The sequence below is a fragment of the Flavobacterium solisilvae genome (assembly GCF_012911605.1).
Taxonomy (GTDB): domain Bacteria; phylum Bacteroidota; class Bacteroidia; order Flavobacteriales; family Flavobacteriaceae; genus Flavobacterium; species Flavobacterium solisilvae.
The window spans coordinates 173,014-230,684 of sequence record NZ_JAAMPT010000207.1 but is presented as its reverse complement, the minus strand read 5'-3'; the positions used below and the strand labels follow the sequence as shown (position 1 = coordinate 230,684).

At 32.4% G+C, this 57,671-nt stretch carries 45 protein-coding genes and 1 tRNA gene (2 of these 46 only partly in view); 24 read left to right on the top strand and 22 right to left on the bottom strand.

Annotated elements, in window-relative coordinates:
- Positions 1 to 2,168 carry the 5' portion of a SusC/RagA family TonB-linked outer membrane protein gene (locus tag G6042_RS09765; RefSeq protein ID WP_235933265.1) on the bottom strand. Its footprint begins 961 nt before the window's first position, so 2,168 of the gene's 3,129 nt are visible here — the first part of the coding sequence; it begins with the start codon at positions 2,166 to 2,168; its stop codon lies beyond the left edge, outside the window.
- Positions 2,169 to 2,465: 297 nt separating this feature from the next.
- Positions 2,466 to 3,344 carry an AraC family transcriptional regulator gene (locus G6042_RS09760; protein ID WP_169524247.1) on the bottom strand — a complete coding sequence of 293 codons (879 nt, stop codon included), beginning with the start codon at positions 3,342 to 3,344 and terminating at the stop codon, positions 2,466 to 2,468.
- A gap of 211 nt (positions 3,345 to 3,555) precedes the next feature.
- On the opposite strand from G6042_RS09760, the gene G6042_RS09755 reads away from it, so the two are divergent.
- The 6 genes from G6042_RS09755 to G6042_RS09730 are packed head-to-tail and all read left to right on the top strand — an operon-like array spanning position 3,556 to position 11,384.
- Positions 3,556 to 4,692, top strand: coding sequence for a glycoside hydrolase family 26 protein (locus G6042_RS09755; protein WP_169524246.1), 1,137 nt, complete (start codon positions 3,556 to 3,558; stop codon positions 4,690 to 4,692).
- Between the two features lie 28 nt (positions 4,693 to 4,720).
- The gene (locus G6042_RS09750; RefSeq protein ID WP_169524245.1) at positions 4,721 to 6,646 is read left to right on the top strand and encodes a sodium:solute symporter family protein; all 1,926 of its coding nucleotides are present in this window, start codon (positions 4,721 to 4,723) and stop codon (positions 6,644 to 6,646) included.
- A gap of 18 nt (positions 6,647 to 6,664) precedes the next feature.
- A complete protein-coding gene (locus tag G6042_RS09745) occupies positions 6,665 to 7,852 on the top strand; it encodes a glycoside hydrolase family 130 protein (protein WP_169524244.1) in 1,188 nt (395 codons plus the stop codon).
- 15 nt (positions 7,853 to 7,867) lie between these two features.
- A complete protein-coding gene (locus G6042_RS09740) occupies positions 7,868 to 9,052 on the top strand; it encodes an AGE family epimerase/isomerase (protein WP_169524243.1) in 1,185 nt (394 codons plus the stop codon).
- A gap of 2 nt (positions 9,053 to 9,054) precedes the next feature.
- Complete coding sequence (locus G6042_RS09735; RefSeq protein WP_169524242.1) at positions 9,055 to 10,089, top strand: carbohydrate binding domain-containing protein; 1,035 nt, start codon at positions 9,055 to 9,057, stop codon at positions 10,087 to 10,089.
- A gap of 17 nt (positions 10,090 to 10,106) precedes the next feature.
- Complete coding sequence (locus tag G6042_RS09730; RefSeq protein ID WP_169524241.1) at positions 10,107 to 11,384, top strand: glycoside hydrolase 5 family protein; 1,278 nt, start codon at positions 10,107 to 10,109, stop codon at positions 11,382 to 11,384.
- A 53-nt stretch (positions 11,385 to 11,437) separates the two neighbouring features.
- On the opposite strand, the gene bglX is transcribed toward G6042_RS09730, so the two are convergent.
- The 4 genes from bglX to G6042_RS09710 all read right to left on the bottom strand — a co-directional run bounded on the left by bglX (position 11,438) and on the right by G6042_RS09710 (position 17,199).
- Positions 11,438 to 13,723, bottom strand: a complete 2,286-nt coding sequence (bglX, locus tag G6042_RS09725; protein WP_169524240.1) for a beta-glucosidase BglX — start codon at positions 13,721 to 13,723, stop codon at positions 11,438 to 11,440.
- Positions 13,724 to 13,730: 7 nt separating this feature from the next.
- A complete protein-coding gene (locus tag G6042_RS09720; RefSeq protein ID WP_169524239.1) occupies positions 13,731 to 15,104 on the bottom strand; it encodes a sialate O-acetylesterase in 1,374 nt (457 codons plus the stop codon).
- Positions 15,097 to 16,188, bottom strand: coding sequence for an SGNH/GDSL hydrolase family protein (locus G6042_RS09715; RefSeq protein WP_169524238.1), 1,092 nt, complete (start codon positions 16,186 to 16,188; stop codon positions 15,097 to 15,099). Before G6042_RS09715 ends, G6042_RS09720 begins: the two co-directional genes overlap by 8 nt.
- 156 nt (positions 16,189 to 16,344) lie before the next feature.
- Entirely contained in the window at positions 16,345 to 17,199 is an 855-nt protein-coding gene (locus G6042_RS09710) for a leucine-rich repeat domain-containing protein (protein WP_169524237.1), read from the bottom strand.
- 199 nt (positions 17,200 to 17,398) lie between these two features.
- Between G6042_RS09710 and G6042_RS09705 the strand changes: the two genes are divergently transcribed.
- Together G6042_RS09705 and G6042_RS09700 are read left to right on the top strand one after the other, a co-directional pair.
- A complete protein-coding gene (locus G6042_RS09705; protein WP_169524236.1) occupies positions 17,399 to 17,887 on the top strand; it encodes a DUF1761 domain-containing protein in 489 nt (162 codons plus the stop codon).
- A 56-nt stretch (positions 17,888 to 17,943) separates the two neighbouring features.
- Entirely contained in the window at positions 17,944 to 19,089 is a 1,146-nt protein-coding gene (locus G6042_RS09700; RefSeq protein WP_169524235.1) for a GNAT family N-acetyltransferase, read from the top strand.
- A gap of 95 nt (positions 19,090 to 19,184) precedes the next feature.
- Here the strand turns inward: G6042_RS09700 and G6042_RS09695 are convergent, their stop codons facing one another.
- Positions 19,185 to 21,089, bottom strand: a complete 1,905-nt coding sequence (locus tag G6042_RS09695; protein ID WP_169524234.1) for an ABC-F family ATP-binding cassette domain-containing protein — start codon at positions 21,087 to 21,089, stop codon at positions 19,185 to 19,187.
- A gap of 67 nt (positions 21,090 to 21,156) precedes the next feature.
- On the opposite strand from G6042_RS09695, the gene G6042_RS09690 reads away from it, so the two are divergent.
- Positions 21,157 to 21,543, top strand: coding sequence for a DUF983 domain-containing protein (locus G6042_RS09690; protein ID WP_169524233.1), 387 nt, complete (start codon positions 21,157 to 21,159; stop codon positions 21,541 to 21,543).
- A 186-nt stretch (positions 21,544 to 21,729) separates the two neighbouring features.
- Positions 21,730 to 22,638: a hypothetical protein gene (locus tag G6042_RS09685; RefSeq protein WP_169524232.1), complete on the top strand. Its 909-nt coding sequence runs from the start codon at positions 21,730 to 21,732 to the stop codon at positions 22,636 to 22,638.
- A gap of 75 nt (positions 22,639 to 22,713) precedes the next feature.
- On the opposite strand, the gene G6042_RS09680 is transcribed toward G6042_RS09685, so the two are convergent.
- Positions 22,714 to 23,970, bottom strand: coding sequence for an ABC transporter permease (locus G6042_RS09680; protein ID WP_169524231.1), 1,257 nt, complete (start codon positions 23,968 to 23,970; stop codon positions 22,714 to 22,716).
- A gap of 164 nt (positions 23,971 to 24,134) precedes the next feature.
- Between G6042_RS09680 and purH the strand changes: the two genes are divergently transcribed.
- The 6 genes from purH (at position 24,135) to rodA (ending at position 31,386) form a co-directional block, all read left to right on the top strand.
- Positions 24,135 to 25,667 carry a bifunctional phosphoribosylaminoimidazolecarboxamide formyltransferase/IMP cyclohydrolase gene (purH, locus tag G6042_RS09675; protein WP_169524230.1) on the top strand — a complete coding sequence of 511 codons (1,533 nt, stop codon included), beginning with the start codon at positions 24,135 to 24,137 and terminating at the stop codon, positions 25,665 to 25,667.
- Between the two features lie 56 nt (positions 25,668 to 25,723).
- The gene (locus tag G6042_RS09670; RefSeq protein WP_121312631.1) at positions 25,724 to 26,752 is read left to right on the top strand and encodes a rod shape-determining protein; all 1,029 of its coding nucleotides are present in this window, start codon (positions 25,724 to 25,726) and stop codon (positions 26,750 to 26,752) included.
- Between the two features lie 92 nt (positions 26,753 to 26,844).
- Positions 26,845 to 27,672 (top strand): rod shape-determining protein MreC, encoded by an 828-nt coding sequence (mreC, locus tag G6042_RS09665; RefSeq protein ID WP_169524229.1) that lies wholly within the window; start codon positions 26,845 to 26,847, stop codon positions 27,670 to 27,672.
- Complete coding sequence (locus G6042_RS09660) at positions 27,665 to 28,171, top strand: rod shape-determining protein MreD (protein ID WP_169524228.1); 507 nt, start codon at positions 27,665 to 27,667, stop codon at positions 28,169 to 28,171. Before mreC ends, G6042_RS09660 begins: the two co-directional genes overlap by 8 nt.
- Positions 28,168 to 30,120, top strand: a complete 1,953-nt coding sequence (gene mrdA / locus G6042_RS09655; protein ID WP_169524227.1) for a penicillin-binding protein 2 — start codon at positions 28,168 to 28,170, stop codon at positions 30,118 to 30,120. Before G6042_RS09660 ends, mrdA begins: the two co-directional genes overlap by 4 nt.
- Before the next feature lie 6 nt (positions 30,121 to 30,126).
- Complete coding sequence (gene rodA, locus G6042_RS09650) at positions 30,127 to 31,386, top strand: rod shape-determining protein RodA (RefSeq protein ID WP_169524226.1); 1,260 nt, start codon at positions 30,127 to 30,129, stop codon at positions 31,384 to 31,386.
- Here the strand turns inward: rodA and G6042_RS09645 are convergent, their stop codons facing one another.
- Entirely contained in the window at positions 31,387 to 32,172 is a 786-nt protein-coding gene (locus G6042_RS09645; RefSeq protein WP_235933263.1) for a DNA/RNA non-specific endonuclease, read from the bottom strand.
- Positions 32,173 to 32,246: 74 nt separating this feature from the next.
- On the opposite strand from G6042_RS09645, the gene G6042_RS09640 reads away from it, so the two are divergent.
- Positions 32,247 to 32,756 carry a hypothetical protein gene (locus G6042_RS09640; protein ID WP_169524224.1) on the top strand — a complete coding sequence of 170 codons (510 nt, stop codon included), beginning with the start codon at positions 32,247 to 32,249 and terminating at the stop codon, positions 32,754 to 32,756.
- Positions 32,757 to 32,804: 48 nt separating this feature from the next.
- Here G6042_RS09640 and G6042_RS09635 read toward each other — a convergent pair whose 3' ends face one another.
- Positions 32,805 to 34,979: a carboxy terminal-processing peptidase gene (locus G6042_RS09635; RefSeq protein ID WP_169524223.1), complete on the bottom strand. Its 2,175-nt coding sequence runs from the start codon at positions 34,977 to 34,979 to the stop codon at positions 32,805 to 32,807.
- A 164-nt stretch (positions 34,980 to 35,143) separates the two neighbouring features.
- Between G6042_RS09635 and surE the strand changes: the two genes are divergently transcribed.
- Genes surE through G6042_RS09615 form a run of 4 tightly spaced genes read left to right on the top strand, consistent with a single transcriptional unit; the run spans position 35,144 to position 39,863 of the window.
- Positions 35,144 to 35,914: a 5'/3'-nucleotidase SurE gene (gene surE / locus G6042_RS09630; RefSeq protein ID WP_169524222.1), complete on the top strand. Its 771-nt coding sequence runs from the start codon at positions 35,144 to 35,146 to the stop codon at positions 35,912 to 35,914.
- Between the two features lie 51 nt (positions 35,915 to 35,965).
- Positions 35,966 to 37,078 carry a lipid-A-disaccharide synthase gene (gene lpxB / locus G6042_RS09625; RefSeq protein ID WP_169524221.1) on the top strand — a complete coding sequence of 371 codons (1,113 nt, stop codon included), beginning with the start codon at positions 35,966 to 35,968 and terminating at the stop codon, positions 37,076 to 37,078.
- A gap of 47 nt (positions 37,079 to 37,125) precedes the next feature.
- Positions 37,126 to 37,791, top strand: a complete 666-nt coding sequence (locus tag G6042_RS09620) for a C40 family peptidase (RefSeq protein WP_235933261.1) — start codon at positions 37,126 to 37,128, stop codon at positions 37,789 to 37,791.
- Positions 37,792 to 37,832: 41 nt separating this feature from the next.
- Positions 37,833 to 39,863, top strand: a complete 2,031-nt coding sequence (locus G6042_RS09615) for a ComEC/Rec2 family competence protein (RefSeq protein WP_169524220.1) — start codon at positions 37,833 to 37,835, stop codon at positions 39,861 to 39,863.
- A gap of 44 nt (positions 39,864 to 39,907) precedes the next feature.
- On the opposite strand, the gene G6042_RS09610 is transcribed toward G6042_RS09615, so the two are convergent.
- The 5 genes from G6042_RS09610 to G6042_RS09590 form a co-directional block, all read right to left on the bottom strand.
- On the bottom strand, positions 39,908 to 40,375 hold the full coding sequence (locus tag G6042_RS09610) for a thioredoxin family protein (protein WP_169524219.1): 468 nt from the start codon (positions 40,373 to 40,375) through the stop codon (positions 39,908 to 39,910).
- A gap of 51 nt (positions 40,376 to 40,426) precedes the next feature.
- Positions 40,427 to 41,911, bottom strand: a complete 1,485-nt coding sequence (locus G6042_RS09605; RefSeq protein WP_169524218.1) for a peptide MFS transporter — start codon at positions 41,909 to 41,911, stop codon at positions 40,427 to 40,429.
- A gap of 4 nt (positions 41,912 to 41,915) precedes the next feature.
- On the bottom strand, positions 41,916 to 43,574 hold the full coding sequence (locus tag G6042_RS09600) for a peptide MFS transporter (protein ID WP_169524217.1): 1,659 nt from the start codon (positions 43,572 to 43,574) through the stop codon (positions 41,916 to 41,918).
- A 78-nt stretch (positions 43,575 to 43,652) separates the two neighbouring features.
- Entirely contained in the window at positions 43,653 to 45,347 is a 1,695-nt protein-coding gene (locus tag G6042_RS09595; RefSeq protein WP_169524216.1) for a peptide MFS transporter, read from the bottom strand.
- A 32-nt stretch (positions 45,348 to 45,379) separates the two neighbouring features.
- Positions 45,380 to 47,548, bottom strand: a complete 2,169-nt coding sequence (locus tag G6042_RS09590) for a S9 family peptidase (RefSeq protein ID WP_211161670.1) — start codon at positions 47,546 to 47,548, stop codon at positions 45,380 to 45,382.
- Between the two features lie 168 nt (positions 47,549 to 47,716).
- Here G6042_RS09590 and G6042_RS09585 point away from each other — a divergent pair, with 168 nt between their 5' ends.
- Entirely contained in the window at positions 47,717 to 49,033 is a 1,317-nt protein-coding gene (locus G6042_RS09585) for a hydroxymethylglutaryl-CoA reductase, degradative (protein WP_169524353.1), read from the top strand.
- Positions 49,034 to 49,205: 172 nt separating this feature from the next.
- The gene (locus G6042_RS09580; RefSeq protein WP_169524215.1) at positions 49,206 to 50,123 is read left to right on the top strand and encodes a GYDIA family GHMP kinase; all 918 of its coding nucleotides are present in this window, start codon (positions 49,206 to 49,208) and stop codon (positions 50,121 to 50,123) included.
- A 117-nt stretch (positions 50,124 to 50,240) separates the two neighbouring features.
- On the opposite strand, the gene G6042_RS09575 is transcribed toward G6042_RS09580, so the two are convergent.
- The 6 genes from G6042_RS09575 to G6042_RS09550 form a co-directional block, all read right to left on the bottom strand.
- Positions 50,241 to 52,340 (bottom strand): peptidylprolyl isomerase, encoded by a 2,100-nt coding sequence (locus G6042_RS09575; protein WP_169524214.1) that lies wholly within the window; start codon positions 52,338 to 52,340, stop codon positions 50,241 to 50,243.
- Positions 52,341 to 52,456: 116 nt separating this feature from the next.
- Positions 52,457 to 52,651 carry a hypothetical protein gene (locus G6042_RS09570; protein WP_169524213.1) on the bottom strand — a complete coding sequence of 65 codons (195 nt, stop codon included), beginning with the start codon at positions 52,649 to 52,651 and terminating at the stop codon, positions 52,457 to 52,459.
- Positions 52,652 to 52,653: 2 nt separating this feature from the next.
- Positions 52,654 to 53,205, bottom strand: coding sequence for an LPS export ABC transporter periplasmic protein LptC (gene lptC / locus G6042_RS09565; protein ID WP_169524212.1), 552 nt, complete (start codon positions 53,203 to 53,205; stop codon positions 52,654 to 52,656).
- On the bottom strand, positions 53,205 to 54,482 hold the full coding sequence (locus tag G6042_RS09560; RefSeq protein WP_169524211.1) for a tetratricopeptide repeat protein: 1,278 nt from the start codon (positions 54,480 to 54,482) through the stop codon (positions 53,205 to 53,207). Before G6042_RS09560 ends, lptC begins: the two co-directional genes overlap by 1 nt.
- A 12-nt stretch (positions 54,483 to 54,494) precedes the next feature.
- Positions 54,495 to 55,724, bottom strand: a complete 1,230-nt coding sequence (locus tag G6042_RS09555; protein ID WP_169524210.1) for a hypothetical protein — start codon at positions 55,722 to 55,724, stop codon at positions 54,495 to 54,497.
- On the bottom strand, positions 55,721 to 56,449 hold the full coding sequence (locus G6042_RS09550; protein WP_169524209.1) for a type III pantothenate kinase: 729 nt from the start codon (positions 56,447 to 56,449) through the stop codon (positions 55,721 to 55,723). The genes G6042_RS09555 and G6042_RS09550 overlap by 4 nt, the downstream gene beginning before the upstream one ends.
- Before the next feature lie 98 nt (positions 56,450 to 56,547).
- On the opposite strand from G6042_RS09550, the gene G6042_RS09545 reads away from it, so the two are divergent.
- Positions 56,548 to 56,620, top strand: a tRNA-Phe gene (locus tag G6042_RS09545).
- Between the two features lie 168 nt (positions 56,621 to 56,788).
- Here the strand turns inward: G6042_RS09545 and G6042_RS09540 are convergent.
- Positions 56,789 to 57,671 carry the end of an AsmA family protein gene (locus G6042_RS09540; protein WP_169524208.1) on the bottom strand. 1,901 nt of this gene lie beyond the right edge of the window, so 883 of the gene's 2,784 nt are visible here — the last part of the coding sequence; its start codon lies off the right edge, out of view; its stop codon occupies positions 56,789 to 56,791.

Genomic DNA, 57,671 nt, shown 5'->3' with positions numbered 1-57,671 from the left:
TCTGGCAAAGGAACTTGAAATAAGAAATCTTTAGAAACTTTTTTATATAAGTCTAGAGTCACTCCAAGTTTGCTATTAAATGTTGTAAAATCCAATCCAAAATTGGTTTGATTCATACTTTCCCAAACCAAGTTAGGATTAGCATAATTTGATGGTAAGAAACTATCCGACTGAGCACCTAGGTTTGCAGAATATAAGTTGTTAGGAATTTGTTGGTTTCCTGTTTCTCCATAACCCAATCTAATTTTAATGTTGTCAATGTATTGTTTTGTAGACTCCATGAACTTTTCGTTAGAAAGTTTCCAAGAAACTGTAAACGCAGGAAAATATCCTTTTTGATTATTTGTAGTTGGATCAAATTTTGAAGAAACATCTTGACGAATAGAGGCTGAGAATCCATATCTATTATCAAAATCATAAATTACACGTCCAAAAAGTGAATACAACGCTTGACTTCCTTTGTAACTTTGAGCATTGGTTAAATCTGGATTACCCATGTTTAATGTGTAAATATCATTAGTTTTGAAATCTTGTGCATTTGCAATAATTCCTTCCCAACGTGCTTGATTAGCTTCTTGACCAGCCAAAACCGTAAATTTATGTTTGTTTACAGAAAAATCGTAAGTCAAAACATTACTGATATTGGTTGAATACCAATTTTGTCTTCTTTCTGTCAAATCAGCTGTTAAATTCACTTGAGATCCTCTATCGTATGAAGGGGTAAATTCAGTATTTTCAGAAAACTCTGTGTTAGCAGAAGCATCGACTCTATATCTTAGTCCTTTTAAAATAGTAATTTCAGCAAAAGCATTACCCATAAAATTTTTACGAATTAATTTATTCTTTTTGATTAATGCTTCAGCAACAGGATTGAAATAAGCAACATTTTGCCCCATTGGTGGCGCTGCATAATCTCCATCTAATGTTCTTACAGGAACATCTGGAGCTTGAAGTAAAGTATTTGTAATTAATCCAACATAACTTTGGTTAACTGTAATATCTTCGTTCGAAACACCAGCATTAATACTAGTTCCAACTTTAATCCAATCTTTTACTTTACCATCAACATTTACTTTTGCTGTGTAACGTTTATATCCTGAACCTATTATATTACCTTGTTGATCCAAAAATCCACCAGAAATGTAATAATTAGTTCCGTTAGAATTTCCTGAAAATGAAACATTATGATTTTTAGCGATTGCTGTTTGATATACCTCATCTTGCCAATCTGTACCATTACCTAACAATTCAGGATGAGAAAAATCAGGTCTTAAGGGTTGACCAAAAAGAACAGCCAAATCATTTTGATATTGAGCATATTCTCTTAAATTTAAAACATCTAGACGCTTTGAAATAGTAGTAACTGAGGTAAATCCATCATAAACAATTTTACCATTACCTTTTTTTCCAGATTTGGTTGTTACGATGATAACTCCATTGGCTCCACGAGAACCATAAATTGCAGTAGCCGACGCATCTTTCAAAACATCTATTGACTCAATGTCATTTGGATTTATTAATGATAATGGACTTGCAGCAACATTACCTGTTCCACCTGACGATGAAAAATCATTTCCCGCAATTGGTCTTCCACTAGTAGCTCTTCCTGTAGCATCACCAGACACCGGAACTCCATCAATAATATACAACGGCTCATTAGTACCACTAATTGAAGTTGTTCCTCTCACTCTTACATTTGCAGCTGCACCAGGTTGACCGCTACCATTACTTACAGAAACACCTGCTACTTTTCCTTGTAACATTTGATCAAAAGAAACCTGTTTTAAATCTTTAATATCTTCGGATTTTATGGAAGAAATTGCCGAATTAACATCGCTCTTTTTTTGTGAACCATACCCAATAACAACCACTTCCTTTAAACCTTCAACATTTTCACTCAATTTAACATCTATGGTATTTTTGCCGTTAACTTGAACTTCCTTCGTTGCAAATCCAATAAAACTGAAAACTAAAGTTGCATCACTATTAGCTACAATTTGATATTTACCATCCATATCAGTTACAACAGAATTATTACCACCTTTTACTGCCACTGTAACTGCCGGTAGTGTCAAACCCTTGTCATCGGTTACAGTCCCAGAAATTTTAGATTGCGCCATAGAACTGGCAACAGAGCACAAAAGAATGATAGTGGTTAGCCCTTTCAAACTTTTGGTTTTTCGACAAAAACGAAAAAATAAATCCCTCATAATTTTAGTTTGTTAGTTAAGATTGTTAATACTATAAAAAAGAAACGATAAATTTTTATTATTCATAATTTTATCATTTATTTTTTGATAATAACAAATTTATAATAGATGTTAAGATTTAGTTAATATTATTTTATCAAAAACTACTATTATTTCCTCTAACGATTTCGTAAAAATTTTTAAAAAATTTGACATTTTTATATCACTTAACATATCAACATTTTTTGAACCTAAAAAACAGACATTAAAACTCATTTATAATATTCTTTTTATCCCATAAAATTCGTCTCTATATTGGCTTGGGGTAATCTTTTTTAAGCTTTTAAAAATGCGATTAAAATTTGCAATATTGTTAAATCCGGTTCTGAAAGCAATTTCAGAAATACTCGAATCTTTTTCAACTAACCATCGAGCAGCATAACCAACACGAATATCATTTAGATAGTTTACAAATGTTTTGCCCGTTCGTTTTTTTATAAATCTATTAAAAGACACAGGACTCATCGCTGCTACTTTTGAAACATCGTCCAAAGTTATTTTTTCAGAAAAATTCTTTTGAACATACTCATATACAACCTTCATTTTATCATCATCTTCAAATTTATCATAATCCACAGTATAAGTGGATAAAATCCTCTGATTACGTGAGTTAGCCATATCTTGAAGTATAGAAATTATCTCCAAAAAGTAATCCATTCCATCCAATCGTGAAAGCTTTACAATCCGTTCCGCCAATTCATTTGCTGTTTTTTTTGAGAACAATATACCGTGAATTGACCTATTAAACATATCTTTTATAGAAGCCATAATTCTTCTTGACAATAAAGATTCAGTAAATAAATCGTTGTGAAACTGAATCGTTATCTCATGGATTTTTTTGTTTTTACACTTATTCATTTCCCATCCATGATACAAATTTGGACCAACCAAAACCAATTCTACATCATCAATTTCTTCTATATGATCACCAACAACTCGTTTCACTCCTTTTCCATTTTGAATGAAATTTATTTCATATTCTGGATGGTAATGAATTGGAAAATCAAAGTTATCTTTTACTCTGTCAAAGACCAAAAAACTATCTTCCATGGATAACGGGGTAATTTCTCTGTGAATTTTAGATATATTTTTCATATATTTTATAAATTTTATTGCAATTATAAGATATAAAAATGATAAAATAATATCATACTAAATAAATTATCAAAAGTATATTTGAAGAATATTAAATTTTTAGATTGTATTTTTATGAATTTGCGAATTAATTTAAAACAAAATTCAAGTCTTATCAAAAAAATCAATTTATCAACAAAACTGAATTTACTGAAAATCAACATAAATAATAATGAAAAAACACATTTTATATAGTTTTTGTTTGTTTACCACTTTGGCTTGTCAATCGCAAAAAGCGACTACAGAAACTAAATTTCCATGCGACAAAAACGCGACTACAGAAACCGTAAAGCTGTATCAAAATCTTTTTAAATTACTTGATAAAGGAATCATGTTTGGTCAGCAAGACGTTTTAGCTTATGGCGTAAACTGGAAATATGAAGAAGGAAGAAGCGACATTAAAGACATTACTGGCGATCATCCAGCAGTTTATGGTTGGGATTTAGGTGGAACAGAACACAATTCTCCAAACGATATTGACGGCGTTCCATTTGATAAAATGAAAAGATGGATTGGCGAAATTTATGACCGAAACGGCGTTAATACTATCAGTTGGCACATGGACAATCCGTTTACAGGCAAAAATGCTTGGGATATTACTCCTAATTCTTTTGCGTCGATACTCCCAAAAGGCACAAAACACGATTTGTACAAAAAATGGTTGGACAACTCAATTGTTTTTTTCAATTCAATAAAAGGAAAAGATGGCAAAAAAGTCCCGATACTTTTTAGACCTTTTCACGAGCTTACCGGAAACTGGTTTTGGTGGTGTCAAAACAATGCAACCCCTGAACAATTCAAAGAAGTATGGAAATTTACAGTCAATTATTACCAATCAAAAGGCGTTCACAATTTAATATATATTTACAACACTTCCGATTTTAGTTCAAAAGAAGAATTTATGAAATATTATCCTGGAGATGATTATGTAGATATGATCAGTTTTGATAAATATTTGTATGATAATCCAACAAGAGACAACTCTTTTGTTGAAAAATGTCAATTACAATTTAAAATAATGGACGAAGTAGCCAAAGAACATGGAAAAATTGCTGCTTTTGCTGAAACAGGTTATGAGCAAATTCCTTATGACAAATTTTGGACAAAAACACTAATGGACGCAATTGGAAACTATAAAATTTCATTTGTTCTTGCATGGAGAAATCACGGCTGGCAAGAAAGTGAAAATAAAATGCATTACTACGTTCCGTTTAAAGGTCATCCAAACGAAAAAGATTTTATCGATTTTTACAACTTAGAAAAAACTCTTTTTCAAAAAGACGTTTCTAAACAAAACCTATACAAATAAAAACCAAACTATAATATTTCAAAAATAAATGAGACTTTCAGCCATAGATTTAACCATAATTGCACTCTATTTTATAATGATGATTGTCATTGGTATTGTGATGAAAAACAAAGCCAAGCGCAGCAAAGACAATTACTTAATGGGTGGAAAAAAACTACCTTGGTACATGCTTGGGTTGAGCGATGCTAGCGATATGTTTGACATTTCTGGAACAATGCTTTTAGTCAGTATGGCGTTTCTATATGGTTTTAAAAGCGTATGGATTCCGTGGATGTGGCCAGTTTTTAATCAAGTTTTCCTAATGGTTTTCTTGAGCAAATGGCTTAGACGAAGCAACGCTACAACTGGAGCTGAATGGCTTGGAACCCGATTTGGATTATCAGACAAAGGAGTAAAACAAAGCCATGCTATTGTTGTAATTTTTGCCTTGATGCTTTGCATTGGTTATATGGCTTATGCATTTGTTGGTGTTGGCGAGTTTCTAGAAATTTTTATTCCCTATGAAGTTGTAAAAGATGTAATTCCTTTCCTTGATTACAATCTAGAAAGCTTACCAATAAATTCTCCCGAATATACTTCGGCTTTAATTGAAGCAAAAAATACAACAGCTCAGTTTTACGGTGTCAGCATTTGTATTGTAGCAACTTTCTATAGTATTATTGGCGGAATGCACGGAATTGTCTTGGCTGATTTTATCAAATACATGATTATGATTATCTGTTCATTATTTGTTGGAACCATAGCCATGCAACATCTAGCCGAATCAGGAATTATAATTACAGACAAAATGCCATTAGGTTGGGACAATCCACTATTTGGAAAAGAATTAGGATTAAATTGGGATACCATTTTACCTGAAGCTACCAAAAAACTAGAAAGCGATGGTTACAAATTGTTCTCAGCCATTGTAAGCATGATGTTCTTTTCTGGAGTTCTAAAATCGTTAGCTGGTCCAGCACCAAACTATGATTGTCAAAAAATATTAAGTACAAAATCGCCCGAAGAAGCTAGTAAAATGAGTGGTTTTATCTCTATTATTTTATTACCTATTCGTTATTTCATGGTAATGGGATTGTGTGTTTTAGGAATTTTATTTTTCAAAGATTTAGCACTTTCACATCATACTGACGGAATAAATTTTGAAAGCATTATGCCGGCAGTAATCAATAAATACTTGCCAACAGGTTTAGTAGGATTGGTTTTAGCAGGATTTCTTGGCGCGTTTATGAGTAATTTTTCGGGAACTTTAAATGCTGGTCAAGCTTATATCGTCAATGATATTTATCTAAAATATTTCAACCCAAATGCTGATAGAAAACAAGTAATCAACATGGGATATCTTTCTGGAATTGTGATGGTTATTCTAGGAATTGGTTTAGGTCTTTTGATAAAAGATGTAAACATGATTTTCAATATTATAACCGCTGGTTTGTATGGTGGATTTGTTTGCGCCAACGTTCTAAAATGGTATTGGTGGCGATTTAATGCCAATGGATATTTCTATGGAATGCTGTTTGGAATTATTGCCAGTGCTATTCCGCCAACACTTTCAGTTACAGGAATCACTAATTATTTTGACGGAACTCGAATGCTTTATTTCTTCCCAGTTTTCATAATTATCCAATTAATCGCTTGTATTCTTGGTTCTTATGCTGCACCAGCTACAAACAAAGAAACCTTAATCAAATTCTACAAAGATGTCAGACCTTGGGGATTTTGGAAACCAATTCACGACGAAATTGCACTAACAGAACCAACCATTGAAAAAAATAAAAATTTCAAAACCAATATGCTGAATGTCTTTTTAGGCATTTCAGGACAAATTTTACTGACACTACTTCCAATGTATTTGATCCTTTCAAAATGGACTTCACTTGGAATTGTATTAGCCTTATTCTTTGTAATTGTATTGATTATGAGAAAAACTTGGTGGAAACGATTAACTGATTATTAAATTTTTTTAAACAGAAATATGATTACTGAAAATGTAAAAAAGATTGCCAATTATGATACTCTTTTGCAATCTTATCAAAAGCTAATTCAAACAAAAAACGAACCAAAAGCAGAAAATAACGGCATTTATCAACGTTATCAAAATCCTGTTGTAACCAGCAATCACGTCCCATTACACTGGCGATACGATTTAAATGCAGAAACTAATCCTAATGGTTTGGAACGAATTGGTTTCAATGCTACATTTAATGCAGGCGCAATGAAATGGAACAACAAATACATTCTTTGCCTACGCGTAGAAGGAAACGATAGAAAATCATTTTTTGCTATTGCGGAAAGTCCAAATGGAATTGATAATTTCGAATTTTGGGACAAACCTTGTATTATTCCACAAATTGAAAACAATCCCGATACTAATGTTTATGATATGCGCTTGGTTCAGCATGAAGATGGATGGATTTATGGAATTTTTTGTACCGAAAGAAAAGATCCAAACGCTCCAAAAGGCGACACGAGTTCAGCAATAGCTAATGCTGGAATAGTTAGAACCAAAGATTTAATCCATTTTGAACGTCTTCCTGATTTAATTTCAAACACAGGACAACAACGAAATGTGGTAATTCATCCAGAGTTTGTTAACGGAAAATATGCCGTTTACACACGTCCACAAGATGGTTTTATCGATGTTGGAAATGGAGGCGGAATTGGTTTGGGCTTCATCAAAAACATGGAAAACCCAATAGTTGAAGATGAAAAAATCATCTACGGAAAAACCTATCATACGATTTATGAATTAAAAAACGGTCTTGGTCCAGCGCCAATAAAAACAGCAAAAGGTTGGCTACATCTTGCTCACGGTGTTCGAAATACTGCTGCAGGATTGCGATATACTTTGTATATGTTCATGACTGATTTGGATGATATTTCAAAAGTAACTCACAAACCTGCCGGACATTTCATGGCGCCTGAAAATGATGAACGTGTTGGCGATGTTTCCAATGTTTTGTTCTCAAACGGTTGGATTGCTGATGAAAACGGAACTGTTTTTATTTATTACGCTTCTTCAGACACACGAATGCATGTTGCCGTTTCGTCTGTTGAAAAATTAGTTGATTATGTTTGTAATTCGCCCGAAGATACGTTTACTTCATTTGGTTCTGTTCAAACTATAATTGACTTAATCAACAAAAATAATAGTATAAAATAATCAAGATTACACAAAGTGGAAACCCAAATCGACACCTTAAAATCACTTGCAAAATCAGAGTTGTTTGAAATTCTAAACTATTGGAGTTTTGAAACCATTGACAATAAAAATGGTGGATTTATCGGCGAAATTGATTATAAAAATTATAAAAATTTTGATGCTCCAAAAGGTTCAGTACTTCATGCTAGGATATTATGGTCGTTTTCGGCTGCATTTGAAATTACCAATGATGAAAAACATAAATCTTTAGCGAAAAGAGCTTTCGATTATATTGTTTCTAATTTTTACGATAGCCAATTTGGTGGAATATTTTGGAGTATAAATGCCGATGGAAGTCCAAGAGAAACCAAAAATCAAATTTATGCAATAGCTTTCACCATTTATGGTTTAACCGAATATTACAAAATTAGTAAAGACAAGAAAGCATTAGACTTAGCTATTGATTTATACAAAAAGATAGAACTTCACAGCTATGACAATCTAAAAGAAGGTTATTTTGAAGCCTTTACAAGAGATTGGCAACCTATCGAAGATTTGCGTTTAAGCGAAAAAGATGCCAACGAAAAAAAAACCATGAACACGCATCTTCACATTGTTGAAGCCTATGCAAATCTTTACAGTGTATGGAAAAATGTAGATTTAAAATTCAAAATTGCAAAAATTCTTCATGTTATCGATGTTTATTTTATCGACAAAAAAACCTGGCATTTGAAACTGTTTTTTGATGAAAATTGGGTTGAAAAACCAGATGTTATTTCCTATGGTCATGACATCGAAGCTGCTTGGTTACTACAATGGTGTGCTGAAGTAATTGCTGACAAACCACTTATCGAAAAATACCAAAACTATGCTGTTGAAATTGCAAAAGTGACCAAAGAAGGAATTGATGTTGATGGTGGTTTATGGTATGAATTTGATCCAAAAGAAAATAAATTAATTGCCGAAAAACATTGGTGGCCACAATCAGAACTTCTAATAGGAATGGTAAATGCATACCAACTAACACAAGATAAAGAATTTCTCTTGATAGCAGAAAAGAACTTTGAATTCATAGAAAAATATATTTTAGACAAAGTAAATGGCGAATGGATTTGGGGAATTAACCAAGATTATTCACCAATTCAAAAAGACAAAGCAGGTTTTTGGAAATGTCCTTACCACAATTCTCGTGCGTGCATCGAATTAATCAAAAGATTATAATTATGAAAAAACTAATTCCATTACTAATCACTTTAATTAGTGCTAACGCTATTGCTCAAAAAAATCTAGTTCAAAACGGCGGATTTGAAATGGAACTAAACCAATGGAATGGCGATGTTGCCAAACTATCATCCTTCGATAAGAAAAATGGAAAAAATAGCGCTATAATCACACAATATGTTGGTGCTCAATGGAAAGCTATCGATCAAACCATTTCTATTCCAAAAAACACAACTGCCATAGAATTAAGCGGTTGGATAAAATCGGATGGTGTTGAAAAAGGAGAAAATACTTGGAACACAGGAAAATTTGATATTGAATTTATCAACTCATCTGGAAAAGGTTTTCAAAACGAAAATATTGCTTCAGTTTTAGGCACAACTCCATGGACTTTTTATAAAAAAACCATAAAAGTTCCATCTTCAGCATCTAAATTAAGGATAATGTTAGCACTTGGTCAAACCAACGGAACAATACTATTTGATGAAATAAAAGCTATTGCAATCTCACAAGAAGAATTAAACAAAATTACAGAAGCAGAAAACGCTAAGCGCATGCCAACAGTAATTTCAGGAAATTATGAGGCAAAACCTATCGAGTTGACCAACGGAAATTTTGAAAACGGAATAACTTCTTGGCGTGGAAATGCAACTGTTTCAACAGAAACTTTTAAAGAAGGAAAATCAGCATTAGTATTAAAATCAAACACTTTTGATTGGAATGGCATTGACCAAATTGCCGATGTTCCAGAAAATGCAACTTCAATCACAGTTTCAGGTTGGTTAAAATCGGACAACATCGTTCAAGGAAAAGACATTTGGAACAACGGATTATTAAATATTGAATTTACCTCTGATGGAAGTAACAAAACTGGAAATGATCAAAGTGTAACTTTCGTAACTGGAACAACCGATTGGACGTTTTATACCAAAACATTTTCATTGCCAAAAGGAACAAAAAAATACCGCTTAATGATTGCGCTAGGTTTTGCAACAGGAACACTTTTTGCCGACGAAATTTCGGTGAAATTTAACTAATTAAACCCAAAATCTTTATGAAAAGAATTGCCACATTACTCATTGCTGCTATCCTAACGATTTCGTGTCAAAGCGAAAAGTCATTTATAATTGTTGAAAACTCAAAATTCATCAAAAATGGAAAGCCTTATCATTTTGTTGGAACCAACTATTGGTATGGTGCGCTTTTGGGAGCAAAAAGTGGTAATCGTGAACGATTATTAAAAGAACTTGACGAACTTAAAGCTTACGGAATTTCAAACCTTAGAGTGCTTGTTGGTGCCGAAGGTGGAAATCAAGATTTTACCGTGAGAGAAGCATTGCAAACCGAACAAGGAAAATACAACGAAGAATTACTTGAAGGTTTGGATTTTCTTTTATCAGAGATGAAAAAGCGCGACTTAACAGCTATTTTATATTTGAATAACAATTGGGAATGGTCTGGAGGAATGGCAAAATATCTGGAATGGAATGGTTATGGTGAAGTTCCAAACCCGAATATCGCTCCAAATACTTGGCCACAATTCATGAGTTATACATCGCAGTTTCATAGTTGTAAACCGTGTATGGATTCGTTCAAAAAACACATTAAATTTATTATAAACCGAACTAATTCAATTACCAACGAAAAATATACCAACGATACTACCATTATGGCTTGGGAAGTTGCTAACGAACCGAGAATTTTCACTAAAGAAAATGAAAAGGCATTTACCATTTGGTTAAACGATGTTGTGGATTATATGGATAATTTAGACAAAAACCATTTAATCACAACTGGTTCTGAAGGAAAAGCAGGTTCAAACGATGATTTGGCGGCTTTTAAAAGAACACACACCAACAAAAACATTGATTACTTAACGATGCACATTTGGCCAAAAAATTGGGGTTGGTATAAAATGGAAGACGAAAAAGGTTCAACACCAATTGCCATTCAAAAAACAATTGAATACATCAACGAACACATCATTGTTGCCAAAGAATTAAATAAACCTATCGTTTTAGAAGAATTTGGTTACCCGCGAAATCAAGAAAGTTTGGATAGAAATGCTTCATCTGAATTTAGAAATCAATTTTACAATGCCGTTTTTAAGCGTTTGGATGATGCAATCACAAAGAACGAACCGTTTGTTGCCTTAAATTTTTGGGGTTATGCTGGAATTGGAAAAAACAATCCAAAAGACGGAAAATGGAAAAAAGGCGATGATTACACAACTGATCCGCCACAAGAACCACAAGGTTTAAACTCTGTTTTTTCTAGCGAAAAAGAGACTTTAGATATGATGAAAAAGTACAATCAAAAGTGGAATAAATAATAAAAAAAGGGTTAGAATTTCATTTTCCAACCCTTTTTAATTACAAACAAATATTACTTTAAAACAAATTCTGTTTCTTTTACTTCATCAGAATTAGTTCCAACAAAGACTTTAAAAGTTCCAGGTTCAACCAAATAGTTTCCATTATTATCAAAAAATCCAAGTTCATTTTCGGTTAATGTAAAACGAATGGTTTTGGTTTCTCCTTTTTTCAATTCTACTAATTCAAATCCTTTTAATTCTTTCACAGGTCTTGACAAACTTGCTGTAACATCTCTAATATAAAGCTGAACGACTTCTTTTCCGTCAAAATATCCAGTATTGGTTAGCTCAACCGAAACGTTTACTTTTTCGCCCTTTGAATAGGTTGATTTATCTAATTTTAAGTTTTTATATTCAAAAGTGGTGTAACTTAATCCAAATCCAAAAGGAAACTGCGGTGTTTTTTCGACATCGGTGTAATGCGACCAAAAAACATTATTTTCAGAATTTGTTGGTCTTCCGGTGTTGTGAAAATTATAATAAATAGGACATTGCCCAACATTTCTAGGAAAACTCATTGGTAATTTCCCACTTGGATTATAATCACCATAAAGCACTTGCGCCACAGCATTTCCAGTTTGTGTTCCCAATTGCCATGCTTCAACAATGGCTGGAATTTTTTCGGCTGCCCAAGGCAAAGCCAACGGACGACCATTGTTTAAAACCAAAACAATATTTGGATTTACTTTATAAATTTCTTCTAACAATTCTTGCTGAACACCAGGCAAATCAAGATTTGTTCTGCTTCTTCCTTCACCACTTTGAAAACCATGTTCGCCTAAAACCATCACGACAACATCGGCAGTTGATGCTATTTTTTTTGCGGCTTCAAAACCTGATTTATCAGTTGTATTGAAAACTAATTCATCAACAAAAGTGGTTTTCCCTACAGTCAAATCAGCTCCTTTTTCATAAGTTAATTGATTGCCTTTGTACTGTTGCATTCCTTCCAAAACTGAAACTGCCGAATTATCTTCTGCGGCAATGCGCCAACTTCCTAAAGGACTTGTTTTATCCTTTGCCAAGGCACCAATCAAAGCTATTTTTTGTCCTGATTTTTTCAACGGAAGTAGATTTTTTTCATTTTTCAACAAGACAATTGATTTTTTTGCCATGTCTAAAACAGTATCATTATTGGCTTTGCTTCCAACTGTTTCTTTTTCTCTTTTTTCGTCACAATATAAAAATGGATTGTCGAAAAGTCCTAATTCAAATTTTACTCTAAGAATTCTTCGAACCGCATCGTCAACTAATTTTACATCTACTTTTCCTTCTTTGACCAAATTCACTAATTCGGCTACATAAAGATGCGATTCCATATCCATATCAGCACCAGCTTCAACAGCTCGTTGCGATGCTTCTTTTCCATCAGCTGCAAAACCGTGAATTATCATTTCTCTAATCGAAGCCCAATCCGTAATAACATAACCATTGAAATTCCATTTACCTTTTAAAATATCGCGTTGTAAAAATTTATTTCCCGTTGCTGGAATTCCATTCAGAATATTAAACGAGTTCATAAACGTTCGAACTCCTGCATCTTTTGCCGCTTTAAATGGAGGCAAAACTGTGTTGTAAAGCGTTGCATTTCCAATATCAACCGTATTATATTCTTTACCCGATTCAGAAAAACCATAAGCCGCAAAATGTTTTGCACAGGCAGCAATCGTGTTCACTTTTTCTAAATCGCCAAACGAATCGCCTTGAAAACCTTTCACTCTAGCTTCTGCGATTTTGCTTCCAAGAAATGGATCTTCGCCAGCGCCTTCCATAACTCTTCCCCAACGTGCTTCGCGAGAAATATCGACCATTGGTCCAAATGTCCAATTAATTCCTGATGCTGAAGCTTCGGCTGCTGCTACTTGTGCCGATTTTTTTATGGCTGCTAAATCCCAACTTGCCGCTTCCGCCAAAGGAATTGGACTTAGTGTTTTATAACCGTGAATAACGTCAAAACCAATAATTAATGGAATTCCCAAACGAGTTTGTTCTACCGCTATTTTTTGCACAGCACGAACTTGATCAACGCCACGAACGGTCAACATTGAACCAACCCAACCTTTTCTTAAATGTTCATATTTTAATTCGGCTGTTCCGCCTTTTGGTGCTGGACCAGTTACTTCCCAAAAACCATTGTATTGGTTCATTTGTCCCACTTTTTCTTCCAAAGTCATTTGTTTCATTAACAAATCGATGCGTTCTTCTATTGGCTTAGTTTTATCTAAATGGGCTTTATTTTGTGCGTTCATAGTTGTGACTGCAAAAAGCGTAAGTATTGATATTGTTGTTATTTTCATAGTTGTTTTATTCTGAAATAAATGTTGATGCTGGTAAATTGGCTTTATTAAACAGTTGCGATTGCGCTGTGTTTGTCCAAGCGAAACGTACTTTTGTTGGATTTTTTACTTCTTTGGATTGCAAGATAACTTGATTATTTTTTATTTCGGCTTTGGCTTGATGAAAAACACCGTCAACTCCAGCAATTTCAAATTGATTGGCTTTTTTATCTTTAAAATACAATCCGTCTGAATAATCAAAATTTACAATTACTTTATTTTTTTCGATTTTAAAATCTTTAAAAAGTGGTCCATTTACTAATTCATTTCTTGTTTTGTAATGATTGTTCAATGCTAAATTAGCTAAACGAATTCCAACTGATTTTTTATCTTTTGGATGAATATCATCCGTTGGCGAAATATCCGAAGTTACAACCATTTCTGTTTTTGGAAGTTGTAACGTTCGTCTTTGAAAATCTCTAACTTCTGCACCGCCAAAATGATTTTCGCCATATTGATACGGTGCAATTTGAACAAAATAAAAGGGAAAATCATCTTTCCAAAGTGTTCGCCATGAGGTAATCAATCTTGAAAAAGTTTTATCATAAATAGTCGAACCTACATTACTTTCGCCTTGATACCAAATTGTTCCTGCTATTTTAAAACCAACTATCGGATTAATCATGGCATTAAAAGTTCGTGTTGGTTCAACAGGACAATATTCATTTGGTTTATAATCAGCCGTTGCTTTTAGTAAATCGGGTTCATTTTTAAACGCTGTTTCTGGCATCCAAACTTCTGCAGAAGTTCCACCCCAATTAGAAGAAATCAATCCAATTGGAACATTTTTTAAATCTTTTTGTAATTGTTTAGCAAAAAAATAAGCCACAGCACTAAAATTTTTCATCGTTTCTGGCGAACATTCTGTCCAGTTTCCTAGCAAATTATTTTGTGGCGTAGTAGCAGTAAGTTTTGGAACAGTAAAAAATCTAATGTTTGGATAATTGGCATTTTTTACTTCTTCGTCACCGTTTTCAATTCCCCAAGCAGCAGACATTTCCATATTAGATTGCCCAGAACAAAGCCAAACTTCGCCTATTAAAATATTTTTAAGAACTACTTCATTATAACCTTTGAATGTTATAGAAAATGGTCCGCCTTCTTTTGGTGTTGGAATTGTAATTTGCCAATTTGCATAACTATCTGTTGTTACTTTGTATTCTTGATTTTTCCAACTTGGCGTAATTTTTATTTCTTCTTTTGGATTTCCCCAACCCCAAATTTTTATTTCGGAATTGCGTTGTAAAACCATATTGTCAGAAAAAATATTTGGTAACGAGACATTTGCCCAAATTGCATTGGAAAAAATCATTACTACAATAAAAAATAGTATCTTATTCATTTAATAGTTTTTTAAAATAGTCTTCCATTTGAGCTGCAATCACTTTGTGGTCTTCAGCATCAGGATGATAATCACATCCTTTTGGCTTCATTTCATTAAACTCAAGAAGTCCAATTGGTTTATGGATTTTATCATCTTTAAAAGCTGCAATAACTTCTTTTAAACAAGAAACTAAAAGTATATTTTTTTCGCCAGAAACCATTGGACTGTTTAGCAAAACAACTCTAGTATTTGGATATCGCTTGTATATATTTTTTATAAAATTGATATAATTTGAAATGTATTTTTCTTTATTGAAAGGCAAACGCTGTTTTGTTCCATCGCCATCCGAAAGGTCATTTGTTCCAAGACAAATACTTACCAAATCGGGTTGAAAATCGGTTGGAAATGGTTTTGAACTGTCTTTTTTTTGATATAAATTATCATAAACATCGGGTAAAACAGTTTCTTCATTATTTTCGGAATTCCAGTTGCGATACATCCCGTTTCCTGAAATAGAACTTAGAAGAAAATCTACGTTTAGCTTTCTGCTTAAAACTGGTCCATAAGCTAAATAGGCATTGTGTTGATCAAACCAATGATTAGTATGACACGGAATTGATAAATCATTTCCCATTCCGCAAGTAATAGAATCGCCAATAAATTCAATTTTCCTTTTGGTTTGAATAGATGTTGAAACGATATTTTTAGTCTTTGTTCCATCAAAAAAAACAGTTCCATTTGCGGCTTCGGTTGCTTTGTAGATTGTAACTACATGAATTTTATTGTCGTTACTTTCAACAGAAAATTTTTGTGCATTTCCTGATTTAACGATAAATCTACCTTTGTATTGACCGTCAACTTCAAGCACAAAATAATTATCATGTTCAAAAGAATCATTGGTACTTAAATAATAATCTGTTGATGTTCCTTTGTATGAAAAAGTTACTGATGCTGCTGAAGAAATTAAAAATCCGCTTTTTTCTGAAGTTTTTTCGATTCTTCCTTTAAAGATAAAATTATTGGTTTCTGAAGGATTTTCATTTGCAAATATAAATTGCACAAAAAAGAGTAAAAAGAAAACTAAAATTGATTTTGGTGTCATTATAAAAAATATAGATATTGTAAAATTAATTCATTTAAAACAAAAACATTGATACAATTCTATCAAAGAATGATTAAAAACTAGCCATACTAAACAAAAAAAGTCTCGATTTCTCGAGACATTTCTTTTACTAACCCAATCAAAATTTAATCATGACTACTCATCCGCAGCGTAAGCTGAGTTTTTGTCAATGCTTACTTTTAGTGTTGAAGCAACACCTTGTTCGTTTATCATTGTCATATTTAATGTATCTAATTTTGCTAAATTTTTTGAAACAAAACCATTAAACATGTTATATGAAATATTCATTTCTTTTAAATTTTTCAATTTTTCCAAATCAAATGGAACAGTTCCTTCCATTTTGTTTTCAAACAAACTAAGATTTTCCAATGAAGAAAGATTTGAAACTTCAGAACTTAAGCTTCCTGTTAACTTATTACTGCTCAACAATAATTCCTTTAATGATTTTAACTGATAATAAGATACCGGAATTTCTCCTTCGATTTCATTATTAAACAAAGAAAGCACTTCCAATGAAGACAAACTTCCGATGCTTTCAGGTAATTGACCTGTAAATCTATTCATATGAAGCTCAATAGATTTTATTTTCGTCAAGCTTCCTATCGTATTTGGCAAACTTCCCGATAGTTTATTAAAGGACACATTTAATTTAGTCAAACTTTTAAGATTACCTATTGTTGTTGGCAAAACTCCACTAATATCATTTCTAAATAAATTCAATTCTTCTAGCGAAGTCAAATCGCCTATTTCGCTTGGCAATTGTCCGACCAAATTGTTGTTCATCAATTTTAGAGAAACCACTTTATCGTTTTTTACTTCAACACCATACCAAGTACTTGGTGATGATTTCAAATTCCATGTATTTATCCACTTTGAGCCATTAGTAGATTTGTATAATTTTAATAATGCATTTTTCTCTTTTGAAGAAATTTCTGCAAACATCGATACCGATAAAAATAATAATGCGAAATAAGTAAATATTGTTTTCATAATAATTTGTGTATAGATTTGGACTTAATGACATTGTAAAATTAATACAAACATCGTTTAAAGTCAAAAATAATCGTTGAAATGCATTGTTTTAGTATTTTTTTGAATATTTTTCTTATAAATAACACGTTTAAATTAAATTTTTTATTAAAAAAGAATTTAATACATTTGATATACTAACCAATAAAACATTGAAATTATGCCTTTTAATTTTTACGCAGTTTTAGTATCCTCATTTATAACACTTTTAGTAGGATTCATTTGGTACAACCCAAAAGTATTTGGAACCATTTGGATGAAAGAAACAGGAATGACTGAAGAAAAAGCCCAAAAATCAAACATGTTGAAGGTTTTTGGATTAACTATTTTTTATTCTTTGATGTTGTCTTTCTTGTTGCCAGTATTAGTTATACATCAGTTTGGCGCATTAGGAATGATTGGCGGACCAGAATTTGTAGCAACAGCAAAACCATCTTATGCCGCTTTTCTAGCTGATTATGGTGATGCATTCCGAACTTTTCAACATGGTGCTTTGCATGGTTTTATGACAGGATTGTTTTTTGCATTGCCAATAACTGCCATAAACAGTTTATTTGAACAAAAATCTTGGAAATATATTCTAATAAATGCTGGTTATTGGATTGTTTCACTAACCTTAATGGGAGGAATTATTTGCGCTTGGGAATAGTTTAACATTTTATTAAATAACAATCGCTCTACATTTGTGGAGCGATTTTTTTGTTTGTGAATAATTACACTTTTAAAATTTACACTTCAGTTGAAAATCTCCCAAATGATTGGGATGTTGTTGCCTATGACAATGTTTTTCTACAAACACAGTATTTGAATGTACTGGAAAAATCGGCACCTGTAAATATGCAATGTTTTTTTATTGGAATATTCGAAGAGACAAAGCTTATTGGCATTGCTTTGGCACAATATCTAAATTTAAACAAATTAGAATCATTTGGCGAAAGAGACAAATGTTTAAAAACTTCTGTTAGAAATTTTGTTTTCAAGAATTTTGCATCTCATGTTTTATTTCTTGGAAATAACATGATTACAGGACAAAATGGTTATCAGTTCAAGAAAGACATCAGTTTTGATGAAATTGGAAAGTTACTTCTACTTTGTTCCGAAGAAATTATCTCTTATTTCAAAAAACAAAAGACAAAAATTCACATTGTTTCCTTTAAAGATTTTTATCAAGATTGTGCCAACGAACTCAAAACAAATACTTTTTCAACTATTTATGAGTTCAATACACAACCCAATATGATTTTCAAAATTCCGTCTCATTGGAAAACGAAAGAAGATTATGTTGCTGCTTTTTCAAAAAAATATCGTGATCAATACAAACGAGCTCACAAAAAAATTGAAGGAATTACAGTTCGTGAATTGTCATTGGAAGAAACAATTAAGCACGAAAATCGCATTTATGATTTGTATTATTATGTTGCCAAAAATGCTCCGTTTAATACTTTTTTCTTAGCCAAGAATCATTTTTCAACGTTTAAAAAACAATGCGGAAACCGTTTCAAAATCATTGGTTATTTCAAAAATGAAGATTTAGTTGGTTTTCACACTATTCTATTAAACGGAAATACTTTGGAAACCTATTTCTTGGGTTATGACGAAAAAGTGCAAAAAGAAAGCATGCTCTATTTGAACATGCTTTATACTATGACTGAATTTGCGATTGAAAATAACTTTGGACGAATTATTTTTGGTCGAACGGCTTTGGAAATTAAAAGTTCCATTGGCGCTAAACCTGTTATGATGTCGGGATTTATTTATCACACGAATTCGTTAGTAAATAAATTTCTTCCGAAGATTTTTCCAAAACTGGAACCAACATTAGCTTGGCAACAACGGCATCCTTTCAAGTAAGTTACGGGTTACGAATTTAAAGTTGCGAGTTGATTTAACCACAAAGTTCGCAAAGTTTTCACGAAGTTCACAAGGTGTAACTAATTCTAAAAATATTACGATTCAAGTTCCAACTGAACGGTTTCCCATTCTTCTAATAATTTTTCTAAATCTTTCTTTTTTCTTTCATATGCTGCAAAAAAAGAAGCATTTTCGATGTGTTTATCATAATTAGAAGCCAATTCTTTATCATCGTTCTGAATGTCTTTTTCCAACTGCTGAATTTGGCTTTCTATTTTGGATAACCTATTTTGTAATGCTTTTTGCGATTTTTGTTCTTCAAAAGACAAGTTTTTCTTTTCCACTTTTGGAGTTTCTTTTACTACATCTTTTTTCTCAATTTCGCGCATGTTCATTGCGTTTCGTTGTTCTAAGAAGAAATTAATATCGCCAAGATATTCTCTAATTTTTTGATCTTTGAATTCATAAACAATATTCGACATTCCTTGAAGGAAATCTCTATCGTGGGAAACTAAAAGCAACGTTCCTTCATATTTTTGCAACGCTGCTTTCAACACATTTTTAGATTTTATATCCAAATGGTTTGTTGGCTCATCCATCACCAAAACATTGATAGGTTGAAGCAATAATTTACATAATGCCAAACGATTTCGTTCACCTCCAGAAAGCACTTTTACTTTTTTCTCCACATCATCGCCACGGAACAAAAATGCACCCAACATGTCGCGAACTTTAGAACGATTGGTATCAGTTGCGGCTTCGAGCATGGTGTCCAAAAGTGTTTTTTCACCGTCAAGATATTCCGCTTGATTTTGGGCAAAATAACCCAACTGAACATTATGTCCGAGTTTTATTGAACCTTCATATTCAAATTCGTTAACAATCGCTTTGATAAACGTAGATTTTCCTTGACCATTTTGACCAACAAAGGCAATTTTACTTCCGCGTTCTACCAAAAGTGAAATATCTTTCAAAATTGTTTTTTCGCCATACGCTTTCGTTACATGTTCCGCTTCAACAACAACTCTTCCTGGAGTTTGAGAAACGGGAAACGAAATACTCATCACCGAATTATCATCTTCATCCACTTCAATTCGCTCTACTTTATCAAGTTTTTTAATTAACGATTGCGCCATCGATGCTTTGGAAGCTTTGGCTCGGAATTTTTCGATTAACTTTTCAGTCTCTTCTATTTTCTTAGCTTGATTTTTTTGCGTAGCCAACTGTTTTTCGCGAATTTCTTCTCTTAAAACTAAATATTGCGAATAAGGTTTATTAAAATCATAAGCCTTTCCGAGAGAAATCTCGATAGTTCTATTGGTTACATTGTCCAAAAACATTTTATCGTGAGAAACAATCACCACAACGCCAGGGAAATTTCTCAAAAAACCTTCCAACCAAATAATACTTTCAATATCCAAATGGTTTGTTGGCTCATCGAGAAGCAAAATATCATTGGATTGCAATAATAATTTTGCCAACTCAATACGCATTCTCCATCCGCCGGAAAATGTATCGGTTTGATTGTTAAAATCTTCTCTTTTAAAACCTAATCCTAAAAGAATTTTCTCGGTATCGCCAACGTAGTTGTATCCGCCAAGAATTTCATAATGGTGTTGAACATCGCTTAATTGCTCAATCAATTCGGAGTAAGAAGCGCTTTCATAATCGGTTCGAGTAACCAATTGATGATTGATTTCGTCAATTTTTAATTCGGCTCTTTTTATTTCTTCAAAAGCTTGATAAGCTTCATCCAAAACCGTTCTTCCTTGTTCAAAATCAATATCTTGACGAAGAAAACCAATTCTGACTTCCTTTTCTGTAGCAATTTGACCAGAATCAGGTTTGAAATCACCAGCCAAAATTTTTAGCATCGTTGATTTTCCTGCGCCATTTTTTCCAACCAAACCTACTCTATCGCCAGCACCAAGACGAAAAGTTACTTCTTCAAAAAGATACGTTCCGCCGAACGAAACCGATAAATTATGTATGTTTAACATGATTATTTGTTACAAAAGTTACATTCAAAAGATTTCTATAAAGTACCTTTGTAGAAAATTTTTGCAAATGTTAAAAAAAGGATCGAAACTAAATAGTATTTTAACAGGAAGTTGCCCTAAATGTCAGGAAGAAAGTATGTATGTTGAAAAAAACCCTTATCATCTTTCAAAATTATATGACATGCACGAAACTTGTAGCCACTGCGGATTACAATATCAAATAGAACCGTCGTTTTTTTATGGCGCAATGTATGTTAGCTATGGACTAACCGTTGCGATTGGCGTTGCCGCTTTTATTATTGCAAAAGTTTTTCTTGGTTTAAGTTTAGTAGAAGCGTTTATTGCTATCATTATTGCATTGGTCGTTTTAACGCCAGTTACCGCTCGATTATCCCGAAATATTTACATTAATATTTTTGTGCATTATGATAAAAATGCCGCTAAGAAAAAATAGATTTTAGTTTATATTTTTATAGAAAACACAAAGCGATGACTTTGTGTTTTTTGTTTATATTTGTTAAATAGCTTAATAAGTCACAACAATATATTACATTCATGACTAAAGTTAAAATAGGATATGCACTTATTTATAAGCTATAAACAATTAAAAAACATATCATTAAACCATTTTTAAAATCTGATGAAAGAATATCAATTTTATGATAAAAGTTTAACTATAGAAGGATTTGAGAAATTTTTAAAAAAACCTCTTTATAATGCTGATTTAGTTAAAATATTGAGAGAAGAATATCCAAACAAAAAATTTTATCTTTCTACCCGACTATTGAAACGTGAATATATTTTTTTATGCGAGCAAATTTACGGTTCAGAGAAAGAATTTTTAATTTATAACTATGGCAAAATATTAGCTGGGAAATTATATCATATCAAAACAAATATTGAAGATTGGAAAAAACAAGTGATTTCCGAAATCAAATTAAAACTTGCTTTTAAATCTAAAGATGTTTCTGATGATTTAAAGCCAATTCTTTTAAGTACTACAAAATTATTTGGACAAATAAATTCAAAATTTGTAGTTACTTACAGAAATAAAGTTGGAGACAACGATACAATGTCCGCATATTATGACGTAAATATCGGACAGTATAATTTTCGAGAAGGTGTTGTTGGTCTTTCTGAATATTCTATAAAACCTTTTGAATTAGCGCAAGAATACAAAAAAAAAGCAGTTGAACTGAATAATGACATTGACAATTTCAATATGAAGTTTATTAGTGACCTATATTTGATAAAAATTCTGAATTTTGAAGACACTAATTTTCAAGAATATTTAGAACAAACGCTAGATACAAGATATTGTTTTGATATTCAAAAATTCTTGAAATTAAAAAGCAATTTTACAGAATTGATAAATTCAAAAATACAATCTCAAGATTATAATCTCTTTTTAATTCCAAAAAAATATATTACAAATCCTCAGAATTTTTTTGAAATTAATGACTTAAACACTTTTAAAAAAACAAAAATAAACTCGAAAGATCTCCAAAATTGGGGAATAACAATCCAAAACTCTTCAAAGAATTCTTAGAAAAACTGCGCAAATGTCTTCTGACTTTGCGCAGTTTTTTAAAGATAATTTACAGAAAAATAGCCGTAAAAACCACTACATTCCACTTCTAATCGCTTCCACTGGATCGAGTTTTGAAGCGGAAATAGCAGGTAAAATCCCCGAAATCAATCCAATAGTTGCTGCTAAACCAGTTCCTAACATAATATTTGAAAAACTAAGTACAAATTCAAAATCAAGTGCGCTGGTTAAAATCACAGCAATTATCCAAACCAATAATAAACCAACGGCACCACCAATGACACAAAGAATTATCGCTTCAAAAAGAAACTGAAACAAGATAAATTTATTTTTGGCACCAAGAGATTTTTGAATTCCAATTAAATTGGTTCGTTCTTTTACAGAAACAAACATAATATTGGCAATTCCAAATCCGCCAACCAACAATGAAAACCCAGAAATTATCCATCCACCAACTTTCAAACTACCAATAAAGGCTTGAATTTGATCGGTTGCACCTTTAAGAATATTAACAAAAAAGTTATCAATCTCACCATATTTTAAACCTCTTTTTAATCGTAATTTTTGCTGAATTTCGCCTTTTACATCATCTAAATCGGCTGTTTCATTTGGTTTTATCACAATAATTGGCGTAAACCAATTGCTGTTGTCACCAAACATATTTCGAACTTTATTCAACGGAAGATAAACCGTAGTATCAGGATTTGAACCAAAACTAATCATTCGTTCGCCTACTTTTTTCAACACGCCAATAACTATAAATCGTTGTCCATACAATCGAATTTCTTTATTTATTGGATTAGTAGTTCCAAACAAGCCTTCGGCAATTTCATGTCCAATCACAATACAATTTCTTCCTGAATTTGATTCTTGTTCATTAAAAAATCGTCCGTCGGCAAATTCTAATTTTTCAATATCCACAAATTCATACGTACACGGTTTTACACTAACAAGACTAACCGTTTTCTCTTCGAATTTTACATTTTCATTGGCTGTAAAATATTGAAAACATACATTTTCAACGCCATCAACATTATTTTTGATAAAAGTATATTCGTCATAAGTAACATCGGGAAACTGATCCATCTTCCAATCAGGAACATCGCTTGGACCAAAACTATATTTAAACAAAAACATCGAACGATTGTCAAGTCCGCTAATATCGCTTTGTATTTTTTTATCCAAAGAATCGACCGCAGCCAATACCGCAATAATCGAAAAAATTCCAATGGTTACACCTAGTAGTGAAAGCATTGTTCTCAGTTTATTGTTTCGCAAAGCGTTCATCGCAAAAGCAAAACTTTCTTTAATTAATCGAATATAAAGCAGCATGTATGTCTTTTTTTTGAGAATTGTAAATTTCAATAAAATTTAGCTAAATAGCTAATCTTTTATCAACACTCTTATTTGTGTCAAAAAATAAAATATTGTTACATTTCTTGTTTGAAATTTGGCTGTAAAAAAGCTACTTTTGTGCGCTTAAACACAACTACAAAATGAGCACAACAAAAACAATCAAATCAGCACTGATTTCTGTCTTTTCAAAAGAAGGTTTAGAGCCAATTGTTCGCAAACTACATGAACAAAATGTAACCATTTATTCTACCGGCGGAACCGAAGAATTCATCAATAACCTAGGAATTCCAGTAGTTCCAGTTGAAGAAGTAACTTCATTTCCAGAAATTCTTGGCGGAAGAGTAAAAACATTACATCCAAAAATTTTTGGCGGAATTTTAAACCGTCAAGACAATCCATCCGATATAGAGCAAATGCGTGAATTTGAAATTCCACAAATCGATTTGGTTATTGTTGATTTATATCCTTTTGAAAAAACCGTTGCTTCAGGCGCAAGCGAGGCTGATATTATTGAAAAAATTGACATCGGTGGAATTTCGTTAATTCGGGCTGCTGCCAAAAATTTTAAAGACACAGTAATTGTAGCTTCGGTTAATGAATATGCTTATTTATTGGAATTAATTTCAACTCAAAATGGCGAAACGACTTTGGAACAAAGAAAAAAATTGGCTACCAAAGCGTTCAATACTTCATCACATTATGATTCAGCTATTTTTAATTATTTCAACCAAAATCAGGAAGAAACCATTTTAAAAATCAGCGAACAAAATGGTCAAGTGTTACGTTATGGAGAAAATCCACATCAAAAAGGATTTTTCTTTGGCGATTTTGAGGCAATGTTTACCAAATTACACGGAAAAGAATTGTCATACAACAATTTGTTAGACGTTGATGCTGCGGTAAATTTGATTTTAGAATTTAAAGAAAATGAGCCAACATTTGCTATTTTAAAACACAACAACGCTTGTGGATTAGCCACAAGAAGCACAATGAAAGAAGCTTATTTAACCGCATTGGCTTGTGATCCAACTTCGGCTTTTGGTGGTGTTTTAATTGCCAATGGAAAAATTGACGAAGCAACAGCTACCGAAATTAACTCACTTTTTTGTGAAGTAGTTATCGCGCCAAGTTTTGACGAAAAAGCCATTGCTATTTTATCTGAAAAGAAAAACAGAATTATTTTGGTTCAAAATGATGTGGCTTTACCTCAAACTAACCTGAGAACATGCTTAAATGGCATTTTAGTTCAAGAAAGAAATAACATTACGGACAATAAATCGCACCTAAATTACGTTACTACTACTAAACCAACTGAGCAAGAAATAGAAGATTTATTATTTGCCTCAAAAATTTGTAAAAATACAAAGTCAAATACGATTGTTTTTGCAAAAAATAGTACATTAGTAGCATCGGGAACAGGTCAAACTTCTAGAGTTGACGCTTTGAAACAAGCTGTAGAAAAAGCAACAACTTTTGGATTTGATTTAAAAGGTGCAGTGATGGCAAGTGATGCTTTCTTTCCGTTTCCAGATTGTGTTGAACTAGCTCACAATGCAGGAATTACAGCGGTAATTCAGCCTGGTGGTTCAATAAAAGATGAATTGAGCATTAATTTTTGCAACGAAAATAAAGTTGCTATGGTATTTACAGGAACACGTCATTTTAAACATTAATTTGTTTAACTTTGTGCGTTAAAAATTATATAAACGTTTAAACCCAAAAAAACAGTATGGGATTTTTTGATTTCATGACCGAGGATATCGCAATCGACCTTGGTACCGCAAACACACTAATTATTCACAACGATAAAGTTGTAATTGACAGTCCGTCAATTGTGGCTCGGGACAGAATATCGGGAAAAATTATTGCTGTTGGTAAAGAAGCCAACATGATGCAAGGTAAAACTCATGAAAACATAAAAACCATACGACCATTGAAAGATGGTGTTATTGCTGACTTTGATGCTTCTGAAAAAATGATTTCGATGTTCATCAAAAGTATCCCAGCTTTAAAGAAAAAAATGTTTACTCCAGCTTTGCGAATGGTAGTTTGTATTCCATCGGGAATTACTGAGGTAGAAATGCGTGCGGTAAAAGAAAGTTGTGAACGTGTAAATGGTAAAGAAGTTTACCTAATCCACGAGCCAATGGCTGCGGCAATTGGTATTGGTATCGATATTATGCAACCAAAAGGAAACATGATTGTTGATATTGGTGGTGGAACAACCGAGATTGCAGTTATTGCATTAGGTGGAATTGTTTGTGACAAATCAGTAAAAATTGCTGGTGACGTTTTTACAAACGATATTGTTTACTACATGAGAACGCAACACAATTTATTTGTTGGAGAAAGTACTGCTGAGAAAATCAAAATTACGATTGGTGCTGCTACTGATGATTTAGAAACTCCACCAGATGATATGTCAGTTCAAGGTAGAGATTTATTGACTGGAAAACCTAAGCAAGTTGAAGTTTCTTATCGAGAAATAGCCAAAGCTTTAGACAAATCTATTCAACGTATTGAAGATGCTATCATGGAAACGTTATCACAAACGCCACCAGAATTAGCTGCCGATATTTACAATACTGGTATTTATCTTGCTGGTGGTGGATCGATGTTGAGAGGTTTAGACAAACGTATTTCTCAAAAAACTGATTTACCTGTTTACATTGCCGAAGATCCGTTAAGAGCTGTTGTTCGCGGAACTGGAATGGCACTTAAAAACATACCAAAGTTTAGAAGTATACTTATAAAATAAATTCCAAATAAAACACAAATTCCAAATTCCAAAAAATAACCTATTCCTATTTTTTTGGAATTTGGAATTTGAAATTTATAATTTTAAGACTTATGCAACAAATTTTTAGCTTCCTATTTAAAAACAGTTATCGATTACTGTTTTTATTGCTATTAGTCTTGTCGCTAGGTTTAACTATTCAATCGCATTCCTATCATAAAAGTAAAGTAATTAGTTCGGCCAATTTCTTAACTGGTGGAATTTATCAAAAAGTAAACAACATCAACGAGTATTTCAACTTGAAATCACAAAATGATGAATTGGCTTTTGAAAATGCTCGACTGAAAGCATTGCTTTTTAATACAAAAGATTCAACAAAACTTCCTGAAATCGATACTATAAAAGGAGTAAAAAAAACAGATGTAATTATTTCAAAAGTAATCCATAACTCGTACAGCAAACATGAAAATTACTTAACTATCAACAATGGTTCCAAAGATGGTATCAAACAAGATATGGGCGTAATTAATAGCGCAGGAATTATCGGGATTGTTGATGATGTTTCTCCAGGATATGCTACTGTTATCAGTATTTTGAACGTAAAATCGCAAATCAATGCTAAGCTTAAAAAATCAAATCATTTTGGCTCCTTAGTTTGGAACGGAAAAAGTACTGGCTTTGTTCAACTTATTGACGTTCCGCGATTGGCTGGAGTTCGAAAAGGCGATACTATTGTTACTGGTGGACAATCGCATATTTTCCCAGAAAACATTGGCATTGGAACCATTGAAAAAGTATATACCGACGACGAAACAAATTATTATACTCTTGATATTAAACTTTTTAACGATATGACAAACTTAGGATATGTCTATATCATTAAAAACAAAGACCGAGAAGAAATCATTCAATTAGAAAGTAAAATTAAAAAAGATGAATAGCGCATTACTAATGAATATTGCCCGATTTATCTTGTTGCTATTGGCACAAGTTTTAATTTTCAACCGAATGGATTTGTTTGGGTTTGTCAATCCGTTTCCATATATTTTATTCATTATTCTTTATCCAGTAAACGGAAACAAAACAGGATTATTATTGGCGAGTTTCTTTCTAGGATTAATTATGGATATGTTTTGGAATTCTGGCGGAGTTCATGCTGCTGCTTGTTTAGTCCTAGCCTATTTTAGACCTTCAATTTTTAAATTTTCCTTCGGATTAAGTTATGAATACCAAACAGTTAAACTAAACGATTCGTTAACACCAGAACGTTTTTCGTTTATTTTAATTGCCGTAGTAATTCACCATTTTACCCTTTTCATACTTGAAATTTTCAAACTAAGTTCCATTTTAGACATCTTGGTTCGAACTGTTTTAAGTACATTATTCACCATTATTACAAGCATTATTATCATTTATCTTATTAAACCAAGTAAACGATGAGAAAAGCTTTGTTTCCAACCATTATTATTATTGGAGCATTATTACTCATTGCTCGAATTTTTTATTTGCAAATTATTGACGATTCATTCAAATTGAAATCAGATAATAATGCGATAAAAATCAAATATGATTATCCGGAACGTGGTTATATTTATGACCGAAATGGAAAACTCTTGGTAGCCAATCAACCTTCCTATGACATTATGGTAATTCCAAGAGATGTTAAGAAAATTGACACTGCTGAATTTTGTGATTTACTGCAAATTACCAAAGAAGATTTCATCAAAAAAATTGAAAAAGCAAAAGTTTATAGTCCAAGATTACCATCTGTTTTCTTAGCACAATTAAACAAACTTGAATATGCCGCTTTTCAAGAAAAACAACGAAAGTTTGAAGGTTTCTACATTCAAAAACGTTCGCTTCGTGATTACCAAGTAAATTATGGCGCCAATGTTTTTGGTTTTATCACTCAGGTTAACGAAAATATCATCAACAAAAACAAATACTACAAATCAGGTGATTTAATTGGAAAACAAGGTGTTGAAGAGAGTTATGAAGAAATTTTAAGAGGTGTAAAAGGTGTAAAACACATCCAAAAAGACAAATACAATAGAGATATTGGTTCTTATAAAGATGGTCGATATGATACAATTGCTGTTCAAGGAAAAGATATTCATCTTTCAATTGATGGTGACTTGCAAAAATATGGCGAAGAATTAATGATTAATAAACGTGGCGGAATTGTAGCTATCGAACCTAAAACGGGAGAAATTTTGGCTTTGGTTAGTGCGCCGTCATTTGATCCAGCACTTTTAGTTGGACGAAAACGTTCCAAAAATTACACTGCTTTATACAACGACTCCATTGCAAAACCACTTTATGATAGAGGTTTATTAGCCGAATATCCGCCAGGTTCGCCGTTTAAAATATTAACTGGATTGATTGCGCTTCAAGAAGGCGTTATTGATACCGAAACGGGTTTTGTTTGTCATCACGGGTTTAGTTATGCGCGTGGAAGATTTATGAAATGTCACGATTCTGGAGTTTCGAAATTGCATAATGGTTATTACAATTCTTGTAACACTTATTTTGCTAGTGTTTATATGAAAACCATCAATAAATACTTAAAACCCTCTGACGGTGTTGATATTTGGAGTAAACATTTAAAAAGTTTTGGTTTAGGCGAATTTATGGGTTATGATTTACCAACTGGAAGAAAAGGAAAAGTTCCAACATCCAAAACTTATAAAAAAATGTATCCAGGTTGGGGTTGGGATAGTAAAACGATTGTTTCCAACTCTATTGGTCAAGGAGAAGTTTTAATGACACCTATCCAGCTGGCAAACATGATGGCGGCAGTTGCCAACAAAGGTTATTATTACACACCTCATATCATCAAATCGATTAAAAACGATGTAATTGATAAAAAGTTCAGAACCAAACATGTTACAACCATTGACAGAAAACATTTTGAACCTGTAATCAACGGATTGTATGATGTTTATAATTTAGGAACCGCAAGAGGTTTAGGTGTTGAAGGAATAGAGATTTGTGGAAAAACAGGAACAGCCGAAAACTTTACCAAAATAAATGGCAAGCGTGTTAAGCTTCAAGATCACTCTATTTTTGTGGCTTTTGCACCAAGAGAAAATCCAAAAATTGCTATTGCAGTTTTTGTAGAAAACGGATATTGGGGAGCAAGATGGGCTGGACCAATTACTTCGTTAATGATTGAAAAATACATTAAACGAAAAATTACAAGAAAAGATTTAGAAAAAAGAATGTTAGAAGGAAGTTTAATTCCTGAATACAACAAATATCTTGCAAAACCTGTTGTAGATACTTTACTAAAAACTAAAGTTGATATACTTCCAAAATCGGAAATGAAGCAAGAAGAAGAACCAAAAGTAACTGAGCCAAAACCGACAGAACCAAAACCAACGGAATAAACTAAAATGAAAAACCAAAGTGTAACAAATAACTTGGACTGGGTAACGGTTGCCATCTATATCATCATGGTGATATTGGGTTGGTTAAACATTTATTCTTCTTCGCTTTCATCGGTTGAAGGTGAAACGTCTATTTTTGATGTTACTCAAATTTATGGTAAGCAATTCTTATTTATTCTTTTTTCAATCCCGATAATCATTAGCATTTTGGCCATTGATGCAAAGTTTTTTGAGAAATTTTCGGGCGTTTTTTACATTCTCGGATTACTTTCTCTTGCCGGATTATTTGTTTTTGGAAAAGAAATTAAAGGACAAACCAACTGGTATTCTTTTGGTTCCTTTAGTTTGCAACCTGCCGAGTTTGCTAAAACGGCAACTGCATTACTTTTGGCCAAATACTTGAGCGACGTTCAGGTGAATTTAAAAGACACCGAAAGACAAATACAAGTTCTTGGAATTCTTGGTCTTCCAATTATTTTAATTGCGCCAAATGATCCTGGAAGTGCTTTAATTTATACTTTTTTAGTCATTGTATTATATCGTGAAGGTTTGCCATCATGGTATCTTTGGACTGGATTTATTGCGATTTTACTCTTTGTTGCTGCATTGATTTTAGAACCTTATGTAATCATATTAATTGCATTGGCAATCATTTTATTGATTTACTTCCGAAGCCGATTAATCGACCGAAATTGGATGTTAAGTGGAATACTTTTACTCATAATTTCGGGTTATGTATTCTCTGTAGATTATGTTTTTGATAACGTTTTTAAACAACATCATCGTGACCGTTTCAATATTTTATTAGGCAAAGAAGTCGATTTAAAAGGTGTTGGTTATAACACTAATCAATCTGAAATTGCTATTGGTTCTGGTGGATGGTTTGGAAAAGGTTATCTTGAAGGCACACAAACCAAAGGTGGATTTGTACCCGAACAACATACTGATTATATTTTTACAACCGTTGGCGAAGAATGGGGTTTTGTTGGTTCGTTATTTATTATTGCGTTGTTTGTTGGCTTAATCGTTCGCCTGATTTACCTTGCCGAAAGGCAAAAAACAAAGTTTAGCCGAGTATATGGCTATTGTGTTGCCGCGATTTTATTTATTCACTTTTTTGTAAATACTTCGATGGTTATTGGAATTTTTCCAACTATTGGTGTTCCGTTGCCTTTCTTTTCTTATGGTGGTTCGGGACTTTGGGGCTTTACCATTTTGCTTTTTATTTTCCTAAAAATGGATGCCAATAAAGTAAATGAATGGTAGTTAGTTAAAACTCCAATCTTTATAATCTTTGTTTTTTTCTAATTGATTTTCAAACTTATCTTCTAGTTGAGGAAAGAAATCAACTTTAGTCATTTGTTCTATACTATCAACCGGAACAACAAAAGTATACAGCGGTTGCTTACTTTCTTTATGCGGAACCAAAAAAGCAATCATTTTCAATTTTCCATTACTTTTAGTTGCTACAATTTTGTAGAAATAATTAGGAACCGAAACTTTTTCTTTACCAATTGTTTTTAATCCATCAGTTAAAACGCCACCAGTTACTACATAAACTTCACCATATTTAGTTGCCCAATATCTGATTTTTTGTTCCAATCTGTTCCAAACACCTTCGTTGAAATCGTGTTTTTGTGGAGAAATATTGGAAGTAAAAAAAGTATCCTCAAAAGCTTTCTTTGAAAATTTCATATCGGCAGCTGGGCAAAGATGTCCTTTGTCATAGCCCGAGTTTTTATAGTTTCGCCAATCTGCTGAACGGGTTCTTACTTTCTTATCTTCAATAAAAAATGGACGGTCAAAATTATTTCCCTTTCCATAATTTTGCTTTAGAGTATAGGCAACCCATTCTGCTTGTTCATGTTTTTCACTATACGATAATGTATAATTATCATGAATAACAACCTGATTTGTTGATGATTTAGGTTGTAAACTTACTGCTGGAGTTTGTAAAAAATTCTGCTCCGATGATTCTATTTCTTTTTTACAACTGGTCAAGAAACCTAAAATAAATAAGAAAATAGTTATTTTATTTGGAAAAAAATTCATACTTTTATACATAAATTGGCCGATTTGGAACACTTTTTGAAAGGCTAAAGGTATAACTTAAAAAAATAAAACAAATGAAAGTAAGATTTATAATTATTGCATTTTTAGCAATTTGTTTTCAGGGAATTAATGCACAGGAAGTTCAACCGACCACAGTGCTTGACTCTTCGAAAGTAAAAGTAATTTCGGTTGAAGAACAAAAACTAATCGAAAAGGCTGAATTAGAAAGAAAATTAAAGGAAGATAAGCTTGCTTTGAAAGAAAAGCAAAGAGTTGAAAAAGAGCAAAAAAAACTTGAGAAAGAACAAAAAAAGTTAGAAAAAGAGCAAAAACGTTTTGAAAAAGAACAAAAGAAAATTGCCTCTACTGAAAAATCTTTACTAAAAGTAAAAGACAAAAAGGCAAAAGCGATAAAAGACTTAGACAAAATGGAAGCCAAGTTTGCCAAAAACAGAGCCAAAGGGAAACTTTCACCTGTTGAAATTGAAAAGGAAAATGTTAAAATAAGCAAACAACAGCTGAAAATAAAAGAATTAGAAGAAGATATTCTAAAAGCTGAAAAGAAACTTAACAAGCTTAGATAAACAAAAAAATCCACTCAAATGAGTGGATTTTTTTTATGATTGTGAGATTTATGACTTTACCATTTTTTCTTTAGTCACTTTATTGGTTACTTCTTTTTTACCAAAATTCATATCATTTAAAATATGTAGTGCTTCTTCGATGTATAAATCTTTGGATAAACTTTCGTGCCATCTGTCTCTTTTCTCTTTTAACAAAGCATCGTTTTTAACCATTTCATTTTCATAAGGCAAAGAACTAAACACTAACGAGTTTTTATAATCTGTAATTGGTTTGTACTTTTTATTGGTTTCATCTAATGCTTTTTGTTCTGCTTTGAATTTATCAATATGAAGACTATAAACATTCTCGTTATTACGTTTTTCAAGCCATTTTGCATTGTCTTCTATCAATTGCATTTGAGAATTGTTCTCTAATCTTGCTTTACTTTGAGCAATTGCCAAATCGTAATTGTGTTGTTTATCCCAAACTTTATAGTTTGCTGCATCAATTTTATCCCAAGGCATTGCGTTTTCAACATCTTTCTCACCCATTTTTAAGTAGGCATATTTGTCTGCCATAACTACGTCACTTTTTACACCTTCACGCTGAGTTGAACCTCCATTAATTCTGTAATATTTTTGAGTAGTTGTTTTCAAAGCTCCTAAATCACCATAGGTTCCGCCACGGATAAATTGGTTTAAATCATAAAGATTTTGAACCGTTCCTTTTCCATAAGATTGTTTACTACCAACGATTACTCCGCGTTTGTAATCTTGAATTGCTGCTGCCAAAATCTCTGATGCTGAGGCCGAAAATTCATTAATCATCACTACAAGTGGTCCATCCCATTGTACTTTTGCATCTCTATCAAAAAGAACTTCTTTTTTTCCTTCAGCCGATTTTATTTGAACAATTGGACCTTGCTCGATAAACAATCCAGCAATATCAACAACTGTTTTTAATGAACCTCCGCCATTATCACGGACATCCATCACAATTCCTTTTACACCTTCCGCTTTTAATCGTTCTACTTCTTGTGCAACATCTTTTCCTGCATCGCGAGCGTTTTTATCTTCAAAATCGATATAGAATTTTGGCAAATAAATAACTCCATATTTATTCCCATCAATGTTAACCACACTCGATTTTACATAGGTTTCTTCAATTTCAACGGCGTCTCTAACAATTGTAATCACTTTTATAGAACCATCTGGTTTTTTTACCGTAAGTTTTACTTCGGTTCCTTTTGGACCTTTAATTTTTTTCACCACATCGTCCAATCGCATTCCAACAACATCAACTGGTTCAGCATTAGCTTGTGCAACTTTCAAAATAATATCGCCTGCTTCAAGCTGTTTTCCTTTCCAAGCTGGTCCGCCAGAAATTAGTTCAGAAATTTTAGTAAAATCGTTTTCTTTTTGAAGTCTTGCACCAATTCCGTCAAATTTTCCACTCATGCTAACATCAAAACGCTCTTTCTCCGTTGGCGCCATATAAGCAGTATGTGGATCAAATCGAGATGCAATGGCGTTTACATAAACCGAAAACCAATCATCGCGAGTTAAATCTTTAATGAAACTGAAGTAATCATTCAACGATTTTAAAGTATTTTCACGTGTTTCTTTTTCAAGCGATTCAAATGATTTTGGCGCTTCTTTTTCGGCTAAATCTTTATTATTTTTTTTGTCTTCTTCTAATTTTTGTTTTTCAACTAAGGAAGAAAGTGCCGAAAGTTTAACCTGTAATCGCCATCTTTCTTTTAAATCAGCTTTATTTTTAGCATATGGCAATTTTTCATAATCAGTATTGATACTTTCGTCTTTTTTATAATCAAAAGGTTTAGCCAAAGCATCTTGATAATACTCTTTGCTCTCTTTCATTCTTTCCATCAACTTTGTATAAGTCAAATCGAAGAAGGTTAAATCTTTGTTGTTGATTTGATCATCCAATTGAGTTTCATATTTAGCAAACTCATCAATATCCGATTGCAAAAAGAAACGTTTTGACGGATCTAACGCTTCTAAATAATCTTTATAAACACCTTTAGAGAAAGAATCATCAATAGCAGCCGGACTGTAATGACCTCGTTCGATAACAAAAGTCAACAACTCTATTAATAATTTATCTTTTTCTGGATCAGACTCTTTCTGCTTTGGAATAAAACTCCATAAGGCAACTGATAAAGCACCAATTATCAGGAGAACTTTATAATTTCTTTTCATAAATTGCAAAATAACATTCATTAATTTTTGTCTAAAGTACATAAAAAACTATGCCAATATTTTTTGGAACAGCTAATTTTTTGTTAAACCAATTCTATTCATTACTCAATTTGTCCAAAGTTAAAAAATTTGTTACGTAATTTGACGTTAAATTTGGTTAATTTTGCCTTAATTGAATAAACAACATGAGTAAAAAACCCTTAATTCTGGTTACAAACGACGACGGAATTACCGCGCCAGGAATTAGAAATCTAATCGCTGTAATGGCAGAAATTGGCGAAGTTGTAGTTGTTGCTCCTGATAGTCCGCAAAGCGGAATGGGACATGCTATAACCGTAAACAACACTTTGTATCTCAATAAAATTTCTCCTGAAAATGCTGCAATAACCGAATACAATTGTTCTGGAACTCCAGTGGATTGTGTCAAACTTGCTGTTCATGAAATTCTAAAATGCAAACCTGATTTGTGTGTTTCTGGAATTAATCACGGTTCAAATTCGTCAATAAACGTAATTTATTCAGGAACGATGAGTGCTGCTGTTGAAGCTGGAATTGAAGGAATTCCTGCTATTGGTTTCTCTTTGGCTGATTTCAGTTGGAATGCTGATTTTGAAGCGACCAAACCATTTATCAAGAAAATTGCACTTCAAGTTTTGGAACATTCTCTTCCCGACGGAACGGTTTTGAACGTTAATTTTCCAAAATTAAAAGGCGAAGATATCAAAGGAATAAAAATTTGTCGTCAAGCAAAAGCGAGATGGATGGAACGTTTTGATAAAAGACAAACGCCTTATGGCAAAGATTATTATTGGTTAACAGGCGAATTTGTCAATCAAGATAAAGGCGAAGACACCGATGAATTTGCACTTGCAAACGGCTATGTTTCTGTTGTTCCAGTACAATTTGATATGACAGCACATCACGCTATTCAACAATTGAATACTTGGGATTTTTAAATTAAAACCAATTGACTGCATTTTTAACTATAAAAAATAAACACGCAAAAAATGAAATATTACATCATTGCTGGCGAAGCTTCGGGCGATTTACATGGTTCTAATTTAATGCGAGCTTTGTATCAAGAAGATGCCAATGCCGACATTCGATTTTGGGGTGGAGATTTAATGCAAGAAGTTGGCGGAACTTTAGTAAAACACTATCGCGATTTAGCTTTTATGGGTTTTGCCGAAGTGGTAATGAACTTGAAAACCATTTTAAACAATATTAAATTCTGTAAAAATGACATTGAAAAGTTCAATCCTGATGTCATTATTTTCATAGATTATCCTGGTTTCAATATGCGAATTGCCAAATGGGCAAAGCAAAAAGGCATCAAAACTCATTATTATATTGCACCACAAATTTGGGCTTGGAAAGAAAATCGCATCAAAGCCATCAAAAGAGATTTTGACAAATTGTTTGTTATTCTTCCATTTGAAAAAGATTTTTTTGAAGTAAAACATAAATTCCCCGTTGATTTTGTTGGTCATCCGCTAATTGATGCTATTCATAATCGAAAAAAAACTGACGAAACTCAATTTAGAAAAGAAAACAATCTTGACGAGAAACCAATAATTGCCATTCTTCCCGGAAGTAGAAAACAAGAAATTTCCAAAATGCTTTCGGTAATGTTAAGCATAACCAATGATTTTAAAGACCATCAATTTGTAATTGCCGGCGCGCCAAGTCAAGAATTTGAGTTTTACAAGCAGTTTTTAACCAATAAAAATGTAAAATTTGTCTCCAATAAAACCTATGATTTATTGAGTTTTGCCACTGCTGCATTGGTAACATCGGGAACAGCAACACTTGAAACCGCTTTGTTCAAAGTACCCGAAGTGGTTTGCTATAAAGGCAATTGGATTTCGTATCAAATCGCCAAAAGAATTATTACTTTAAAATACATTTCTTTAGTCAATTTAATCATGGACAAACAAGTGGTAACCGAACTAATTCAAGACGATTGCAATCCAAAAAGAATAAAAGAAGAACTTGCTAAACTATTAGAAATCAATCACCGAAATCATCTTTTAGCCGAATATGACATTTTAGAAACCAAGCTTGGTGGCATTGGCGCAAGCCAAAAAACAGCCCAATTAATTGTTAAAGAAATTATATAATTTTCGGTTATTATTATTTTTTTCTAAATTTGCAAAAAGACATTTTTTTGGCAAAACTAAAATACATAGCAACAATTATACTGATTTTAACAATCGGCAGTACTGCATTGGCACAATCTAGTAAAATTGTTACTTCCAAAGAACAAGCCATAAAAAAAGGAATTTACACTTCGCCTTTATCCGATAACGCTGTTGCTTCAACTTCTATCGAAAAAGCGAAAAGCGAAAAGCCAAAATCTTCCAGCCGAAAAGAAGCTAAAAAGAAAGAAAATAAAACTTCTGTCATCAACACTACTAACGATGATGACATTCTAATTGACAAAGAAAGCAATTATTTAATTGAGCAATTAATTAACAATGCTTCCGATAATTTAGGCACAAGATATCGTGGTGGTGGAACTTCAAAAGATGGTTTTGATTGTTCTGGCTTGTTGTTTTCTACATTTAAAAAATTTGATATTACTTTGCCTCGTTCGTCTCATGAAATGGCAAAAATTGGTAGGGTTTTAAATCAAGACGAATATAAAGTTGGCGATTTAATTTTCTTTAAAACCGTTAGCAGAAGAATTTCTCACGTAGGAATGATAACTGAAATCAACGGAGATGAAATCAAGTTTATCCATTCTTCAACTAGTTTAGGCGTAATTATTTCCTCTACTAAAGAAGCTTACTACCAAAAAACTTTCGCACAAGTAAATCGAGTTTTAGAATAATTTTCTTGCATAATTAAAAATAAACATGTAGTTTAGACTACATGAAAATTCTACATTTTCCATTAACAAAAATTACAATTGGTTTTATAATTGGTATTCTTTTATTTTCGATACTAAATATAAACCCAAAACTTTCGTTTGGCTTACTTTTACTGGGCTTAATTTTGTTATTTGTTTTGCATATAATTAAAAAGAAAACGGAGCGATTTGACTTTTTATTTGGAACATTCACCGTTATAACTTCAATCTTTCTAGGAATTTCTACAGCAACAATCCACAAAGAAACTTTTAATCCAAAACACTATATTCACCAAATTTCTGATGTAAATCAAAATCTAAATTATACCGTTTTACTTGACGAAAAGCTAAAGAATACAAAAAAGAATTATCGATATATTGCAGAAATAAAATCGATTGAAAACCAAGAAAGTTATGGAAAAACAATCGTAAACTTTCCGATTAATAGTGACTTTAAATCAAAGAAAATTGGAAGTTTATTAACGCTTAACGGTACATTTTTCAGCAATAAATCATCATTTAATCCTAATCAGTTTGACTATGGAAAGTATTTGGAAAACCAAGAAATCTATGGTCAACTTTATGCCAAACCTGAAACGGTAAAAACAATTGGTTATGAACATTCGATTTGGATATTTTTCTCTAATTATCGAGAGAAAATCATTGATGTTTTTCAAAAATCCAACTTAGGCAAAGAAGAATTAACTGTTTTTATTGCCTTACTTCTTGGTCAACAACAAGACATTTCTCCCGAAGTTTTAAAAGATTATCAATATGCTGGCGCTATTCATATTTTATCGGTTTCAGGTTTACATGTTGGATTAATCATGGGATTTATAACTTTTTTGCTTCGTTCAATACCAAATTCCAAAAAAGGAAAAACAACCAAATTACTAATCACTTTATTCTCTTTATGGTCGTTCGCAATCTTGGCTGGATTATCGCCATCGGTGGTTCGCTCTGTAACCATGTTTTCGTTTTTGGTCATTGGAATTAATTTACAAAGAACAGTAAATATCTATCATACTTTATTAGCTTCGATGTTTTTAATTTTATTGGTAAAACCATCGTTTCTTTATGATGTAGGTTTTCAATTGAGTTATCTTGCGTTGTTCTTCATCGTTTGGGTTGATCCGCTTTATGAAAAAATTTGTGTTCCAAAAAACAGCTTCATCAACTACTTTTGGAAAATCATTTGCATGTCAACATCGGCACAAATTGGCGCAATGCCTTTAAGTATTTTTTATTTTCATCAGTTTCCGGGATTATTTTTCTTAACCAATATTTTAATCATACCATTGTTAAGTGTCGTTATGGCAATTGGTGTTTTTTCATTGCTATTTGCTTGTTTTGGATTTGTTCCAATGCTTATCATCAAACCTTTGGAATGGTCGATTTGGTTACTAAATGCAATCATTCATTGGGTTGCCTCATTTGAAAGTTTTGTCATTAAAAACATTTCGTTTTCTGAATCGATGCTTTGGATTTCCTATTTTGTAATTATTGGATGGATTTTATGGTTCAAAAAAGCAACTTTTCCTCGATTAGTGTTTGGACTTTTAAGTTTGCTCATTCTTCAATTTGTTTTCATTTTTCAAAAAATGGAAACACAAACTGGACAAGAAGGAATTGTTTTCAATAGCCGAAAAAATACGATTATAACTGAAAGAAGTGGTGAAAATGTTACTATTTATGCAAACGATAGTATTTTGACAACTATTGATAAAAATATTGCGGTTCAGTCTTATTTGGTTGGAAATTTTTGCAAAATTCAGAAAAAGCAAATACTTGAAAACTTACTTTACATCAACAACAAAAAGGTTTTAATCATTGACAGTTCATCGGTTTATAATCCCAAAATTCAACCTGATATTTTGGTTATTATTACATCGCCAAAGATAAATTTGTCTAGAGTTTTGCAATACTACAAACCAAAAGTCATTATTGCTGATGGTTCTAATTTTAAAAGTTACAGCAAACTTTGGGAAGCAACGTGTAGAAAAGAAAAAATCCTTTTCCATAACACGCATGAAAAAGGATTTTATAAATTTTAGTTCGAAACTTTTCTTTCAAAGAAATTCAAACTGGACTTATTGAATTACGATTTTTTATTCGCTAAAATTTGTTTTGCTCCTGCAATCCAAGCTTCTGGTCCGCCAGCAACATAACCTGTTTTTCCTAATTGTTCAAAGTTAACTTTTCCTCCAACATTTGTAGCATTAGCAAACCAAACGGTTGGATAACCTTGTACTGCAAAAAGCTGTTGTAATTCAAAATTTTGTTTTTGAAGTTCTGGTTTCATTGGTGTTCTTCTTGGGAAATCCAATTCAACCAAAACCACATTATCTTTCGCCCATTTTGCAAATTCTGGTTTTTTCAATACTTCATTTTGTAAACGAATGCACCATCCGCACCAATCACTACCTGTAAAAAACAATAATAAAGGTTTTTTTGTTTTTTTTGAAACTTCAATTGCTTTGTTGATATCCGTTTCCCAAGTTAACTCTTGAGCTTGTATTGTAAACGATCCTAAAACTAAGAATAACGTTAAAAATATTTTTTTCATTGTGAATAATTTTTTTCAAATATAACAAAAAGAATGCCAAATAGTAAACAACTATTTTACGTCTTGCATCAATTTCTTAACCCATGGCGAAATGACAATTAGCACAATTCCAGCAATTAATGAGTAAACTGCTAGCTGATAATATCCTTCTGTATAAGACTGTAATTTAGTTACTAAAGTTTCACCTTCATTTGATTGCGAAATTGCAGCACCTAGTTTTCCTGCTGCTAATTGCCCAAACGCACTTGCTAAAAACCACAATCCCATCATCATACCGAATAATCGTTTTGGAGATAATTTGGTAATTATTGACATTCCGATTGGACCAAGACAAAGCTCACCGATTGTTGTTACAAAATAAGCAAATGTGAAAACATTTAATGACGTTATTCCGTCAACATTAGCGAAAAACTTTGTATAGTAGAACAAATAGAAAGAAGCAGCTAGGAATAAAAATCCAATTCCGAATTTAATTAAAGTATTAGGTTCAATTTTCTTTTTTGCTAACCAAAGCCATAACAATCCGATTAATGGACTTAGAATAATTACAAAAAAAGTATTAGAACTATTGTTTACCACATTTGGATCAATTGTAAATCCTAATAAATTATCACTTAAATTGTCTTTTGCAAATAATGACAATGAACCTCCACTTTGTTCATAAATTGCATTAAATAAAAAATAGAAAAAGATAAATGAAAAAGCAGCAATTAATTTTTTCTGTAAACTTGCTTCTCCTAATTTTAATAATTCAAAAATAAAATATCCAACCGCAATTACTCCAATGGTATACATGAAATAATCGGTATAATCCGTATTAATTACCATCGTATAAATAAGTGGAATACTCAAAAGTGAACCTCCATAAACTGCAATTTCTCTAACAGTTCTTTTTGATTTTGGAAGATTTAACAATGGAGAATCTCCAATTGGGCCAAGATGTTTCTTAGTAAACAAAAAAGTCAATAATCCAGCAACCATAACAATTGCAGCAGCAAGAAAACAAAGTGTCCAAGAATGATATTTTCCTAAATAAATACACAATGCTCCACCTAATAATCCACCTATATTTATTCCTGCATAAAACATTCCATAACCAGCATCACGACGTGGATCTTTTTCATGATACAATTCTCCAACCATTGAAGAGATATTTGGTTTAAAAAATCCAGTTCCAATAATTGAAAATGCGATTCCATAATAGAACATTTGTTGTGGCGCAAATGCAATTAACAAATTACCAAGAATCATTACGATTCCACCAAAAAAAAGTGATTTTTTGAAACCTAAAACTTTATCAGCAAAAATTCCTCCAATAAATGTAAACGCATAAACAAATGCCTGAATAGCACCATATTGCAAATTGGCCGCATCGTCTTTTAAAAGCAATTGGTCAACCATAAAAAAAGTTAGAACACCACGCATTCCATAAAAACAAAAACGTTCCCACATTTCTACAGTAAATAAATACCAAAGCTGTTTTGGATATTTCCCTTCAAAATTTTGAATCTCTTGTATTGTAATTTGTTTTTCCATAATTTTAATTAATTCCTTTTTCTTTCATTACTTTATTCAAATTTTTCACTAAAGCAAACATCAAAATTGTGGCGAACATCAATAATCCAAAGTTTACCCAAAAGAAATCGGCTTTGTTTTCATATTGATCCCACATACTTGCCAAAACACCTGATAATTTGTTTCCGATAGATGTCGATAAAAACCATCCGCCCATCATTAATGCTGTTATGTTTTTTGGAGATAATTTGGAAACAATCGATAATCCCATCGGACTTAAAAATAATTCTCCAATCGTGATAATTCCATAATTGGCAACTAACCACCAAACCGATACTTTTTCAGTTCCATTGTTACCAACATGAACTGCGGCTACCATTACCAAAACAGACAAAGCTGAAATTAATAATCCAAAAGCGATTTTGGTTGGCGTTGATGGTTCTTTTTTTCGGCTTCGCAAATACGTAAAAAATGCGACAACTAATGGTGTTAAAATAATTACCCAACCTGGATTAATCGATTGACTTAGATTAGTAGCCCAAAGTGATACTTTTGAACCTTCGATTGGTTTTTTATCTTCGGCAACATTTCTAAAGTATAACGGATAATTAACTTCTTTTTTCACTACTCCATTTTCTTTTTGAAGTCGGAAATTATCGTCGTATAATTCAACACTATCTTTTTTAAACTCTACTTCTTTTGCTAATTTTAATCCGCTGAAAACCGTTTGTGTTGTTCCTTGAACTTCTCTGTCGGTATATCGATCTGCCCAAGTTGTCAATGCTGAACCATTTAATTTAAAAACTGCCCAAAATAAAATTACTACTGCAAATATGGAAAGTAATGCACCAATTGGTCTTTTTTCTTCAGCTTTTGCTTTAAAATACAAACTTCCATAAAAATAAACCACTGGAATACAAGCAAATATAAACGCATCGGTACTATCTGAACCAAAAACGGAACTATCAACATTAGTCGCCGATTGTACGCCTTTTATCAACCAACCGATAATTCCAAAAATAACTGACGGAACCAAAATATATAAAACGATTTTATAAAATGGCATATCGCCTTCTTGAACTCCTTTTTTATCGGTTTTGTCGCCATAATGTTTCGTTCCGAGAAGGAAAACAATCACTCCAATAAACATTCCAACTCCAGCTGCCATGAAAGCATATTGCCAACCTAAGAGAATTTGCAAAGCTGCGCCAAAGAAGTTACAGATGAATGCTCCAACGTTAATTCCCATATAGAAAATATTGTATCCTTCGTCTTTCTTTTCTTTGTATTTATCTTCGTTGTAGAAATTCCCTAAAAGTGTAGAAATATTAGGTTTGAAAAATCCGTTACCTACAATTACCAATGTCATAGCAATGTAAAGCATTACGATGTCATGAATTCCCATCATGAAATATCCTGTTCCCATCATTAATCCACCAAGAACAATTGATTTTTTGTAACCCAAATATCTATCAGCAACTAATCCTCCAATGAAAGGAGTTAAAAATACCAAAGCGATGAAAGTTCCATACAAATCGGAAGCTTCTTTTTCGGTCATAGCAAAACCTGCTTCAACATCTTTTAGATAAAGCGTAAAAATTCCGATCATTAAATAGTAACCAAAACGTTCCCACATTTCAGATAAAAACAAATAAGGCAATGCTTTAGGATGACTTTTCCACATAATTATAAGGTATTAAAATAACAAACCTACAAGGATTTCTTGTAGGTTTGAAAGATATAAAAATATTTTTAATTGTGATTATCTCACTCCGTGCATCATTTTCTTGATAACTGGTGTTAATAAGAATAAAATTAATGATGCAATTCCACAAAGTACCACAAACACCATGAAGAATTCATATAAATTAGTGATTTCAAAACCAGCAAATGAATGGTTATAAGCACTAATTTGATTAGCGTCTAAAAGTTTTAATTGTTCTGGTGTTGGCGTAATGGTTTTGTCTAAAATTCCTTGTAAATCAATTCCAAGTTCAGAAGCTTTTTTGAATTTATCACCAGTCGCAGGAAGAATTGATCCTAATGTTCCAGATAATGCATATCCAGCAGCACTTGAAATAAAGAAAACACCGTAAGCTAAAGAAGCAAAACGTTTTGGAGCTAATTTACCAACTAACGATAAACCAATTGGCGACAAACACAATTCTGCGAATGTTTGAATTAGATATAATAAAATCAACCACTTAATAGCTAACAAACCTGTGTTTCCTAAATCTTTTACGTTATGAGCAATGATAAAATAACTTACAGCAATTAACAATAAACCTATCGATTGTTTTACTGTAGAAAGTGGTTCGCTATTTTTTGCTCTTAATTTATCCCACAAAACACTAAATGGAAAAGCAAAAATTACAACGAATAATCCGTTAAATATTTGAACCATTGAAGCTGGCATTTGCCATCCGAAAAGAAAAGTTCTATCCGTTTGATTATCTGCAATAAAAGTTAAAGACGAACCTGCTTGTTCAAAAGCTGCCCAAAAGAAAATAATAAAAAACGACATAATATAGATTACCCATATTCTGTCAGTTTCTACTTTTGTCAAAGTGCTATCCATTAAAATTAATGCTGCAAGAGCAACTCCACTAGCATAGATTATTGGATAAATTATTGTTTTTACTACATTATCACCTTCGGTAAAATAATTAAAAATAAAGAATATTACAGCAAAAATTAAAACTGCTTTAATTATAGAAGCCATTGAAAACTCTGCTTTTTGTGACTCACCTTCTTCATAATCAGCTGCATCATGTCCTGATGGCAATCCGCCGATTGGCTTTCCTTCTGGCGTAACTACGTATTTATTTTTTAAGAAAAAGAAAATGGCTGTTCCCAAAATCATTGCGATTGACGCTGCCAAAAATCCCCATTTGAAAGCATGTACATCTCTAATTCCACCAGAGTCTTTAACATCTCCAATTAATGGACAAATAAATTGACCTAAAAATGCTCCAATATTGATTCCCATGTAGAAAATTGTAAAAGCGGTATCCAATTTAGATTTTTCTTGTTTTGGATATAAACTTCCTACCATTGAAGAAATATTTGGTTTAAAGAAACCGTTACCAAAAACAATGATACCCAATGCTGACCACATTAATGTGTTGGCTAATCCTAAATTTGTACTGAAAACACTAGCACTAAAGAACAACATCATTTGTCCAATTGCCATCATCACACCACCAATCATAATACAATTTCTGTTACCAAAGAAACGGTCAGAAATAAATCCTCCAAGCATTGGCGTTAAATAACAAAGACCAAGAAATCCACCATAAATAATTGATGCTTCTTCTTCCTTCATCATTAACGAATTCACCATAAAAAGGGTTAAAATCGCTCGCATTCCATAGAAGTTGAAACGTTCCCACATTTCGGTTCCGAATAGTACCCAAAGTCCTTTTGGATGTCCTGTTTTTACTGTAGTTTCACTCATAAATATTGGTTTAATTTTTGTTGGTTAGTTGATTATAATTTTTCTTTAATGTAATTCGTCATTTTGTTATACAACTGAATTCTAGTTTTTCCACCATAAATTCCGTGGTTTTTGTCAGGATAAATTGCCCAATCAAATTGCTTGTTGGCTTGAACTAACGCTTCAATCATTTGCATACTATTTTGAACATGCACATTATCATCGGCTGTTCCGTGAATTAATAAAAAGTTTCCTTTTAGTTTATTCACATGATTAATTGGTGAATTATCGTCGTAACCACTAGCATTTTCCTGTGGTGTTGTCATGTATCTTTCGGTGTAAATGCTATCATAAAATCTCCAATTTGTAACTGGCGCAACCGCAATTGCCATTTTGAAAACATCAGCACCTTTGAACAAACAGTTGCTCGACATGAATCCTCCATACGACCAGCCAAATATACCAATTCTAGTTTTATCTACATAAGGATAATTTCCAATAACTTTTGCAGCATCAATTTGGTCTTCCACTTCGTATTTTCCTAATTCTTTTTGTGTGCATTTTTTGAAAGCTGCACCTTTGTAACCTGTTCCTCGACCATCAACACAAGCAATGATATAACCTTGTTGCGACAACATCATAAACCACATATCATTTGTAGTCAATGCTTTATTTGCCACTTCTTGTGAACCTGGACCAGAATATTGATACATAAAAACCGGATATTTTTTTGTGGCATCAAAATCTTTTGGTTTGATTATCCAAGCATTTAATTTGTGTCCTTTTTCGGTAGTCAATTCAAAAAACTCTTTGGTTGGCAAATCATATTTCTTTAATTTATCTGCCAAAGCATTATTATTTACAATTTCTTGCACCAGTTTTCCGTCGGTTGCACTATTTAAAGTATAAATCGTTGGAACCGTTACGCTTGAAAACGAATTGATAAACAACGTAAAATCTGGGCTAAACGTTGCCGAATTTGTTCCTGTTTGTGATGACAATCTAACTTTCTTTTTTCCGTCTAAGCTAATTTTATAAATATCTCTTAGCGTTGAACCTTTTTCTACCGATTGATAAAAAACCGACTTTGTTTTTTCGTCAAAACCATAGTAAGAAGTCACTTCCCAATTTCCTTTGGTTACTTGATTTTTCAGCTTTCCGTTTTTGTCATATAAATAAATATGATTGAAACCATCTTTTTCTGATGTCCAAATAAAACTATTATCTTTTAAGAACGTTAAATTATCGGTTACATCAACATAAGCATTGTCTTTTTCGTTCAAAACTACTTTAGCAACACCTGAATTTCCATCAACAAAAAGCAAGTCTAAATTATTTTGATGACGATTTAAAACCTGAGCCGAAAGTACATTGGCATCATTCGTCCATTTTAGTCTAGCAATATAAAAATCATTGTAATTACTCAATTTTACCGTTTTTGCAGTTTTAGATGCCACATCAAATAAATGCAGCGAAACTACCGCATTTTTCTCTCCAGCTTTTGGATATTTAAACGTTTCAGATGTTGGATATAAATCTTTCTTATACAAATCCATAGAAAACTGTGGCACTTCGGTTTCATCAAATCGAATGTAAGCTAACTTTTTACTATCAGCACTCCAATCAAAAGCACGAACAAAAGCGAATTCTTCTTCGTAAACCCAATCCGTAATTCCGTTGATGATGGCATTTTTCTTTCCATCGGTTGTTACTTGAGTAGTATTTTTTGAAGAGATGTCATAAACAAAAAGATTGTTTTCTTTGGCGAAAGCAATCTTTGTTCCATCTGGAGAAAATGTTGGTTCTTGTACGTTTTCTAATACTTTAGCCAAAGATTTTGAATTCAAATTGTACAAATAATAATTTGCCGTATAAGAATGACGAAATATTGGGTTCGAATTATTAGCAATTAAAATTTGCTTTTCGTCATTACTAAAGGCATAGCTATCAATTCCTTCCTTTAAATCTGAAAAATCTTTAGTATCGATTAAAGTCGAAACTTTTTTAAGCGTAGCAAAATCATATAAATCAATCTGTTGACTTCTTGTTGTTCTGTCAGAATTTAGAACCGTGTATTGATTGGTATTTTTCATCGATTGCAAAGCATCCATTCCTTTACCGCGAAAAGCACCTGTGTAAATTTCTTCTACTGTAATTTTTTGTTGAGCTGTTGCCGAGAAAAATGTAGCAACAAAAAGAACGACCAATTGAATTGACTTCATATCTATTTTTTGAGTATTATAAAAAACCGTCAATTTTAGTGATTTTTTTATAAATATCGACACTATTTTTTGTTAAAAACACTTTTTGCCTTTTTTTAAAGTTAATCATCTAAGTTTGAAATTACCCTCTAAAACGTATCTTTGTACTTCCTTTTAGCATCATATATAATGAACCAAGCCGTTTCTGGATTTTCAAAATTATCCAAAGAAGAAAAAATCAACTGGATTGCAACAACCTATTTCGCCAATCCAAGCGAAGCAATCAGCATTATAAAACAATATTGGAACAGCGATGAAAAGCTTCAACAACTCCATGATGAATTTATAGAAAACACGATTTCTAATTTCTATTTACCGATGGGAATTGCGCCAAATTTCTTGATAAACGGAAAACACAAAACCGTTCCAATGGTTATTGAAGAAAGTTCGGTTGTAGCTGCCGCAGCAAAATCGGCTAAATATTGGTCAACGCGTGGCGGATTTAAAGCAACCGTTTTAAACTCTGAAAAAATTGGACAAGTTCATTTCATCTACAAAGGCGATGTGCAAAAACTAGAACAATTTTTCATCCAAACCAAGCCAAAATTCTTCCATGAAACCGAAAGCATGACCAAAAACATGCAAAAACGCGGTGGCGGAATTCTCGATATTGAACTACGAAATAAAACAAACGAACTCGAAAATTACTTTCAACTTCATGCTACATTCGAAACCAAAGACAGCATGGGTGCAAATTTTATCAACTCGTGTTTGGAACAATTTGCGCAAACGTTGAAAACCGAAGCGCAACAATTTGAACTTTTTTCCGAAGAAGAAAAAAACATTCAAGTCGTGATGAGCATTTTGTCCAATTATGTTCCCAATTGTATCGTTCGCGCAGAAGTTTCCTGTAAAGTGGAAGATTTAGCCGAAAAGAAAATTGAAAACCCAACCGAATTTGCCGAAAAATTTGTGCAAGCCGTTCGAATTGCCGAAATCGAACCTTTTCGCGCTGTTACGCACAACAAAGGAATCATGAACGGAATTGACGCAGTCGTTCTAGCAACAGGCAACGATTTTCGCGCCGTTGAAGCCGGAATTCATGCTTATGCTTCAAAAAACGGCAACTATTCCAGCTTATCTCATGCCAAAATAGAAAACGGAATATTCACTTTTTGGATGGAAATTCCGCTAGCAGTTGGGACCGTTGGCGGATTGACATCGCTACATCCATTAGTAAAAATCGCCTTGGAAATCCTAGGAAAACCAACAGCTCACGAACTAATGGAAATAGTAGCTGTAACCGGTTTAGCTCAAAATTTTGCCGCATTACGTTCGCTAACCACAACCGGAATTCAAGAAGGTCACATGAAAATGCACATCAACAACATCTTAAATCAATTTCAAGCCACAAAAGAAGAACGAATTACCATCGCCAAACACTTTGAAAACAATACTATTTCTCATGCTTCGGTAGTGGAATTAATCGAAAATTTAAGAAAATAAATTTGGATCGAATCGCTTGCGAATTTCTATAAACCTTATTCCCGCTTTTCGTTCCAATCGTTTTTTGTTTTTGTCAAACCAAGCGCAGTCGAGGTACAATTGCTAAAAAAACAAAAAAGGATTTCCACTATAATCGGGGATAAAAAAGAAACCATAGCACTAAATCAGCTTCATGAAAAAAACCTTCTACAGCAACGGAAAATTACTTATCACCAGCGAATATGTTGTTCTTGATGGCGCAATTGCGTTGGCTTTACCCACAAAATTTGGACAAACATTACAGGTAGAACAAGGAGAAAACAACATTATTACTTGGACAAGTTTTGACAGCGATGGAAGCATTTGGTTTGAAGACAACATTCCATTTTCATCCATTGTTAGAAAAGAACGATTTGACGATACAAAAAGCGTAAAAAACACTTTAATTGACATTTTACACGAAGCTTATCTTCAGAATTCAAATTTCATTACTCAATCCAATGGTTATGAAATCACTACAGAATTGAGTTTTCCAAAAAATTGGGGTTTAGGAACATCATCCACATTAATAAATAATATTGCACAATGGTTAGAAATCGATGCGTTTCAACTGCTACGAAATAGTTTTGGAGGAAGTGGTTATGACATTGCCTGTGCACAAAATAATTCAGCAATTTTATATCAATTAGTTAACGAATTACCCAAAGTAACAACCATAGATTTTAAACCTAATTTTAGTCAAAACATTTACTTTGTTTACTTAAACAAAAAACAAAACAGCCGCGAAGCCATTGCAGCTTATTATAACAAACAAGGTGATATTCATAAAGTCATTCCTTCTTTTAACGAAATAACTCAAACCATTATCTCTACTGACGATGCAAAAACATTTGCTCACCAAATTCAAAAACACGAAATCAAAATGAGTGAAGTTTTGGAACTTTCTACCATCAAAGAAGCTGTTTTTGAAGATTTTAATGGTGTTTTAAAAAGTCTCGGTGCTTGGGGTGGCGATTTTATTATGGCTTTTTCAAAAGAAAACCCAACGGATTATTTCAAACAAAAAGGATTTGAAACTATTTTATCTTTTGATGAGATGATATTAATTTAATTGTATCACAGAGTTTCACAAAGTCTTTTCACAAAGTTTCACAGAAATTAATTAATTTCTTAAAAAAAAATGCCTCAAATTACTTTGAGGCATTTTTTTATATGAAACTAAAAACTATTAATAGAAATCAGCTCTGTTATCTTCAATATCAGCTTCGTTTCTTAATGCAGTCATAATTCTTCCTGCATTACCTTTAGCTTGTGCTGAAAGTTGTGTTACTTGCTCTTTGAAATCTTTAATTGCTGGTGCTTTTGTCACTGCTTTTGTAACAACTACATAAACTCCAGAATTTCCTTCGATTGGTTTAGAAACTTGACCAACTTTTGAAGCAAATGCTGTTCCAACAACTTTTGGTTCAAATCCAGCACCTGGAAGCGCAGGATTACCTAATGTTAAATCAACTGCATTCATTACTGTAACTTTATTAGCAGTTGCTAATGAAGCCAAAGATGAACCGTTCAATTTAGCTTTGATTTTTTCAGCTTTTTTCTTGTTTTTAAGAATGTTTTCAACCATTGGTCGAGCTTCTTCTGCTGACATTACTCCTTTTGGAGTAACTTTTTTCAATTTAGCAATTACATGACCAACGTTAGGAATTTCAAAACGTTTAACGTCATTAGTGTTTGTATCTTCAGCAAAAGCCCATTTTACAATTTGTCTTTGATTTTGGATAGTTTCGAAACTTTCATCCATTGGTTTTAATTTTGCCGATGGAGCAACAGTAAGCTTCATTTGTTTAGCTAACGCTGCAAAATCTTTAGAAGCAGCTTCCATTTCAAATTTAGTAGCTTGTTCATAGATTTTGTTATTTGTTTGTTCAGAAGGAGCGATTTTTTGAGCAATTGTTGCCATTTTAATAGCATCTTGCTTATCTGTTACATTAATAATATGGTAACCAAATTCAGTTTCAACTAAACCAATTTTTCCGATTGGGTTATTAAAAACGAAATCTTTAAATGGTTGTGCAAAATTAACATCTCTTGTGATATAACCCATGTCACCACCATTTTGTTGTACTGATGGATCTTCAGAATTTGTCATTGCAATCATTTGGAACATTGCAGGATTTGCTAAAACTTGCGCTAACAATCCTTCTGCTTTAACTTTTGCTTCTTCTTTTGTTCTTTTTTCTTTTGGCGCAGCTCTCATTGCTCCATCCCAAGCAATTAAAATATGACTAGATTTTACTTTTTCACCTGCTTTTCTCCCTAATGCTTTTGAAATACAATAGTAATCATTAAACATATATGGGCCATAAATTTCTCCAGTTGCTAAAGCAAAAAGTTTATCAGCATGTTCTGCAGGTAAATCTTGTTTAGCGATATAGGTTGAATCAAATGGAATATCAGAATTTGCATTTACAAATTCAGCAATGTCAGTTGCATTTCTAAATCCAGGAATAGTATCGTTTTTGCCTGTTTCTTTGTTGTAACGAACGCTTGGTAAAAGTAACGCATCTACTTTTGATTTTACTTCAGTTTCGTCAGTAGTTGATGGTTTTTCTTCAATTAATACGTATTCGATTTCACGAGTTTCTTCTGATTTGAAACGTTTTTCTTTTGTTTTTACGTAAGCATTGATTTCTTCATCTGTAATTTTGATATCGCTATCTTTGATAGATGAATAAGGAACGTTTACAAAGTCAAAAGTTACTTTATCAGCATCTGCTTCATATTTTAATTTTCCTTCAGCATTAGTAGTGTATAAACCACCTTTTACCAATGAATTATAGATTTGATACTTAGCATTTAGCTCAGCATCTTTTTCTCTTTCTTTTAAGAATTGAATTCCTTCAGGATTTGCTTTGAAATATTCTTTGAATTTAGTGATGTCAAATTTTCCAACAGCATTTAAGAACATTGGATTTTGACCAATATTTGGATCTGCTTTGAATACTTCAACAATATGTTTTTCACCAACTCTTAGTCCTAATTTTTCAAACTCTTTAGTTAATAAAGCAATACTAATTTCTTGGTTCCAAACTTGATTAGCTGCTTGAACCGAAGTCATTCCTTGACCACTTTTTTCAGCATTTGCCACTTTAAGTCTAAATTCTTCAAACGAAACATCTTCTCCATTAACGCTTCCTACATATCTTGAAGGTTGTCCAAAACTTCCGCTTTGAAACAAATCTCCAATTACAAATGCAAATAAAGCGAATGCAATTATTGCAATCAATAAGCCGGAACGGTTTCTAATTTTTGATAAAACTGCCATTTCTATTATGTTAATTTTTTAATTCAGTTTGCGAAAATACAATTATCTCTGAAATAATAACAATCAGTTGCTTATATTTTTACTGTATTTTTTTATTTTCTGCAAACATTTAAGGTTTACTGCTTTTTATTGCGCTCGTCAAAGCGTTTTGCATAGTTTCTGCGGAAGAAAAACATAAATATTCCAATTACTGCAAAAACAGCACTTAGAATATAATTTTCTTCGCCTGATTGCCATTTTGAAAAAGCATCATAGGCAAAAATTAAACCTGCAATTAAGTAGGCATATTGGGTAAATTTTAAATAATTCATAGTTATTCGCTTTCGTTAACTTCTCCCGATATTTTTTGGGAGTTTACTTTTTTAAAGTCTTTGCTAAAATCAATTCCTTCGCCATAGGAAACACCTTTTGGAGAACTAAATTTGAATTTTCTTTGGGTAAAAAACCATTCGTTTTTTTGGTCGAAATAAAGTTGCTCGGTTTCGAGTTTTTCTCCTGTTTCGTTATAGATATTTACTTTTCCTTGTAAATCAATCAAATCGGTTCCTTTATAAGAAATGGCATAATTGGCTTTTACAAATGTTTTTTTACCATTGGCATCAAATAAAGTCAAATCAATTCCCTTAGGAAATTCGGTAAATGGAAATTCCACCATTCCAAATTCGAGCATTTTTGGACTGATTAAAACGGCTTTAATCCTTCCCGAATCGGTATATTTTAAATTGATTGAATCAGCTTCGCCACTAGGACTGAATTCTGAAAATCCCATTTTTTGTACTTCACGAAAATTACTTTCGCATGATGTTAACAGAACTAACACTAATGCAAAGCAAAAAAACGAGCTGTATTTGTACTTGATTTTCATTATTTAGCAGAAGAAAATTCGATGGTTTCGTTGATATCGCATTCGATTTTATAACTTTTTCCAGTCAATTTCGCTTTGCTGATTTCGTCTTTGGCCAAAGCTTTTGCATTGTATTTAGCAACAATACTTTCCACAATTCTAGCCGATTTTGGCTCATGAAACAATACTTTTTTTGCCGTTTGAACTGCTAAAGAATAAATTGCTTTTTTTTCAAAATCATTTTTCCCACATCGCTCCGCACTGTTGGCATAAGTTTCTGCTAAAAAAACATACGCTTTTGTATTTTTTGGATCGATTGCTATAGATTTACTTAGATATTCTTTAATCTTAGGAAGATTGTTGTTGTATAAACTTGTTCCGATGTAATAATATTTTTGAGCTTTCTCTATTTGATTTTCCTCTAATGTTGCCGATTCTTCATAATATTTTCTAGCATCGTCTGATTTTCTATTTTTCAAAGAAGCTATCGCTAAATATTCGGCCGATTTGACTGATTTTTTTAAATCGTAATTTTTTTGAGCTAATGCCAAAAAAATTGGTTTGTTACTGCATTTTGGCTTCAACAATTCCAATCCGCTTTCTAACCATTGTTGATTTTGGTCGTTTGCTGCGCTATTTTTTTCATAATATTCCGAAAGATTATCACAATTGATAACTTCTTTTGAAATAGATTTTAATGATTTTAAAGTAGCTTGATATTCGTCTGATTTACTGGCATTAGCAACTAACAAGGTGTTCAACAACTGATTTAGTTGAGCATATTTTTCGATATATTTTTCGGTAGAAATCTTTTTATCGCCAGCTATAAATTTTTCGTTATAGCTTTTAAAATAATTGAAAATGGTATTTCCTTCGGTTACTTTATCGGCTGCTTTTGCAAATCCGTTTTCAAATAGGGCAAAAATTTCATCTTTTGAATCAATCCCGTTATCGACTAACGCCATTGCTTTTTTGATTTCAAAATCTTGGGCATTTTCGGGAAAATTTTTATAGAATTGGTCGTATAATTTCATCAATTCACGAACACTTTTCTCTTTATCTTCGGGCGTTGAAGCTGTTTCTATTTGATATTGATAAATTTGAATTCCATCCGTATAAACTGAAACGCTTTGTTTTGGGCAATTTTTAGCCACAAATTCCCATGGTGATTTTGCATCAGCAAAGTTTCTAACAGACAAAAACTCTTGATACTCATTAATTTGTATAGAGCAATCTATTTTTTGAGCATTACCAATACCTTGTATTAGCAATACTATAGTTAAAAAAAGTACTCTCATGATGATGTTTTTTTAGTTGTATTTAGGTTTTACAAACCACTTATCGTTAAACGATAAACCGATGTTGATATTGAAATAGTTTTCTTCAATCAAATTGAAATATTTTGTTCCTCTTTTTCCAATTTCGAAACCAATATTAACATTTGAGAACGTTCCGCCGAATGGCAAACCAACACCAAAGTTTACTGCAAAATCTTCGATGCTTTTATTTTGAATAACCATACCTGTATTTTCAAATCGCAAACCTCCGCGATAGGTAATTCTTTCAAAATAACTTGAAAAAGAATTATAATTTGGAATATAATAACCTCCCAAACTGTAACGTGTTGAGTTTTCAAACACAACACCACTTATGTCACTAAATCTATTTTTCAAATCACTGTTTTGTTGCAGTGTAAGTTCAGCACCAACCAACCATTTCTTCACTTCTCCAAAACCAGCACCAAAAGCTATCTTTGATGGTAATTTTAAAGTCAAATTAGAAACTGGTTGTTCATCAACTTGATCATCAACTGTAATAGTTCGTTCATTTGCTAATTTCAAATTTGCTTCTGGCGAATAAACTAACGAACCAAATAAAGTATACTTCTTTTTAATTTTAGTTTCATAAGCCAAACCTGCATTAAAATTCAATCCGCTAATTCTAGAAAAATTTTCTTCAATTGTTCCATCCTGAACACCAGTTTCTATTCTAAAACTTGTTGTTTCAATTGTTCCAAAATTGTATTGTGCATCAACTCCAAAATTTAATTTCTTGGTAATTTTATAAGCCATTCCCAAAAACACTTTGTTAATTCCTCCAATACCATTGTAGCCTGTTTGTTCAAGAACATTACCTCCAGCATCTCTAACTGAACGATTAATTTTGTATCCAACCGAAGAATATGGAATTAAACCAAATCCAACACCTAATTTTCCCATTGGAATTCCAACAGCCAAATAATCAAGCGTAACTCTTCGTGCTTTTTCTTTTGCTTCTTCTGTTTTTAGCGTAGTATTCAAACTTGAACCACCAACACTAAACGTTGTTAATTGTAAACTTGCAAAATGAGCTGGATTTTGCAAATTAAGATGGATACTATCCGAAAAAACAGAAACTCCACCCATCATTCTATTTTCAACAGTTCCTTTAAATTTTACATCTCCAATCCCATAAAAAGAGTATGGCGAAGCAGTTCCTTCTTGAGCATTAGAAGACAGAGAAAAAAGCAAACCGAAGCTTACTATAATTTTTTTAATCATTTTTGATTGTATTGAAATGTTTGGTTCAAACTTTCTAAGAGAAAATTTGGATTGGCAAATATGGTATTTTTTAATCGTATAGCCAAAAAATCTGCATCACCACCAGTTAAAATTATGATAAAATTAGCGTTTAAGGTTTTGTAATAATCTATAAACCCGTCAATTTCGTTCACTAAACCATTAATTACGCCAGAATGAATTGATTCATTAGTAGAATTTCCAATTATATTTTCGGGAGAAGTTTTAGTCAATAATGGCAATTTTGCAGTAAATTGATGTAATGATTCATAGCGTAGTCGAATCCCAGGCGAAATTGCACCACCTAGATAGTTATCATTTTCATCTATATAATCATAGGTTACACAAGTTCCAGCATCAATCACTAATCTACTTTGATTAGGGAATTTTAAAACTGCTCCAGCTGCCAAAACCATTCTATCTATTCCAAGTGTATTTGGTGTTTCATATAAATTTGAAAACGGAAAAGCACTTTCTTTTGATATAAAACTAATTTTTGTTCTATTTTCAAAAGCCAAAAAGTCGGTTTTTTCAATACTCCCAACAGAAGCTACAGTGATTTTATCGATTTTTGGAAAATTATTTAAAATAAAATTCAATTCTTTTGAAAATTTTTCTTTTTGAAAAATAAAAACTTCCAAAAGTGTATTCTGTTCAAATACAGCAGTTTTAATTCGGGTATTTCCAACATCGATAGCTAAAAGCATATAGTTTAATTTAGAACTGCGAAGTTACAATAGATTTTTTTTACAATTTCTTTTGGATAAATTAAAAATCGTTCTATATTTGCACCCGCATTAGCAACGGTACCTTAGCTCAGTTGGTAGAGCAATGGACTGAAAATCCATGTGTCCCTGGTTCGATTCCTGGAGGTACCACAAAAAAGCCCAAACAAATTGTTTGGGCTTTTTTATTTGGCAAAAATTAAATTTCCTTTTAAAAAAAACCATTAAGAAATTAAGTTTCATTAAGTATTGCTGCACTTAATTAGGTTAATTTCTTAATGGTTAATATGTAAAATCAATCGTTTTAAACCTAACTAGTTATTACTTTCCATCTGTAGCTGGTTGATTTTGCAAAGGAGTTGGTACTTCGCCATCATATTCGGTTTCTTCCAAATCTTCTGTTTGTTTACCGAGTTGTACTTTTGGATTATCTTGCGTTCCTGTAATTTTTAATGGAATTCCCAACAAACCAAATGGTGGCAATCCTAATCGCATTTTGATATTTAATTTTCCGTCAAAACTCGTTGTTCCTTCAATTCTTGGGCGAAAACCAGCTACTTTGAACTTAAATCGTTCAATGGTAATAATGTTGTTTTTTATTTTGGTTTTGATATCAACTTTACTCAAATCAGGATTAGCAATGGCATCTTTTCCTGTTTTTTTACTAACGGTTCCAAACATTTTAAACCCTTTCATTTTTACATTTTTAACTGAAAGTGTTCCGCCTCCAGTTAACGATGGATAAATTGGCATCATATTTCCATCTAAAATTCCGGCAACATTGTAATCTAACGATACAATTCCTTCGGCGCTTTCGGCAGCAGAAGCTATTTCTCTGAACATTTTAACTTCGTTGTAAGCGCGTTTTATATCAAAATCTTTGGCATTTACTTTGAAGTCAAAAAAAGCTTTTTCGGGCGATTGACTTCCATAAACGATATCCATTTTTACATTGGCACCAATTAAATCAAAAGCCGAATTCTTTAACGTTAATTGACCTTTATTGATGTTCATTTTTCCTTTCAAGTTTTCCAATTTCAAGTCTTCAAAATTGACTTTATTAGCAATTGCATTAAACTCTAAATTAAAATTTGGAGGAATGACAATTACTGTACTTTCAGTTTTCACTTCATCTGGCGCAGATAATGGCGGATAATCAATCGTAACTGTCTGTTTTGTCATAAACTCATCAACATTAATAAAA

Coding starts and splice junctions, on each gene's coding strand:
- G6042_RS09760 (WP_169524247.1), bottom strand. CDS start 3,344: ATGAAAAATATATCTAAAATTCACAGAGAAATTACCCCGTTATCCATG.
- G6042_RS09755 (WP_169524246.1), top strand. CDS start 3,556: ATGAAAAAACACATTTTATATAGTTTTTGTTTGTTTACCACTTTGGCT.
- G6042_RS09750 (WP_169524245.1), top strand. CDS start 4,721: ATGAGACTTTCAGCCATAGATTTAACCATAATTGCACTCTATTTTATA.
- G6042_RS09745 (WP_169524244.1), top strand. CDS start 6,665: ATGATTACTGAAAATGTAAAAAAGATTGCCAATTATGATACTCTTTTG.
- G6042_RS09735 (WP_169524242.1), top strand. CDS start 9,055: ATGAAAAAACTAATTCCATTACTAATCACTTTAATTAGTGCTAACGCT.
- G6042_RS09730 (WP_169524241.1), top strand. CDS start 10,107: ATGAAAAGAATTGCCACATTACTCATTGCTGCTATCCTAACGATTTCG.
- bglX (WP_169524240.1), bottom strand. CDS start 13,723: ATGAAAATAACAACAATATCAATACTTACGCTTTTTGCAGTCACAACT.
- G6042_RS09720 (WP_169524239.1), bottom strand. CDS start 15,104: ATGAATAAGATACTATTTTTTATTGTAGTAATGATTTTTTCCAATGCA.
- G6042_RS09715 (WP_169524238.1), bottom strand. CDS start 16,188: ATGACACCAAAATCAATTTTAGTTTTCTTTTTACTCTTTTTTGTGCAA.
- G6042_RS09710 (WP_169524237.1), bottom strand. CDS start 17,199: ATGAAAACAATATTTACTTATTTCGCATTATTATTTTTATCGGTATCG.
- G6042_RS09705 (WP_169524236.1), top strand. CDS start 17,399: ATGCCTTTTAATTTTTACGCAGTTTTAGTATCCTCATTTATAACACTT.
- G6042_RS09695 (WP_169524234.1), bottom strand. CDS start 21,089: ATGTTAAACATACATAATTTATCGGTTTCGTTCGGCGGAACGTATCTT.
- G6042_RS09690 (WP_169524233.1), top strand. CDS start 21,157: ATGTTAAAAAAAGGATCGAAACTAAATAGTATTTTAACAGGAAGTTGC.
- G6042_RS09685 (WP_169524232.1), top strand. CDS start 21,730: ATGAAAGAATATCAATTTTATGATAAAAGTTTAACTATAGAAGGATTT.
- G6042_RS09680 (WP_169524231.1), bottom strand. CDS start 23,970: ATGCTGCTTTATATTCGATTAATTAAAGAAAGTTTTGCTTTTGCGATG.
- purH (WP_169524230.1), top strand. CDS start 24,135: ATGAGCACAACAAAAACAATCAAATCAGCACTGATTTCTGTCTTTTCA.
- G6042_RS09670 (WP_121312631.1), top strand. CDS start 25,724: ATGGGATTTTTTGATTTCATGACCGAGGATATCGCAATCGACCTTGGT.
- mreC (WP_169524229.1), top strand. CDS start 26,845: ATGCAACAAATTTTTAGCTTCCTATTTAAAAACAGTTATCGATTACTG.
- G6042_RS09660 (WP_169524228.1), top strand. CDS start 27,665: ATGAATAGCGCATTACTAATGAATATTGCCCGATTTATCTTGTTGCTA.
- mrdA (WP_169524227.1), top strand. CDS start 28,168: ATGAGAAAAGCTTTGTTTCCAACCATTATTATTATTGGAGCATTATTA.
- rodA (WP_169524226.1), top strand. CDS start 30,127: ATGAAAAACCAAAGTGTAACAAATAACTTGGACTGGGTAACGGTTGCC.
- G6042_RS09645 (WP_235933263.1), bottom strand. CDS start 32,172: ATGAATTTTTTTCCAAATAAAATAACTATTTTCTTATTTATTTTAGGT.
- G6042_RS09640 (WP_169524224.1), top strand. CDS start 32,247: ATGAAAGTAAGATTTATAATTATTGCATTTTTAGCAATTTGTTTTCAG.
- G6042_RS09635 (WP_169524223.1), bottom strand. CDS start 34,979: ATGAATGTTATTTTGCAATTTATGAAAAGAAATTATAAAGTTCTCCTG.
- surE (WP_169524222.1), top strand. CDS start 35,144: ATGAGTAAAAAACCCTTAATTCTGGTTACAAACGACGACGGAATTACC.
- lpxB (WP_169524221.1), top strand. CDS start 35,966: ATGAAATATTACATCATTGCTGGCGAAGCTTCGGGCGATTTACATGGT.
- G6042_RS09615 (WP_169524220.1), top strand. CDS start 37,833: ATGAAAATTCTACATTTTCCATTAACAAAAATTACAATTGGTTTTATA.
- G6042_RS09610 (WP_169524219.1), bottom strand. CDS start 40,375: ATGAAAAAAATATTTTTAACGTTATTCTTAGTTTTAGGATCGTTTACA.
- G6042_RS09605 (WP_169524218.1), bottom strand. CDS start 41,911: ATGGAAAAACAAATTACAATACAAGAGATTCAAAATTTTGAAGGGAAA.
- G6042_RS09600 (WP_169524217.1), bottom strand. CDS start 43,574: ATGTGGAAAAGTCATCCTAAAGCATTGCCTTATTTGTTTTTATCTGAA.
- G6042_RS09595 (WP_169524216.1), bottom strand. CDS start 45,347: ATGAGTGAAACTACAGTAAAAACAGGACATCCAAAAGGACTTTGGGTA.
- G6042_RS09590 (WP_211161670.1), bottom strand. CDS start 47,548: ATGAAGTCAATTCAATTGGTCGTTCTTTTTGTTGCTACATTTTTCTCG.
- G6042_RS09585 (WP_169524353.1), top strand. CDS start 47,717: ATGAACCAAGCCGTTTCTGGATTTTCAAAATTATCCAAAGAAGAAAAA.
- G6042_RS09580 (WP_169524215.1), top strand. CDS start 49,206: ATGAAAAAAACCTTCTACAGCAACGGAAAATTACTTATCACCAGCGAA.
- G6042_RS09575 (WP_169524214.1), bottom strand. CDS start 52,340: ATGGCAGTTTTATCAAAAATTAGAAACCGTTCCGGCTTATTGATTGCA.
- G6042_RS09570 (WP_169524213.1), bottom strand. CDS start 52,651: ATGAATTATTTAAAATTTACCCAATATGCCTACTTAATTGCAGGTTTA.
- lptC (WP_169524212.1), bottom strand. CDS start 53,205: ATGAAAATCAAGTACAAATACAGCTCGTTTTTTTGCTTTGCATTAGTG.
- G6042_RS09560 (WP_169524211.1), bottom strand. CDS start 54,482: ATGAGAGTACTTTTTTTAACTATAGTATTGCTAATACAAGGTATTGGT.
- G6042_RS09555 (WP_169524210.1), bottom strand. CDS start 55,724: ATGATTAAAAAAATTATAGTAAGCTTCGGTTTGCTTTTTTCTCTGTCT.
- G6042_RS09550 (WP_169524209.1), bottom strand. CDS start 56,449: ATGCTTTTAGCTATCGATGTTGGAAATACCCGAATTAAAACTGCTGTA.